We start from the raw sequence: 48,322 nt of genomic DNA, 5'->3' as shown, positions 1-48,322 counted from the left end.
GGATTAATTTCCCCGAGGTTCGGTACTCTGGAATTTAACCCGGCAAATGATTCAGAGGCTGTAGCTGATGGATTTAATAATTGTTGAGATTCCCCGATAATTGTATTTGTTTGAGTCCGAAGAGAGGGAAGTGCTGCCGGAACATTGACGGGATTTACTCTCTGTGAAGCTGTGGCGGCTGCTGGGAGCAAATTTGCCGGATTTGCCGGAAGCTCGCCCGAAGTCGGTCGATCGAGCAATTGAGCCGAGTTGGCAGTTTTCTCCGTTGAAGTCGCCCCCGAAGTGTTAGTGGCGACGTATTTTTTCATAGCTGCTTGCAACGGACTCAAAGGCAGAGGATTGTCGTTTTGTTGGTCTGAACTAGCACCGCTCGACGGCTGCGATAAACTGCCTGTCGCTGTATCCGCCGACTCAGGAGAGCCGATCGTTTTTATCCCCGAAATCAGCGTCCCAGTGCCAGATAAACTCAAAGCTGATGTGGAGTTTGAACTTTGCAAACTCGAATCTTGCGGGTTATTTTTTAGCACTCCCGAAGCAGGATTTGCTAAATTTTGCAAGGTCAAAATTCTGTTGTTGGCCCGCTGCTTTGGGGCTGAAGATGGCTGCGGATTTTGTAAGCCGCGAGCGCTAATTTCGTTGAATAAACCTTGGCCGTTGACCACTGGTGAATTTAGCAAATTCAAGTCAGAATTAGACTGATTGAACTGATTGATCAGCACCGGTAAGCTGTCGATTTCAGCAGCATTGGCGCTCTCTTCAGCAGACAGCCCCGGTAGCGAACCTGGATTGTTTGAGGCTGCTAATTCTTCGCCATCTATACTCAACCTTTCTGGATGTACGGAGACCTCCCAGATAAATAACCCCCCCGCACAGAGTACGGCTAGTGGAGCCCAAACCGCTGGTTGCGTCCAGTGGCGCAACCGCGCTATCAGATAGCGGACAGATGTAGGCAATCGCTTAAAACTTGACATAGTTTTCCTTGCATCCGATCGTGCGGACTTAAAACTATTTTTACTAGTATACCACATGAATGTTGATGATTTTGGCTCTCCCGGCGCAAGTGCGATCAAACTCGCGATCGAAAGTTCCTACAGACATATCTGCCACAAGAAGATGTAAACCTATATCTAGCACTCGTAGAAATATGTCTGGCTTTCCTAAAATAAAGCGGGCTAAGAATGATAAAATCCGACTTGACGCAGTGTAAGCTGTTCAGGCGCGTTAGCCGATCGACCCAGAAGCAAAATGTCAAAACAAAATTGACATTTCCCAGGGAGCAATACGAACAGGAAAATAAAAACGAAATTGATGAAAAAAGTAGTAGAAGTATTAGCAAATCGGGAACAACTCATAGAGCGCTCGCTCGCGATTGTCCTGCGGCAAATTGCAGCAGCCATAGCAGAACGCGGAATTTGTACGATCGCCTTGGCGGGCGGAAGCACACCAGAACCGCTCTACAGATCGATCGCCAGCCAAGACCTGCCTTGGGACAAAATTCACGTTTTCTGGGGCGACGAACGCTACGTTCCCCCAGAACACCAGGATAGCAATCAAAAAATGGCGCGCCTAGCATGGCTCGATCGAGTAAACACCCCCGCCAGCAACATCCACCCCATGCCCACCGGCACCGGAGACCCCGCAGCCGACGCGATCGCGCACCAAACCGAATTGCAGCAATTCTTCAAAGTATCCGACGGCGAGTTTCCTGCTTTCGACATCATCCTGTTGGGCATAGGAGACGACGCCCACACAGCCTCTCTATTTCCCGGTACACCAGCCTTGCAAGTCCGCGACGCCCTAGTAACTGTCGGCAACAAAGACGGTCAACCCCGCATCACCTTTACAGTCCCCTTAATCAACCGCGCCCGGTGCGTCATCTTCATAGTCGCAGGAGCCAGCAAACAACCCGCCCTAGCTCAAATTTTTGCCCCCGCCGCCGACCCCATGACCTATCCAGCCAGACTCGTTCAACCAGAAGGCGAACTTTGGTGGCTGCTCGATGCCGCCGCTGGCGAAGCCGTAAAATAGCCCGTGCCAACAAAGCCATCAGTATCACTAACTTTATTTTGCCCGTCACCGCCAACGTCGCAGCACGAGCTCAGTTGTTAGTATTAGCTAAGCAATTTGACACTCCCAGGCGCGATCGCCCAGGGATTCTTTGTTCTACGAACTCGCTTGCTTGCGACAGGATTTCTCCAGCAAAAGTAGAGGTCAATTCTCTTAAAGTGTTGCTTGACTCGATCGCAAAGGTTCCCGTATGCCCGCTCCGTACCCAATCCCCGACTGAGGATATTTCTAGCTGCGTTGAAATCTCTATCCATCAAACACCCGCACTTGCAAGCATGAGTTCTAGTTGATAGCGTTTTCTTAACAATTGCACCGCAGAAGCGAGCCTTCTTGGCTGGTATATTGCGCGTTAACCGCAACCGTTACTCTCTCAAACACCTGGCCAAAGTATTCGAGCCAAATTCGGAAATGATACCAAGATGCGTCGTTAATCGACTTAGCTTTCGCAGTGATTCTTTGCCAGGTTTTTAATTCTCAAATCAACGCACAGCTATCAAGTCGTTAGACTGAACTACGCATCGTGCCAATTTTACAGCAGGGTCTTTACGCTGCCTACTTATTTTGAGATGAATTTTACCTAGAATCTGCCTAGCTTTGCCTCTGTTTTTTGACTTTTTTACCTTTCTAGAAACGCGGCGCTGCGAGCGCTTGATAACCTTCTCTCCTTGAGCGGTAAATCTGGGATTCTCAGCGCTTACTCCCTGAGAGTCGGTGTAGCATTCTTTCAATCCTACATCTAATCCAACCGTGCTTCCTGATGGTTCTACATTCTCTTTACGGTTAACATCAATACAGAATTGGACGTAAATCGTAAATCCCATCCGCACGCTTTACCAATCTGACTCGTTTAATTTGACTGATTTGATAAAAATGTAAATCGCGCGTTCCCTTTAACTTGAGCTTGCCAATCCCCTTTTTGTCGGTAAAGTTTATGGTTTTACGGTTTTCTGCAAGCTTCCACCCAGTTGATTTATACTCAACAGAGCCACAATTTTTCTGGAACTGTGGATATCCTTTTTTTGCCGACAACTTTCTTTTTGCAGTTTTCGTAAAATCTGGATATAGCAGACCATGCTCGTTCTGCACTAGCTTGTCTGGTCATTGAATTGAGTTCGTCAGCAAACGGGAATGCGCGAGCCAGTACAGCGCAGTATTTGTTTAAGTCGTACTTGTTGACTTTTGGGTTGTCCATCCAATAGCGCAAACAGCTATTTCTGACAACTTGGGCGAAGCGAAGCGGAGCGTGTAGGAATTGCTTCATTTACTTCTGCAAATTGACTCTTATTTCCGTAACCTTTGAATTTAAAAACTAGCATGGCTCGACCTGCCGACGTTATGCTATACTATTTAGCACAATATTGTGGATATCGGTAACAAAGCTTTACAATTAAAGCCGTTCTCAAAGGACGGGGTTTTAAACCTAATTTTTTGATAAGAATTGTGGCGGTTAAAGTTAAAATTTGACCATATACCCAGTAGTTTTATGAGGCTGATTTGAAAATCTGGCCGATAGCAAGGAGAAATCGATGATTGTCTGTCCCAATTGCAATCACCAGAACCCCGACGGGGCCAGCCAGTGCGAGGCTTGTTACACGCCTTTACCCGTTACCGCAAGTTGCTCGAACTGCGGTGCAGCGGTTCAGACAGATGCAGCATTTTGCGGTCAGTGTGGCTTTAACTTGAGTCCGGGTTCCACAGTTCCAGAAGTTGAGATGACATTACCGTCGGCCTCGACGGTGGAGCCGACAGTGGTATCGCCACCGGTACCGGATTTAGCGCCCACTGCACCCCTGATAGCAAGGGAACCTTTAGTTACGGCAAACAAGGAGCCGAACACCGAACCCCTGACGGCAAAGGCACCTCTTGTTAACCCAAATCTGGGGCCGAACTTGGAAAAAACTCCTGCCAGCATTCCGGAAATTCCAGAACCTGGGCCTTCGCTCTCGGTTCCTGTTACAACTGAATCGGTGGCAACAGCAGTAAATACTTCTCCCCCGATTGTCACCCCACAGCCGGCGGGTGTGGCTAAAACTCAACTGCAACAGCAATCGGCGCGTCTGATACACGTTCAGACAAATACGCCGATGGAATTGCCTCACAGTCTGTCTGTGGTTCACATAGGCAAGCCTAATGATTTAGTGCCGCCGGATATTGATGTTTCGGGATTTGCTAATTCTGAGATAGTTTCTCGGGTACACGCAAATCTCCGGGTGGAGGGAGATGCTTGCTACCTAGAAGATGTAGGCAGTTCTAACGGCACTTACGTCAACAATACTCCTCTGCCTAAGGGAAACCGACACCGGTTGCGACCGGGAGACCGCATCTCTCTGGGGAAAGGAGATCTGGTTACGTTTCTATTTCAAATCTCTTAGATCGAGTTTGGATTGGGCGATCGAAAGTCTAAAATCTAAAATCGCATCTTGAGGCGCTCTACCAAAACTCAATGCTGCCAATGTGATTAAGCTGACCTTGCTACATCCACTCCAGTCTATACCCGTCCGCAGTTGGATCTTTGAAGACGAGCAGGTCGTCCGGATCGGGCGATCGACTGAAAACCACGTCGTTCTTTTTAGCGCTGTGGTTTCTCGTCGCCACATCGAATTGCGGCGCAGCGGCATAACTTGGGAACTGATCAATTTAGGTACCAACGGCACTTACCTCGATGGTAAGCCGATCGCTAAGGTTCCCATTGTGGACGGTCTGATCGTTCACTTGGCTCGATCGGGCCCGAAAATTCAAATCAATGTTGGCCCAAATCAGTCCTCAGTCCACTTAGGACAAACCAGCGTCAAGCCAAGGGATGCTAAGGCAATTCACGCTTCCTCGCGAGGGGCTCCCCTGAGCACGCTTCCTGTTGCCGAACAAAAAGAAGTTGGCACTTCCAGGGAAGAGGAAGAGTTGACGGAGGCAGAAAATACTCCACAATATTCGGAAGAATATTAAATCGGCATCTTTGGACTCGGCGGAAAAATCAGTACAAACCCCGATACTGCTTAGGGTCGATCGCCAAATTTGAGACGGCGGTTATTGCTCCCAGATTCGTCTGTCTGGTGGGTGAAAATCAAAAATCAAAAATAGACGCTTCGACCGACATTTTTCTCGGCGCTATAGGCACTCAGGAGTTTATTTATGACTAGATCGCAACAGATTGTAAGGCGCAGCGAACTGCTAAACCGCCGGACGATCGACCGCAGAACAGCCGAAGAGGTTGGCAGGGTAGATCGGCTTTGGCTTGATGCTGACTCCGGGCGGGCGATCGGCTTTACTTGCAAGTCGGGACTTTTGGGCACCAAAAAAACTTGGTTCGCTTGGGCGCAAGTTGATACTGTGGGCGAAAATGTTTTTGTCACCATTAACCCGGAACTGCCCCCATTGCACCAGCCGGAACAAGCTGTTTGCCCGATCGGGCTTGAGGTACTCACCGACTCGGGAAATAAAGCAGGTACGGTGGTTGACTACCTATTTGATGTCCAGACTGGTTCTGTTACCAATTACCTGTTTAAATCGAGCGGCTGGCGCGGCGTTTTAGACGGGATTTATTTGTTGCCGGTGGGGGCGATTTCGACGATGGGCAGCAAACGGGCGATCGTCTCAGAGGCTGCTGTATCAGAGCCAGTGCAGTACGCGGAGGGACTACACAAAAAAGTGGGTCTGGTAGCAGAGTTTTTACACGAAGATTTCGACAAAACTCTCCAAAATGTGGCAGATGTGAAGCGGGGCGCTCAAAATCTGGCGGACAAACTCCAAGATAAAGCTCTAGAAGTCAGGGATGTCGCTCAAGAAAAAGTAGCAGAGTTGAAGCGACAAAGGCAAGAATCTGCATCGCCCCCGCCAACCCCCGATCCGCCAGAGTCGGATTTGCTCTGAAGTGCGGGTTTCCCGATCGCCGGGCCCGACTAATTACGGGTCGCATTTTTAGGGCGGCCCGCCCCCGCACCGGCCGATCGGTATTTTCGCAGCAGGAGATTGAGGCTTTGGGTGCCAGGAATTCCAGTGCTGCTCAAAGCATTGTATTCTATAGGTATTGAATTAATCAGGAAAATGTTAGCAACTCGAAAAAACTTATGTCGTTTGATACAACTGACATCTTGCACGATTCTCAGCAAGAGTCAAGATGCCTGCTCCCCAACAAAATTGATCTTTTGTGGAACAGGCATCTTGCCTGTTCATAAAAGGCTAATTGAGAATGGTGCAATATCTCAGATACAACCGACTATTATTTTATCTAGAAACTGTGGTAGAAATAAGTGGTTAACTTCTGTAGAGCGAATCAGTCGCCACCCACTTACCGCCCCCTTTAAAATCAATTTTTTTGCGGTTTTATGCCAAAAAATCGATATTGAAGCATACCCGTTTCTTTCTGGCGGCGGAGTGTCAAAACATCAGTGATTACCTTAACTCTGCTACATCCTATCCAGTCAGTCCCCGTTCAGAGGTGGTGTTTTGAATCCGCATCCGTGGTTCGGATCGGTCGATCGAACGACAATGATGTAATTATTTACAGCGCTGTGGTTTCCCGCCACCACGTAGAGTTGTGGAATCACGCCAATGGCTGGGAAATTATTAATTTTGGTGCTAACGGTACTTATGTAGATGATAGACCGATCGCTCAGGTGTCAGTCGCCGACGGGATGACGATTCGCTTGGGCAATTCCGGACCCAAAATCCGGATTCGAGTAGGCGCGACTTTGAAACCGGATACAATTAGCAGGCCGCCACAGCCCCAATATATCGCTCAAGAGGACGAATCCAAAGAGAAATCGACTGCTTGGCCTTTCGGTGTAGGAATCATTGAAGACGATGAAGAGGGAGCCCAGACTTATATCGATCTTGACTGATCTGTCGCCCTGCTAGCGGGCAAAATCAAACAAAGCTGAGGGTGCACTATTTAATCGTCAAACTAAATATCTCGGCAATTAAGCTGCTTTTTGTCCAAATATGCCGCTAAATTAATTAACAGCTTCTGTTACATAAGATTGACACAAAGTGGAAAATACCCACATCTAGGGCATTTTTGACACTTACCTAAAGCAGCAGGGCGAGAGTGCTGCAAGATCGATCGCAGCCTGAGTATCTTGCCATCAATGAACGTTCTTGCAGATTGAGTTTTAGTTCTAGTTTGATGGCCTACACGAGCGCAAAGATTAGGGCTAAAAGTATCAGTGAATTTGAGATTTATACCTAGGAAGAGGGTGAATTGCCGTCTTTGAAGATGCAGGCTTTGGTGCGCGACGAGAGCGTCGGTAATGTCGGCAAAATCGTTAAATGTCAATTAAACCGCTATCCACCAGCATCTCTAGTACAAAATCACCCTTCTAAAGATAAGATTTGGGGGATATCGCTCGATATTACCTCTATTTCGCTGCTTGCCCACTGGCGGTAATCTAAGAGCAACTGGTGCATCAAGCGCTGTTTGACGCTCTGCAGCACGCTTTTGAGCAAGCCGTTGCCCGTTGCTTCTAAAATCGGTTTGGGCGTCAGCCAAAACGGCGGTGGTAATTCTACTTGCACTTCCAAATCGGCTTTTCCCTTTAAGTATGTTATCCCGCCACTTTGGTCTGCTGCAAGCTGTCCTTTAAGATTGAGAGCAAAGCGATCGTTTATATAACCCACGCCCCGAATTTCGCAAGCGACGGACTCCAAATTGATTGTGCCGTCTGACTGCGCCCACACCCTCATGTCTACTGTGGGTTGAATGCTCAGCATCATAAATTGTAACGGCCGCATTTTGAGGCGGAAACAGTCCTCGGTTAACTGCTGCGTGCGAGTGCGATCGACTAAAGCGTTCACCAGTCGCTTCGGCTGGCGCAGATAATGTTGAATGGGAACCCGTTCATCTGGCACGGCGATCTCAACCGATTGCGAAGAATTAAAGCGAATATACATGAGAAGATATCAATATATAGGATTCGTAAGTATATCTTAATAAACTATAGCCTTTCTCAGGTGACATAAGTCTCGCATTAACTCGCGTAATCCCCCAATGTCATCCGAGAAATCACGGATCGAAGCTTTCGGGGATCGGGCTAGTTTTGCGCTCGTACCTGCTGCCCGATCGAAGTAAAGCAACACAGTTGTCACGTAAAATTGCCGATAATTATGAAAATTTCGTTAGCCAAGCCCTCGAAGACGATCGCACATCTGGGCCCTATAGGTACTAATGCAGAAACAGCAGCTCTAGCTTATGTCAATTGCTTGAGTCTGGAAACTAACTTTGAATACACCCTGTGTCCTTATTCCACTATTTCTCAGGCACTAGAGGCATCTGCCTCTGGGCTGGTTGATGTGTCAATTGTGCCGGTGGAAAATTCCATAGAAGGCAGCGTGACTGTCACCCTAGATACGCTGTGGCGACTCGATGGGCTCGGCATTCAACACGCATTGGTTTTGCCGATTTCCCACGCGCTGCTGTCAAATGCTCAAAGTTTTAACGAGATTCAAAAAGTTTACTCTCATCCGCAAGCGCTAGCTCAGTGTCAGTTGTGGTTGAGCCAGTTTATCCCTGGGGCTGAGTTGATTCCGGCGAATTCAACCACCGAAGCCTTGCAGTACCTGGAAGATAGAAGTATAGCGGCAATCTCTGCCCCAAGAGCTGCCGAACTCTACAAATTACCCGTGCTAGCGAGCCCGATTAATGATTATCCCGACAATTACACTCGATTTTGGGTGCTGAGCAAAAGTGCCCGAAAACTGGGAAACGTCGCCAAATCCGGCGATTCATCAATTACATCCGCTACCAAATCAGCGGCTAACTCGGCTCCGGATGCAGCGCCTGCCAATTGCACTCACACCTCACTAGCTTTTAGCGTACCTGCCAACAGGCCGGGATCGCTTGTAAAGCCTTTGCAAGTATTTGCCAGTCGCGGTATTAATTTAAGTCGCATTGAATCTCGGCCGACAAAAAGATCGCTCGGAGAATACATTTTCTTTATGGACGTTGAAGCGGATGCTTGTTCTACATTAGTGCGATCGGCACTAGAAGAATTGAAAAACCACACGGAAACTTTAAAAATCTTCGGCAGCTACACTGTACTGTCAGTAGTATAATTTGAAGTATAATTTTAAGTACAACTTAAGAGGCTAGTGAGATGGATGCTGATGAACTGTTGAAGCGATATGCAGCCGGAGAAAGAGATTTTCATGAAACCAACCTGAAAGAAGCTGATTTGCGAGAAGCTTTCCTGATTCATATTAATCTAGCCTGTGCCAATTTGAAAGAAATCAATTTAGCTTTGGCAGACCTAAGTTGGGCTAACTTAATTGGTGCCAACCTTGAGAATGCTTGTCTGCTAATGGCAAATCTAAATGGGGCAGATTTTAGTAAAGCAAATCTCAGTCAAGCCAAATTAACAGGGGCAGATTTGATAGACGCAAACCTGAAAAATGCCAACTTGGGCTACACCAAAATGATTGGTGTCAAATTGATTGGGGCAAACTTATCTGAGGCAAACCTGATGGAAGCTAACTTGATCGAAGCTTGCTTGGACGAAGCCAACCTGGAAAACACGAATCTCAGCGAGGTAAAACTGCGGGGCGCGAGTCTGAGAAAAGCCAACCTGAGAGGTGCATTTTTGTGCGAAAGTAACCTTCAGGGTGCGGATTTGAGAGAAGCTGACTTGCGCGGTGCTAATTTTAGCGGTGCCTTTTTATGCGGTGCTAACATAGAAAGTGCTAAGTTTGATGATGCAACAATTTTTAGCGGGGCGATTCATTTTTGCATCAGACAAGCCTGAAGTCTGGCAATATTGACGCCCAGAATCCAACAACTAAGGACTAAAAAATATAGTATTCATTTGGCTGAAAGTAGAGTTAATTTGCTCCTGTACCTTAGCAAAATGAAGCTGCATCTTGAGAATCTCTTTTTTAGAATTAGCTTCAGTAATCTTACTTTCCAAGGCCAGCAAGTTACGGTTGAGAGTTTCTACTCGTACAGTTTGATCGTCTAAGTGAATTTTTAGTTCTGCCACCTTATCCAACTCGATCTGCTTGCGAACCCAGGCATGGCGAACCAAGTTTTCATCTCCTTTCTGAAGTGCGATCAAAGCTCGCTGTTGCCACTGATTGGCTTGAGATTCAGCTTGATTGTACTGCCACTGAATCCGCAGTTGGGCGGAAATCGCGCTGCCAACGGCCTGACGCAGTTCTTTGAGGGGTTCTTGAATTTCTGAGAGTAACAAATCCCAAAGATTCATCAGTTCTCGAGTAAATTGTTCTCGTTCTACAGATACTACTAATGCTTCTAACAGCAACAAGTTTGGTTGCATCTGCAGGATAATTGTCTCAAATGTTAACTGTGCTTCTGACAACTCCCGATCGCTAGTTTTTTCTGAGACTGCAGTCGGTGAGTTATTTAATATTTTTTGAGTTTTGTCTGCGTCTGTTTTTGAGTCTAAACTTACAGGTACAAAGGCTTGTAATTTTTCGATCGCGATCGCACTTAGCTGTTGTCGCAGCAACTCGCAGGCCGCCCGCTGCACCGGGCCTGTTTCGGTTTGACAAATCTTGATGATTATTTTTAAGCCTGGATCTCCGTAATTTAAGGTTTCCTTCAGCGCGCTAATGCGATGTTGTTCGCTAACAGAACTAGACAGTCGGTGTTTGACTCCTGCTAGTCCGCCGAGCACCACACCGCCGACAGGAGGCGGCAGTTGACCGCCTCTAACTGCATCGTATGGTTTCGGTTGGTCGAGATTTTCTAACACAAGCATTTAATTCTGTAAAGAACCTAAGCTGTTGCGGCCTGTAAATTATATGTCAAAAAACAATTCCCCGAATGAGTGGGGTGGAAGCTGCCGCCCGCCCTGAACATACAATGTTTATTTGTCCGACAGCTTATCCGAACTTGTTTGAAGTTGTCGGTTAAACTGATATCTGTTTTCAAAAGAATCGAACTCGGTAGCCCGCGACCTCAACTTTTAGTCGATCGTTCATTCCCTCTTCGTTTAATCAAAAAATAAAAATCTTAAATAGTTCTGTGTTGTTTTAGCTTCTATGCAGGCAAAACCGAGCGTATTTTTTGCCTGCCAAAATGCGCTACTTGAGCGTATCTTTCAGTACAGTCCTTGCTGCTAAGTGATTGCGAGTAGAAGTTAAAATTTCGGTTTCGCGTTCCAATCTAGCAGCAGTATCTTGCAATTCTAAAAGGATTTGCTGTTCTGTGGCTGCGCCGTAAAGGTAGCTGGCTACCCAGTAGGACAACTCTGTGGGTAAGCTGGGAATGTCTTCTGGTAGGTCGATCGGCTGATCCATCAATTTGCTAGAGAGGCGAACTACATCGCGAAGCAGTTGTTCGACATCTTGACCCAAAGATCGGAGGTCTTTTTGGGGCGGTTCGTCTTCGATCCATTCTACCAGACCGACTAAATAGGGTTTTTCCCGAACTGCGTCGAGGACTCGGAAGCGCTGCTGTCCGAGAGTCATAATTTTCATGCGATCGTCTGGGAGTCGCTGACAGTGAATGACTTCGGCGCAACAGCCAACGGCTGAGACTTTGTTTTGGTTGGGGTCCCACATGAGTACACCGAAACGGCGATCGCCCTCCAGAATCGTATTCATCATAATTCGATAGCGAAACTCGAAAATTTGCAGCGGCAGGGGTCTACCGGGAAATAGAACCACTTCCGGCAACGGAAATAGGGGGAGTTCGCGAACTGCTACAGAGGATGAGGATGCCATTGTCGCTCAAAGGTGACGGTACTTGGGATTATTTTTATTACTTTAACTGATTTGAGGAATTCCGGGGTGGGGAACAGGGGCGATCGCCGGAAAATGCGCGGAGGGCGATCGAGGCTTGAGACCGATCGCGTAGGGTCAGAAACCGGGTTTTTGCCCAAAATCTTGGCTTGTTGCCCATAAATTCCCTAAAACCCGGTTTCTTTGGGCTGATGCGTCAGTCTCGATCGCTCATTTAGTGGCTGGCGGTAGCTGGATTTCGATACCCAGTTTGTTGCCGACATCGATCGCCGTATTCGCAAATTCCGTTACGCCTGCGATGCCAACTCCGATCGCCACCGCCGCCCCTACAATAGCTGTTAAACTTTTCTTTAATCTGCGTTTATCCCATTCGTTTTTCGGTTTCTGGATTTCCGCTTCCACATCTTCGATATCAATAATTAGATCATCGCGGACAACTTCGGGAAACTGCTCGCATTTGTCACGCAAAGATGCGATTAATTTCAGAATTTCTGCCGTATCCGCGTTATTGATTTGAGTGAATTATTGTTTTTAACTTCGTTGTCGCTGTCGGCAACACCAGATATCGGGCCGTTGAAAATGTTGGTTTTAGAAGTGTCAGTCATTTTTTTACCGTCGAAGTTGATGTTAACTTGAAGACTAGACTTATCTCCAGATTCAGGTCGATCGATTCCAGAAAGTCGCTCTTTCTCTTCCCATTGTTGCAAATTGTCCGGGAAATCTGCCATCAAGCCGCGCACATTGACCTTTTGATAAGATTTTTCGCATTCGACTTCGTAGCGGCCCTTGTCCAAACGGCGGCGCAGCCCCTCAAAATCGTAGAGGTGAGGTTCTTGGCTGCCTTTGCATTCAGAACAGTTGCATGGGATAAATTCTTTATATTTTAGGCGATCGTCGTAAGTAACATGGATTTTCCAGAGTTCGTGGCGGATACGGTCTAAAAGAGATTCTTTCCGCTTCCCGGAAACTCGAATGCGGATTTCTCGTTTGTGGTAATTCTCAATAACTTCAGCTTTGGCGTAATTGTCGGCGAGGATGACTCCATCGCGCCAGACAATATCACCTTTACCCTTTGGTAAATCGGATTGAGGGCGGTAGATTAACAAGTGCATTTCTACGATGAAGCGGGTAATAATGCCTTTGGGCATGAAGTCGTATTCGTAGCGCAAAATCAGGTTATCGGTGTCGTCCCAGTCGTAGTTGGGAATTTCGAGGGGGAGAAGTTGCGGGGCGATATATTGTCCTTGTTGGCAGGGGATTTCGTAACACAATTTGAAGTGTTTCATTAAGTGTAGCAGTTCATCGTGCAAGTCTCGGTATTGTGTGTCGCCCCAAATTTGCTTCAGGTTTTCTTGGGTGAAATACCCGTAATTGTCGATGATTTCTGCGTTGTCCGTGACTTCTCCATTGTCGGTAATTTTTTGGTTGCCTACGACTTTGTAAACAGCCTTAGTTGCCAATTCGGGACGCAGGATAACTACATTTTTGAGGATCGGATCTTTTTGGAAATGCAGGATAATACCCAAGTCGTGGAGGTATTTGCTGAGACCCAACATGGCGGGTTTATCCGACTTTTTGAAACCTTGGCTAACGCAGATGTTGAAAAATTCACCGACTTCGATGTGGGTTTGGCGTTGGGAATAGTTTTCCAAAGCGTGGCGGACATTTGCCCAGCGTTTCGGGATGGGCGTACTCATGTGTTCGAGGGTGGCGATGCGGTTTTGTAAGGCGCGTTGCAGGGCTTCCAGTCCGCGATTGGTGGCGAGATTGGTAGCGAAATCTTTTTCTAGGTTGGGAAAGTCCCGCCGCTGTTGGGAGAGGTTGATTTCGCAGCGGATGTCTTCTTTTTCGTTTTGGACGAGAAAGACGGGACTGCCGTTGCTGAGGAGTTCGATGATTCTCAGCCAGTAGCAGAGGTTGGGGTTTTGGCGGCGGTTATCGACGAGGAGGACATACAGAGAACGTTCGGTGAGGAAAAATTGGTGGGTGGCGTGGTAGATTTCCTGTCCGCCAAAGTCCCAGACGTGAACGCGGAAAGGTTTGCCATTGGGTTGTGGGAATTCCCAGGATAGGACATCAATGCCTTCGGTGGTGGGTTCTCGTTCTTTGAGTTCGTAGTTGGGGTTGAGGAGTTTGTTGGCTAGGGTGGTTTTTCCCGCTTCGCCTTCGCCGACAATCAAAAGTTTGGCTTCGTTGAGTTCTTCGGTAGCGTCGGGGTCGCGGGTTTGGAAGTAGAAATCAAGAATAGTAAGCAAATCGCCCGGTTGATATGATTGATTGCTGCCCAGGATTTCCGGCGGAATTGGTATCGGATTGCCCCGCAAATCCAGTTGTTCCAGTTGCTCCATTTTCCCCAGCACTTCGGGAATTTCTGTAATCTGATTGAAACTGAGGTGAATCTGTGTCAAATTCGACAGTTTTCCCAGCACTTCGGGAATTTCTGTAATCTGATTGTTAGTGAGGTAAAGCTCTGTCAAATTCGACAGTTTTCCCAGCACTTCGGGAATTTCTGTAATCTGATTGGTACTGAGGTAAAGCTCTGTCAAATTCGACAGCTTGCCCAGCACTTCGGGAATTTCTGTAATCTGATTGTCACTGAGGTCAAGCAGTGTCAAATTCGACAGTTTTCCCAGCACTTCGGCAATTTCTGTAATCTGATTGTTCCAGAGGTGAATCTGTGTCAAATTCGACAGTTTTCCCAGCACTTCGGGAATTTCTGTAATCTGATTGGCACTGAGGTGAATCTGTGTCAAATTCGACAGTTTTCCCAGCACTTCGGGAATTTCTGTAATCTGATTGGCACTGAGGTAAAGCTGTGTCAAATTCGACAGTTTTCCCAGCACTTCGGGAATTTCTGTAATCTGATTGGTACTGAGGTAAAGCTCTGTCAAATTCGACAGTTTCCCCAGCACTTCGGGAATTTCTGTAATCTGATTGTTACTGAGGTAAAGCTGTGTCAAATTCGACAGTTTTCCCAGCACTTCGGGAATTTCTGTAATCTGATTGGTACTGAGGTCAAGCTGTGTCAAATTCGACAGTTTGCCCAGCACTTCGGGAATTTCTGTAATCTGATTGTTAGTGAGGTAAAGCTCTGTCAAATTCGACAGTTTCCCCAGCACTTCGGGAATTTCTGTAATCTGATTGTTCCAGAGGTAAAGCTGTGTCAAATTCGACAGTTTTCCCAGCAGTTCGGGAATTTCTGTAATCTGATTGAAACTGAGGTTAAGCTGTCTCAAATTCGACATTTTGCCAATCTCCGGCGGCAATTCCTTCAACCCCAACCTTGCCAAATCCAGTTGAGTCAATTGTTCCGCCGCCGCTATGTCAATTCGCCGCAGTGCTTCTTCTCGCGTCATACCTTTTCTCTCTCCGTAGTCTTCGTATTATTACGCATCACAACCAAAGAAACCCGCGCATCACAATCCAAGAAACCGGGTTTTTTTGAGTTTCTACATTTGTAACGAAATATTCTCGTAAAAACCCGGTTTCTGGTCACCCGCGTATCAGTTTATGTTAATGGAAGATGGACGATCCGATCTTGGTATTCATCATCGAATGAACCATCAGCAATCAAAATTAATTCCTCAATATTTTGCCCAATACTTAAATCTGAGTTGAGAAGGAAAATCCCTGGAATATGTCTGCCTTCAGCCATATTATCTGCCAGATGGACGGGCATTGACTTGCGGTTGTTCGTCACTAAAATAAAACCGTTATCCTCACACCAAATCAAAATCTCCGGATCGAGCGTACTTTTCGGAGGCGTACCAATATCGCCCACTGCCCAAACTACTAAATCTGGGCGTTTCCGGCGAAGCTGTGTGGCATAAATTGGCGTAACATTCTCATCCATAAAATATTTAAGCCCCATTCATCAAGCACCCTGGATCGCATTTTGCTTTTCCCGTTCAGCTTTCAATTTTCGCAATCTTTCCGCAGCGGGATGAGGATTTGCTGCTTGCATTTTTCGCTGTTGATGCGACCATTCCAACCAATCTTGTATATATTGACTTACTGATTCCTTGTTTAGTAAATAATACAAAATAGTCGTGTAAACTTCTGCTAAAGTTAGAGATGGATAAAGTTGCTGAATTTCTTCAGGGGTGCGTTCCCGATACAAATACTCATACAGCACCGTTTCAATCCCGATGCGATGTCCTTTAATCCTAATATCGTCCGGTGCCAAGAAATCAAAATACTGATTCAGTTCCATATTTAAACTTCCTTTTTTAGTAATTTACTATTATATAGCCTTTCTCAGTTAGGTGAGGTACAGGGTAATGGGTAATGGGTAATGGGTAATGGGTAATGGGGCATGAGGATCGTGGGTATAGGGCATTACTAAGAGACTGTTGGCGAATCAATAAAGGGCTTCACCCCTTACCCCTAAAAATAGTGGTTCTAGACTAAATGTCTAATTGACCATATAGCTCTTAACTACCAATAGTGAACGGAAATACAGCCTCAAGCGAGGTGAGGGGTAACACCCTGGGCGAATTCGCCAACAGTCTCTTACTAATTACCTATTACCTATTACCAATTCTCGACCGTACCTCATCTTTCTGAGAAAGGCTATACATCACACCAAAGAAACCGGGTTTTTTCCTATTTCTACGGCTGTTATCAAGTATTATGGCAAAAACCAGGTTTCTGACTACCCGTACATTTGATAAAAAAAGGAACAATGTATTTTTCCATTGTTCCTTCTTTTGTTATTTCCGAAACTGTCAATCTACAGCTTGACTTCGATATCTACGCCGGCTGGCAAATCCAGTTTCATCAAAGCGTCAATTGTTTTAGCAGAAGGCTGATGAATGTCGATGATGCGGCGGTGCGTGCGGGTTTCAAAGTGTTCGCGAGAATCTTTGTCAACGTGGGGCGATCGCAGCAAGCAATAAATCCGCCGTTTTGTCGGTAGGGGAATCGGGCCGATCGCAGTGGCGGCTGTCCGATTTGCTGTATCTACAATCTTTTCGCATGATGCGTCTAGAATGCGTCTGTCAAAAGCTTTGAGGCGAATGCGAATTTTTTGCTGTTGAATTGTTGCCATTTTGGTTTCTTGAATTTTCTAGGTTCTGTTTGTTATTTGTTATTTGTTATTTGTTATTTGTTATTTGTTACTTGTTATTTGTTACTTGTTATCGAACATTTAATCAATAACTACTAACTACTAACCAATAACTACCAACCAATAACTACCAACCAATAACTACTAACTACTCACTAAATAGCAGAAAAGCCTATTTACATTTGGCGGCTTTTCTGCTAATTAGGCTGTTAGCGTAGTCCTACTTGAGGATTTTGGAAACAACACCAGCGCCGACGGTGCGGCCGCCTTCGCGGATGGCGAAGCGCATTCCTTGTTCGATCGCGATCGGGTGAATCAGCTCAACAGTCATTTTAATCCGGTCACCTGGCATCACCATTTCAACCTCTGCACCGTCATCAGCCGTGAACGCTGCGATCGTGCCAGTTACATCAGTTGTACGAACGTAGAACTGAGGGCGGTAGCCGGAGAAGAAGGGCGTGTGACGACCACCTTCTTCCTTCTTCAGAATGTAAACTTCAGATTCAAACTGAGTGTGAGGACTGATAGATTTTGGCTTAGCAATTACCATGCCTCTTTCAATATCAGCCTTCAAAATCCCCCGCAGAAGTAGACCCACATTATCGCCGGCCAAACCTTCATCCAACGACTTGGTGAACATTTCCACACCAGTCACCGTAGTGCTGCGAGTGTCCTTAAGACCGATCACTTCCACTGTTTCGCCGACTTTGACTTTCCCGCGCTCAATCCTGCCGGTAGCCACAGTACCCCGACCTGTAATCGAGAATACGTCTTCAACTGCCATCAAGAAAGGCTTGTCTATTTCGCGTTCTGGAGTAGGGATGTAAGAATCGACTTCTTCCATCAGCTTGTAAATCTTGTCAACCCACTCATTTTCGCCCTTGATTGTCTTGGGATTAGCCAGCATCGCTTCGAGAGCTTTCAATCCCGAACCAGTCACGATGGGGATATTATCACCATCAAAATCGTAAGAGCTCAATAGTTCGCGAACTTCCAGTTCTACCAATTCCAACAGTTCAGCGTCATCCACCATGTCTTCCTTGTTCAGGAAGACAACCAGGCTGGGAACCCCAACTTGCTTAGCTAGCAGGATGTGTTCGCGAGTCTGAGGCATGGGGCCGTCTGCTGCTGAAACTACGAGGATGCCGCCGTCCATTTGAGCTGCACCGGTGATCATGTTTTTCACATAGTCAGCGTGTCCGGGACAATCAACGTGAGCGTAGTGACGCTCTGTGGTTTCGTATTCTACGTGAGCGGTATTGATCGTAATACCCCGTGCTTTTTCTTCGGGTGCAGCGTCGATGTCGGCGTAGTTCTTCCCCTTTGCTTGACCCAGTGCAGATAGAGTCATCGTAATCGCGGCGGTCAAGGTTGTTTTGCCGTGGTCAACGTGACCGATCGTGCCGATGTTTACGTGGGGTTTGTTCCGTTCAAATTTTGCGCGTGCCATTCTCGATCTGTTCCTTGTTTTTTTTAGCGATTTTAGACTTGAGATTTTAGATTCTAGACTTTGGATTCAATCCAAAATCCAAAATCTAAAATCCAAAAATCATTAGTTTCCTTTGTTCTTAGCGATAATGGCTTCAGCCACATTTCGCGGCACTTCTTCGTAATGGCTGAATTCCATTGTGAAGATGCCTCGACCTTGGGTTTTCGAGCGAATGTCGGTAGCGTAACCAAACATTTCTGCTAGTGGAACCTTTACAGAAACTTTGGCAGTTCCCCGATCCGTCTCTTGACCCTCGATCTGACCCCGACGCGAGTTGAGGTCTCCGATGACGTTCCCGATGTAATCTTCGGGAACTTCTACCTCTACTTTCATCATAGGCTCTAGCAGCACTGGCGACGCCTTCATCACGGCTTCTTTGATCGCCATTGAACCGGCGATCTTAAATGCCATTTCTGAGGAGTCTACGTCGTGAAAAGACCCGTCTACCATAGTAGCTTTGAGGTCGATCACGGGATATCCTGCTACAATACCCGATTCGCAGGCTTCTTTCATCCCTTGTTCGGCAGGGCCGATGTACTCTTTGGGTACAGTGCCGCCGACAATTTTGGAGACAAATTCAAAGCCGGTTCCTACTTCTGTTGGTTCGAGTTCGATCACGACGTGACCGTACTGACCTTTACCGCCGCTTTGGCGGATAAATTTACCTTCGGCGCGGACGGCTTTGCGAATGGTTTCGCGGTAGGCTACTTGCGGCTGACCCACGTTGGCTTCTACTTTGAATTCCCGCAGCATTCTGTCTACCAGGATTTCCAGGTGCAGTTCGCCCATGCCGGCGATGACTGTCTGGTTGGTTTCTGGGTCAACGTTGACTCGGAAGGTAGGGTCTTCTTCGGAGAGGGACTGGAGGGCTTTGGAGAGCTTCTCCATGTCTTGTTTGGTTTTGGGTTCGACAGCCACGGAGATGACTGGTTCTGGAATAAACAGGGATTCCAGAATCACTGGGGAACCTTCTTCGCAGAGGGTGTCGCCTGTGAACGTGTCTTTCAAACCCAAGACTGCTCCCAAGTCTCCGGCGCGCAGTTCCTCAACTTCGATGCGATCGTCAGCTTTGAGGACAATTAAGCGAGAAACCCGCTCTTTTTTGTCTTTGGTGGAGTTGAGGACGTAGGTGCCTTTTTTGAGGATACCGGAGTAGACGCGAACGAAGGTCAGGCGGCCGTAGGGGTCTGCCATGATTTTGAACGCTAGGGCTGACAGTGGCGCGCTGTCGTCTGCTGGTCGTTCTGCGGTTTCGCCGTTGGGCAGGAGTCCTTGAATTGGGGGCACTTCCAAGGGCGAGGGCAGGTAGTCGATGACTGCATCTAACAACAACTGAACGCCTTTGTTTTTGAATGCCGAACCGCACAGCATGGGGACGATCGTACCTTCGACTGTTCCGCGGCGCAGGGCCGAGCGGATTTCGTCTTGCGTTAGTTCTTCGCCTTCGAGGTATTTCTCGGTGAGGGCGTCGCTGGTTTCTGCTACGGATTCGATCAGCTTGGTGCGGTATTCGGCGGCTAGTTCTTTTACCTCATCGGGGATTTCTATTTCCTCGATATCGGTGCCGGTGTTGTTGTTGTAGATGTAGGCTTTCATTTCGACTAAATCTACAATTCCCCGGAAGTTTTCTTCGCTGCCGATCGGGATTTGGACTGGTATCGCGTTCGCTCTCATCCGATCGCGAATTTGACCATACACCTTGTAGAAGTTTGCACCCATCCTGTCCATTTTGTTGACAAACACGATCCGGGGTACTTTGTACCGATCGGCTTGTCGCCAAACTGTTTCCGATTGCGGCTGCACTCCGCCTACCGAGCAGAACACTGCGATCGCTCCGTCGAGCACTCGCATCGAGCGTTCGACTTCGATCGTGAAGTCTACGTGTCCGGGAGTGTCGATGATGTTGATTTTGTAATCTTTCCAACTGGTGGTGATAGCAGCAGCAGTAATCGTGATGCCCCGTTCCCGCTCTTGCTCCATCCAGTCAGTGACTGCTGTTCCCTCGTGCACTTCACCCATTTTGTGAACCATGCCTGAATAGAACAGAATTCTTTCAGTTGTTGTTGTTTTGCCCGCGTCAATGTGGGCTGCGATGCCGATGTTGCGAGTTTTTTCTAGCGGGACGGTACGTGCCACAGCTACCTCCTTGATTTTGTGTTGCTGTTATAATACTATAATACTACACAGCACCCGATCTTGCACTCCCGAGCGACTTACCACATAAGTATATGGAGCTTTTTGTTACATTTTAATATTTTTTGCAACATTATGTTTACAAAAATATTAAGGATGCGACATGGAGGATTCAGAGAGTGCCTAAATTTGGATTTTCCCAGTTTTGAGTTTGCACGCGCGCGATCGCCGCTGCGTCCTGGCAGGCAACCTCAACACCCAAAACTTACACTTCCCAATTCCTCATCCGATGCTTTCATACCGCACGATCTGCCTCTTCTCCATGCCCGATTTGGCTTAGTACCGATAGTGAGCAAAAGCCTTGTTAGCTTCTGCCATGCGGTGTGTTTCTTCGCGTTTGCGAATAGCACTGCCTGTTTCGTTTGCTGCATCCATCAGTTCGTTAGCGAGCTTGGCGGCCATCGAGCGGCCGGTGCGGGCGCGGGCAAATCTGATCAGCCAGCGCAGGGCGAGGGTGGTTCCGCGATCGGAACGCACTTCCATCGGCACTTGGTAAGTCGCACCACCTACCCGGCGGGCTTTAACTTCTACCAGGGGTGTAGCGTTTTTGACTGCTTTTTCAAACAAGTCTAACGGTTCGGCTCCCGTGCGTTCTTGGATGGTTTTCATCGCGTCGTAGACGATGCTGGAGGCTACGGATTTTTTGCCGTGCTGCATGATCCGTCTTACCATCATGCTTACCAACCTGCTGTTGTAGGTTGGATCTGGCGGAACTGGACGTTTTTGAATGACTGTGCGGCGAGACATACTTTTATTCGAGTTTTTTGATTTTGATTGACTGAATTTGGGGTTTTGGACTCAACAAATTTAGATCGATGACGATCGAACTTATTTTTGCTTTCTCACCCGGGCGACCGATCAAGTCCGCGTTATTTTTTCTCTTTAGGACGCTTGGCTCCGTACTTGGAACGACCTTGCTTGCGGTCTTTAACTCCGGCGGTGTCTAATGTACCGCGAATGATGTGGTATCTAACTCCGGGCAAATCTTTTACCCGACCGCCCCGGATCATTACTACCGAGTGTTCTTGCAAGTTGTGACCGATACCCGGAATGTAGGCTGTCACTTCAAAACCAGATGTCAGTCGCACCCGAGCCACCTTCCGCAGCGCCGAGTTGGGTTTTTTCGGGGTGGTCGTGTACACTCTGGTGCAAACTCCGCGGCGCTGGGGGCAACTTTTGAGAGCTGGCGATTTGGTTTTTTTCTGCGTTTCTTCTCGTGCTGAACGGATGAGTTGCTGAATAGTGGGCATGAGTTACGGCATTTCTAGCTTTTTGCTGAATATAGTGATTTGGCGGCATCCGCACTGAAAGTCCCTTCCCCTCTGGGGGGACGGGATAAATGAAAATAATTATGGGTAAGTGAGGATACCAGACTCTATATGTTACACCATGAGACTTTTTTTGGCAAGGAATTTGCGAGGTCTTCGTCCGAACTTCCTTGGTTGCTGGAAGTTCGGACGAAGACCTCGCCGGAACCAGCCAATGGATATGTGGCCTATTATTAATTGAATCTCAACTGCGATCGGGGTCGCAGCCGCCAGCAAAATTTATGAAAATCGCCTCAGCATCTTCCAGAGACGCCCGTCAACTGAGAGGGTGCGATCGCATCACAGTCTGGGCCCGATCCATATCACATAAACTTATCTAAAATTGCCGGATAATCAGAAATATACATTCAGTTGACCGCAGATGAGAACCAAAACTTATATTCCCGAGCACACAATTTCCGAACTTTACTTAAACATATGGAAATCCGGTAAGATCGATCGGACTGTGTTCCACCAAATACAAAACGCAATTAATTCTGAAAGTTTAAAAAGTTCAGACGATCTAAAAATTGTCAGCAGGCTGCTCTACGCAGTGAGGCGGGGATGGGTGTCAGTAGTGGATCCAATTGCTTAGGAAAGTTGAGATAACTGCCTTCATGTAAGTACCAACCACCCACAAAGCCTGAATTAAATATAAGTTTTGAGTGAAGATTTTGCTCTAAATTCAAATAAACTAAAACTCGATCCACCGCTATTCAAAGGCAATATAAAGGTAAAATAACAGGGTATGTTTAATTCCACAGAACTGCTAATCGAGGCTTTCATTCAACAACTTGAGAACGGGTACAGCCGCACTTACGGAGGCTACAAATCCGACTATGCAGACATAATAGCCTGGGTGGGAGCAATGGCATTAGAAAACATAGCCAACAGCGACGCTCTTTATCACAATGTAGAACACGCCATTTGCATTACCTTAGTAGGTCAAGAAATCTTGCGGGGAAAACACATTCGCAAGGGCGGAGTATCCTGCGAAAACTGGCTCCACTACATCATTTCTTTGCTGTGCCAAGACATCGGATATGTCAAAGGAGTTTGTAGGCAAGACCAAGAATCAGAAGGACTGTATGCTACCGGAAAAGACGGCATGAGAGTTGCACTTGCTCCCGGTGCCACAGCGGCTAGCCTAGCTGCTTACCGAGTTGACAGAGCAAAACTTTTCATTGACGAGCGATTCGGCAACCACAAGCTAATTAATGCTGAGATAATTAAGCACAACATAGAACAAACTCGTTTCTCAGTGCTCGACGGCAATACCAACGAAGATGCAGTTAACTATTCTAGTTTAGTTCGCGGCGCTGACTTGATAGGTCAGCTCAGCAACCCACAATATTTGCAGAAAATTGGTGCGTTATTTTACGAGTTGGAAGAAAGCGGTGCTACTAAACTTTTAGGCTACCGACATCCGGGTGACTTGCTACAAAGCTACTCAAAGTTTTACTGGAGCAGCATTTATCCTCACATCAGCGAATCTCTCGGTTACTTGCAATTGACGCAGGAAGGCAAACAAATTGTTGCTAGTTTGTACGCTAATGTATTTCGGATGGAACACCAACGTAGCGATTCGGAAGTTGCTTGAGAACTCTCCCGAACTTTGGGTAATAAGTTAATCTAATGTCTGTTAATAGGTAATCGGTAATGCGTAATAGGTCAGGAGTCGATCGGCAATTACCTTTTTCCCAATTACCTTTTTCCCAATACTCCGGACAGTTTTTGGAACGATACTACAAGCTTACGCGGGGCAAGGATTCATAAAAAAGTCGAATTAAATGCCGCGTCAGGGAGGTAGCTGACATTGATTTAATTATCCACAGGGGCTGCGAAGTCAAGCGACAATAAGCCATTGGGCCATATAAAAACTGTCGGGACTATTGATACCTCACAAAGCTTGAGAACCGCGATATAAGCAACAATTATAATATATTGTCAAGTCTATTTAATAATATTTCTTACTTGTTTTAGTTGAAATATGTAACATAAAAATTTAACATATTGTCAAATCCAGTTGAGATCGCCATGAAGTAGATGACACTCATCTAAAAAAAATACTATTATTTGCCCAGATTCTATGCCAGCCTTGTTTTTGGTTAAAATATTGTTAATTTCTTCCCTCTTTTTTTTGACCAGTTCTGTATCTGATTTGGGATTAATTTTCTGAGTTTTTTTCCCAGGTAATCTTCGCCAGAGATAAAAGTTCATAGTAGCTCTGTTTTGATTTATAGCTGACACCAAATTCTCGCTCTAAATAAGTAACAAGCTCATCGAAATCCCAAGATTCTTAGGTCTTTAGGCATTCGATTACTTCAGTTTTTTGTAGAGATGTTAGATATCCTTTTGAGCCTTTATTTGCTAATTTAATCCCTGCGACACCTTTGGTTTTAAATTGTTTTTTCCAATAACCAATAAAAATTTTACTTACACCTAAAAATTTGCTGTTTTCATGGTAAGACTTACCTTCGATAGCCATCCTTACAGCTATTGCTCGTTTTATTTCTCTTACAGTTCGATCGCTTTTAATGAAAAATTCTAAAGCCACTCTTTCTTTTTCTATATCTTTCTGTGGCAGTTGTAAGTTATTCATTTTTATCGTCATAATTAATTATTGGATATAATTAGATCATAATAAGTGTAGAAAATGATTTAGGATTGCTATATATATCGGAATTTAGAAATTAGATGGGTTTACGCTGTAGTTTTAGTAAGGGTATTGTTGTTTAAGTAACTATTTAATCTTCTCGGAAAAGACAAGGTGGCAAAAGAAATCCGATACCTTCTTCTCGGCAAGCTTTGATCATAAAAGTAAGACTAAAAGATGGTGCAGGATTGTTTTTTCTGAATCAAGAGAGTTAATGGCTATTTGTTGACATATTCATCTCAAACTCCCAACCACAAAGCCTGAAAGCAAACGCTCTCAGGCTTTTCTAGTGAGATTTTTAACTGCTTGCGGCATCTGGCGCGCCGGTTCAAGCTGAGGATTTGGTTTCCTCGGCTACTTGCTCGTTGCTGGGCAACTCCAGACAGTAACCCGCCCCGTATACGGTTTTGATGTACCGAGGGTGGCGGGGATCGGGTTCCATCTTGGTTCTCAGGTGTCTGATGTGTACGCGAATGGTTTCGATGTCGTCGTCGGGGTCGTAGCCCCAAACTTCTTTGAGAATGTCGCTGGGAGAGACTGTTTGACCGTGCCTTTGGAGCAAGCAGTGCAGCAACTCGAATTCTAGGTGAGTCAGTTTGACGGTATTAACGTACCAAACAGCTTCAAACCTTTCGGGGACAAGGGTCAGTGGGCCGTAATTCAGGATTTCGGAGTGTTTGGCTGCTTGGGGGATGCGGTCTGTGCGCCTCAGCAATGCTCGCACTCGCGCCAGCATTTCTTCTAGTTCAAACGGTTTGGTCAGGTAGTCGTCGGCGCCGGAGTTGAAGCCTTCTACTTTGTCTTGAGTTTGACTTAAGGCTGTCAACATCAAGACGGGTATGTCTGCGGTACGATCGTCCCTACGCAAACGCTGACATACTGTGAATCCGTCTACTCTAGGCAGCATCAGGTCTAGGACGATCAGGTCGGGCAGCAGTTGTATTGCCAGTGCCTGACCTTTGATGCCGTCTTCTGCCTGGGTGACTTCGTAGCCAGCCATTTCTAGGTTGACGGCTACAAGTTCGGCGATCGCCGCGTCATCATCAATAACAAGTATCCGAGGCATCATTATTTATCTCATCGCTAACCAGATGGGGGAGGCTACAGCCTTCTGGGGGTTCCAGGTAACTTTAACGAACAATTTACTAATTTTAAGCTTCATTAAGGATTATAAGGTTTATTAAGAACTTTTTGAGCTTTGTAAATATTGTTGTACTAATTGTAAGCGCTAAGGGAGTCTATCAGAAAGGGCGATCGCCAAGAATCTTGTGGGCAGCAGGATATCTGCGTGCGGGCGAGACTTCTGAAGAGGGATTTTTCCTCAGATTTGAGGTTTTAGAGAAGATTTTGGGTGGGCAGGCAGGTACTGGGTTGAAAACTATAGCAATCCTAAATCATTTGTATAATTTATTCTGGAGTTCTTCATGGGTGGGAAAAAACCAGATCGAGGGTAGGCATTCTTGGCACTACTCTACAAATTTTGTGAATCATTTATGATTGCTATAGGGAGCAATATTTGTCTTTTGAGCAGGCTGAGTGTTGTTGCCCGCAACGGTAGGTTTCGCGCCTAGTTTTTGGAAATAAAGATTGCCGATTGTTGCTATAAATGTGATGTAAACTGCTGCTTGGATCAGATAAAGTCGATCTCTGTATCCAAATAGTGCTTTCAAAAAAACTCCCGGAAATTGCCGATCGGGCAAAATAGCTGCTGCATTCCACACCATCGGCCCTAAAATACAAGAGTGAATTTGTGCAGTGCGATCAAAATAAACACAAATCGCTGCATACTTATTATCCATCTGCGACAAAATGGCAGCCGCTTGGTCAAAATGTTTTAGGGCCGATACTGCTAAACCCGCAACAATTAACAGCAACAAAATTCCCATAAACTTGAAAAACTGGCGGATATCAATTTTGATACCCCACTTAAACAGCAGCGCCCCAAATATTGCAGCCCCAATCAAACCACCTAAAGCACCTAAAGCAGGACTTAAGCCTTGTTGAAATTGAGCGCTGACAAATATAACTGTTTCAAAACCTTCGCGAAGTACGGCGATAAAAATTAAGCCGAATACGCCCCAACCAGCTTTAGTATTTTCTGTCAAAGCGGCTGTAACTGCTCCTTCCACTTCTGCTTTGAGAAAGCGGGCTTGCTGAGTCATCCAAATTAACATCCAGCTTAGCATGGCGATCGCCACAATTCCCAACACCCCTTCTAATAGCTGTTTGATTGCAGGTGCGTAAGGCTGATTAGATGTTGATAGTGCGGCCAGCAATCCATTAAACAATAGACCGACAAAACCGCTAGCAGCAATGCCGGCTCCGACACCTGCATAAACCCAGGAATTGAGATTAGTTTGCTCGGCTTTTTTCAAGCAAGCTAGGACTATTCCGACGACCAAAGCAGCTTCAACGCCTTCGCGGAGGGTAATTACAAAAGTTGGGATAGCTTCAGTAAAGTTCATTTATGGGAATTGGGCAAACAGGGCAAACAGGGCATTTGGAAACAAGGAAAAAGGTAGAATTTGCGATTCTTCCTTGTTCCTTCTTCATTGTTCATTCTTCCTTCAATAAAATCAACTGTAATCCCGCAGCATTTTTTTGAGCTCTACTTGGTGCAATTCTTCTTGTCCGATCATTGTGCGGGCATATTCTTCGAGATAAACGCTAGAGTCTGTGACAACTTCAAGTAAGGATTTATACTGTTCTAGCGCTTTTTTTTCGTGATTTAAACTTTCTTCCAACAAGTCTTTGATGGAGTGTTTGTAGGTTTCTTCGATGGGGGCAATTCTCTGGCTGGGATGTCCGTCTAAACCTGTGAGAATTTCTCCAGCTTGTTGGGCGTGGACTAGGGATTCGTTTGCTTGTGCTTGAAAAAACTGCACGATGGGAATTCGGTTTGGCCCTGTAACCATTAGTGCATAGTGCGTGTAGCGCACTATTCCTGCTAGTTCCCATTCCATGATGGTGCATAGCAGTTCTTGGGTTTTTTTATCGTCGAGTTCTTTCATTGTTTGTCTGAGAGGTAGAATGCTTTACAGGGTGCTATTTATGATATCACATTTTAGTTGACAAGCAAAAGTAAGGTACATGATGTACACCTTACGGGAGAGATGTTGTATGTGAGTTAGCGGTTAACTTCTAAGGTTCCAGTGGGTGCAAATACTACTGTCAATTTAGTTAGGGGTGTTGTACTGCTGCTGGTAGTTTGGGCAGATTTGAGCAGATTTGGTAAAGGAGTTTCTTGGGTGTAATCCTGGGCTGGTTGATTGAGAGGCTCGAAATTGGCGATCGCCCATTCTTGACTTGCACAGACGCGATCGACTAGATTTTGTGTGAAGGTAGGGCTAGTCTGCCAACGTCGCTCAATGCGATCCTACACTTTGAGAGCTAATTCATCTAGTTGAGTGCGATCGATAATTGCTGCTGTCTGATTAGTCCCATCCACCGCCACAACTTCCTGATTAGCTGCTGATACAGGTGCAGCTTGGACAGTCTTATCTGTAGGGCTGCTCGCAAGAGGCGTTTGAGCGGAGTTATTAGTGAAAGGTACAGTTTTAGGAAGTTTTTCAGCCATTTTTTGCTGAGTGTCCGCAGCTAAATTATTTGTAGCAATCGGTGCGCTGCTGTTAGCCGCTGTTACTTGGGCCGGTTTATTAGCAACAGCACTAGCGGAGTTTTGCCCTTCAATTCTCAAAGACTTGGCGTGAAAACGGCGAAAGTTTTCTTTTTGACTAAGGCGCTACATTGTGATGGGAAAAGTCACAAAGAAAAGAGTCAAAACTCCGACGTCAACCCAGACTATTTTGTGCATCTCCCTGGCTGGGAGCGGCTTATTTTTTGTTGGGATCATCAAACCTCACATTAATTAAGTTAGGGCTTGTTGAAAAAGTCTTTTCGTTAAGGCATTGAGTCAGGAGTCATTCGATTTTAGATTTTAGGCTCGCGAATTAAATAACTTAGACAAGTTTGTGGGATGGGCGTCCCGCCCATCCCACCATAACCATCAAATGGTAAGTTATTTAATTCTCATTCCTTAGATTTTAGATTTTAGAGGCGACCCCACGGATAAATTCGGGGGCTTGAAGATTTTAGATTATCGAAGAACATCATTCTGGCTTAGGAATGAAAATTTAATAACTTAAGCGATTGGCTCGTTACCAGGAAGAGCCTGGTAATGCTTCTGGGGCGAGACTCTGCCTCTTTTTACCCCGGGCTTCTGGAGAGAGAGCAGTGTGGCAGATGTTTAATTTATTAAATTTTTTATCCTTAACAGGCTGTCCGGCTTGTGCCACAAAAATTTAATTTTCTTGTGGGTCGTTGCTCCTAGCCCGCCGATAAAAAGATGATGGAAAATGGTGCAAAATCTTAGATAGATTAACTGTTAACTACAAGGCGTGAATTTTAGCAACGCCAATTCCGCTTACCATGCCGCCCATTGCCAAAAACATGATTGCCATCAACGCGACGCAGGTAGCGGTTAAAATTGGGCGATTTTGTTGCTCTAAAATTGCATCGCCGTAGTTCCACAAAATCGACGCACAAGCTGCTGTCAAAGGTAATGTAAATAGCACGCTAAATTCGTGATATTCCGTCAAAACTTACTGCCATAAAGGTGAGTTTTATTTGGGCAAAGCTCTTGCTCAGCCGAAATTTATGACTGCTCGATAACGCATATAAGCCCAGTTGCCGATAGCAATGGCTAAAAAACTCAAAAAAGTTGACCAAAAGGCTAGGTACGCATTTGCGGCAAGATTTTACCGGCACCACGCAGCAAGGGAAATGCCAAATGTCTGGTATAAACCATTACTACTAATACGAATGTAACTGAATTGGTAGTTGAGTCTTCGAGTGAGTGTTGCAGGGCTGGCGGGTATCCTTGGTTGTGGATTGTTAGAGAAGGTATTTGAGAATAACTGCATTAGTATTTTGAGTTTCTTGAGAATGCAGCTCGTGCAGAAGAGATCGATCGCACGATCGCACGACGAAACACCGCAAAATACTGCTAAAACGAGATTTATTAGCAAAAAAATCCGACTTCTTAGTTTTTAGAGCACGCAAAACTTTTACTTTTACGAGATTATGGGCATTCTACCGCTTTTTTAGAAAGCTAGTAATGCAATTGCTTCTCAACAAAGTAGAATTAATCGAATTATTGACTTTCAGTTATTTTTTTTTTTTTAATATTTGTCTCAAAGCTTGATTTTTTAAGGATTTTGGCAATGAGTTGGTCGCAGATTATTGATAAATATTATCAATAAGCCGAAGATATGCAGATTCTGAAAAGAAAATCCCCTATGGGGGGATTGTAAAGTTTTGTAAAAAATAGTTGACTAAAGGGTTGGCAGTTCTATTATTTGGGATACATCAATGCACATACCTGATGGTTTTCTTTCACCGCCCGTAGCGATTGCCACCGGCATAGCAAGCGCAGCAGTAATTGCGGTTGCCCTAAATAAAACCCGCGCCAGTCTTGGATTGCGGCAAGCCCCAATCATGGGCTTAACCACAGCTTTCGTGTTTGCAGCCCAGATGATCAACTTTCCCGTAGCCGGCGGCACAAGCGGGCACTTGTTGGGAGGGGCGCTGGCATCTGTAGTTTTGGGGAGCCCTTGGGCAGCAACTCTGGCAATGAGCACGGTTTTTATCATTCAAAGCGTGTTGTTTGCAGACGGGGGCATCACCGCCCTGGGAGCCAATATTTTTAACATGGGGCTAGTCGGCATTTGGGTGGGCTGGTGGCTGTTGCAGCCGTTGCAGCAACTGTTGGGAGGTTCCAGAAACCGTTTGCCGCTAGCTGCGGGGATTGCAGGCGCGCTCAGCGTTGTTGCTGCTTCTATTTGTGTGGCGATCGAACTGGCAATTTCTGGTACTGTAGCGCTGAATATGGCATTGCCCGCAATGGTAGGCGTACATATTTTAATTGGCATTGGCGAAGGGGTAATTACAGGCGCAGTTTTAACTTATCTCGTCAAAGTGCGGCCGGATTTGTTACCAGGAGAACAGCCGCAATTGCAAAAATGGGTAGTGCCAGTAATCGGGATTTTATTAATTTCTGGAGTGCTTTCGCTGTTCGCTTCAAGTTGGCCCGACGGGTTAGAAGCGGTAGCAGAAAATTATGGCTTTAAAGATAAAGAAGCGGTGGCGATCGAAAATCCGACTCCTTTGGCAGATTACACAATTAAAGGATTAGAAGCACAGCCGATTGGTACCAGCATTGCTGGAGTTGTGGGTTCGGCAATCTGCTTCGGCGCGGCATTTGGTATTGCTCAATTGGTGAAACCCAAAGATGCTTAAACTCTCGATACCTTTTCGATTGCGACTGTCTCTGATAATTGTGATTGGGCTTGGTTTTATGAAGACAGGCGCTTGGCTGTGGCTGGGGATTTATGGTGCGATCGCACTTTTGTGGTCATTGTGGCTGAGAGCACCGCTGCGAACCCTGGTACAAATGTTAGGAGCAGAATTAATTTTTCTGTCATTGTTAGTGTTGCCACAAGGTTGGGAACGAGCGAGTTTTTTGTTGTTGCGTTCCCTAATCTGCCTGCTAATCATGAACAGTTTTCTGCTAACTTTGCCGCCCCACAGTTTCGGAATCGCCCTCAAAGGATTGCCCCTACCAGCAGGTTTGCAAGAGATTGTTCTTTTAGCAGGACAATACTTAGAAATCCTGCTGGCTGAAGTCAACCGCATGAAAAGATCCGCCCAACTGCGAGGCTTATCTGGTAAGGGAGGATGGCTGCGCTACGTCAGTGCTTCGACGATAGGAGCGCTTTATTTGCGAAGTCTCGATCGCGCAGAAAGAGTACACGCAGCCATGCTAATTCGCGGCTATCAAGGAACATTGCCCGCCGACACGCGATCGACACCAAAACAGCGAATGTGGCTGACAGTAGCAATTTTAACCGCAACCGGATTAACAATAGCTTCTTATGTTAAGTAGTCAGTAGTCAGTAGTCAGTAGTTGACGATTTAAATGTTTTTTACTTATAGCTTCCCCTTCTTTTCTCCCCTCTCTGCGCCCTCTGCGCCCTCTGCGGTAAAAAAATCCTCATCCTAAAATCAAGGCAAATAAAAATTGACTAATCTCAAAATGAAGCCAACAATCGAAGTACAAGACTTGGTATTCGGATACCCGCAGCAAAAACCAGTATTGCAAGGAATTTCATTCACCTTACAACCTGGAGAAAGAGTTGCTTTACTGGGTTTAACTGGCGCTGGTAAAAGCACTTTGCTAGAAAACTTAATCGGATTAAAAATGCCTCATTCCGGCGAAATCAAAGTGCAGGGAACCAAGCTGGAAGAGGCGAATTTATCGCAAGTAAGGAGGCAGATTGGATTTTGCTTTCAAGATGCGAACGATCAGCTATTTATGCCGACTATTTTAGAGGATGTGATGTTCGGGCCGCGGAATTATGGGGTGCCGCTGGGAGTGGCGCGCGATCGAGCTTTGTCTCTTTTAGCAGAATTTGGCTTAGTCGAATTTGCCAACCGTTCAGCCCACGAGCTTTCTGGGGGTCAAAGAAGGTTAGCAGCATTAGCAGCAATTTTAGCATTAGATCCGGCAATTTTAATTTTGGATGAGCCCACTAACGGACTCGATCCGTCGTGGCGGAGGCATTTGGCTAAGGTTTTGTCACAATTGCCGATCGAGGTAATTTTGATCGCCTCCCATGATTTGAATTGGATCGGGAAAACGACTCAAAGGGCGTTAATTTTGGCGGATGGTGAGATTCGGGTAGATGAGCAAACGCAAGATTTGATGAAAGATAAATCAACCTTAGAATATTACAATTTGCCACCAGATTGGTAATGAATCAGTTGTCAGTTAACTGTCCACTGTTTAAATCCCCACCCTAAAAACCTCGCTGTCACAGGTCAACTGTAAGGTGCGTCGCTGTGAGATGGTCAATTGAGGTTTGTGATGGTTTGTGGCGACGCACCCTACAACTACAACTATTACCAATTACCATCGCACATCATGTTACTGAATGTACCTGAGAAAGTCTATAATTAAACTATTTATTTGACGTTTTAGAGGTAGATTATGGTGTTGCAGCAGTCTGCTCGTTCCATACCCGTTCCAGCTTTGGAAAGTGGCGATCGCCTGACTCGTGCTGAGTTTGAACGTCGCTATGCAGCGACACCGGAGAAATTTAAAGCAGAACTAATTGAAGGAGTAGTTTACGTGGCATCCCCTGTACGAGCTTTTCATGGTGTTCCTCATGCCGATTTAGTTACCTGGCTAGGGGTGTATCGGACTGCCACACCGGGTGTTAGCGCCGCCGACAACACGACTACGCGACTGGATTTGGACAATGAACCCCAACCAGATGCACTGCTGCGAATTCAAATTGGCGGCACCTCTATTATCAGTGATGATGGCTACATTGAAGGAGCACCAGAACTTGTAGCGGAAATTGCTACTAGCAGTGCCACAATTGATTTAGGAGCAAAGAAAAACGCCTACCGCCGCAATGGAGTGCAGGAGTATTTGGTTTGGCAAACCTTTGAGAATCGTTTGAGTTGGTTCAGATTGCAAGCCGAAGAATTTGTGTTAATTGAACCTGATGCCGATGGCATTATCCGCAGCAGCAGTTTTCCAGGGTTGTGGCTAGCAGTGCCTGCGTTGTTGGAGGGCAGTATGATGGAAGTGCTGAATGTGCTGCAACTAGGGATTGCTGACGGCGCGCATCAGGCGTTTATTCAAGAATTGGCCGGGCGATCGTAACTGTATTTATGCTTGCCTACATTCCCGTTAACCCACCAAAAGTAGCCTGAATTTTCTCTTTTTATACCCAATCCGGGTTAGTTACCCTCGCTATAAGTGTGACGTGCGTCGCTCATTTAATCTCAGTTTATAGCAATAATTATTCATGGCGACGCACCCTACGTCTGCCTTCTTCTATATTATTTCTCATCCATTGCTTCGATCCCTGTCCATCCTTCGGGAAGCCCATATTTGATATATTTTGCACAGCGATCGTAATATAACTTTGCTGCTTTATCAACAGGATTTAGTGCCAAAACTGCCTCAAACATTTGCTGGGATTGCACAAAATCTTGTTGGTGATAAACTACAACGGCTTGTTCAAAGTTTGTCTGAGTTTGTTTCTTTAATTGCTTCAGGGGTTGAGTATCTCCGTCGTAGACTTCAAAAACGGCTACGGGCTGATTTTTGCCTTTCACCTTGACTCGATCGACAAACCGATAGCTATACTTAGTTAAATCATCAAGATTCCGCAAAGTGCGATCGCTAATCAAAATTCCCGCAGCATACAACTTGGTTAAACCCTCCAGCCGAGAAGCTAAATTAACAGCATCAGCAATCACTGTACTTTCCATCCGCTGCTCTTCGCCGATCGTACCCAACATTAAATTACCAGTATGCAAACCAATCCCGATCGTAATCGGCAGATAGCCGTTTGTTTGCCTGTGCTGATTGAAAACAATCACTTCTTGCTGCATCTCAATAGCGGCTTGCAAAGCATCATCAGCAGATTCAGGAAATAGTGCCATTACAGCATCCCCAATATATTTATCAATAAAACCGTGATGTTTTCTAATTACCGGGCTAACTCTCCCCAAATAGCTATTGATAAAAGCAAAATTTTCCTCCGGTGTCATTTGTTCAGAAATACTGGTAAAAGAGCGAATATCAGAGAACATTACCGACATCTCTCTTTGCAAGTTATCCCCTAATTTGACATCAATAATACTTTCTTGTCCCAGCAACCTTAAAAACTCATGCGGTACGAATTTGCCGTAGGCAGCATTGAGTTTTGCCAGATGAATGTGAGTTTTTATCCGCGCCAATAACTCTTTTTTGACAAAAGGTTTAGTCAGATAATCATTGGCTCCTAAATTAAAGCCTTCTACCAAATCTTCTGTTTGGTTTTTAGCTGTCAGCATCACAATCGGCATTTCCAGTGCTGCAAATCTTTCTCGCACTTTTTGGCAAACTTCATAGCCAGTCATACGCGGCATCATTACATCCAGCAAAATCAAATCTGGCTTCAATCCTTGCTCGATCATTTCTATAGCTTCTATGCCATTAGATGCTTTAATTATGGTATATTTTTCTAGGGCAAGATTGTTGATTATCACCTGTATGTTGATTGGCTCATCATCGACAACCATGATTTTAAGCTGATGATTATCTCCAAGTTCCTTAACAGTTAATTTTGAGGGATTAGCACTAATTAACTGTGCCAGCGGACGAGTTACTAACTGTTGAGTTTCTTCTGGTGAAAATGACTCACGCTCTGTAAAGTCTAACTGACTCTGAGATATTGGTAAGGTGAAAGTGAACTTAGAACCGCCACCTACAGTTGAAGAAACCCAGATTTTGCTGCCGTGCAATTCTACTAATTGTTTTGTTACCGCCAAACCTAAACCTGTTCCGCCATAATTTCTCGCAGTCGAACCGTCTCCTTGTTCAAAGGATTCAAAAATCTTATCTAACTTATCTTCAGGTATACCGATGCCTGTGTCTGACACAGTAATTGCTAACAGTTCATTACTCGCTGTTAATATTTCAGTATCTACTAATACCGAGCTCTGAATTACTTTAGCTGAAATTTCTACAGTACCGCTTTCTGTAAACTTAATCGCGTTGCCGATTAAGTTATAAAGGATTTGTTGTAGGCGATTTTCATCGGCGGCAGCCAGAGGCAATTGGGGACTAATATTATTAATCAAATGTAAATCTTTTGTGCCGATGAGTGGCTGGGATAGATTCATAACTAAAGCAGCTATTTCTCGCAAACCTATGGGCTTGATTTGCAGTTCAAGAGTTTGGTGCTTTAGTTTGGAGAAATCCAGAATATCATTGATCAAGGTAGATAGTCTTCTACCGGATGAGATAATTAAGATTAAATTAGAATTTGTTTTTTCTGGTAATTGCCCGGTAGCGCCGTCAATTAGGGATTCTGCAATGCCGATAATCCCATTTAAAGGCGTGCGAAGTTCGTGGGAAGTATTGGCAAGAAATTCGTCTTTGAGCTGATTTAGTTGCTGCAATTCGACATTTTTTGCTTCGAGGGCGTTGAATGACGATCGCAATTGATTTGCCATACTATTAAAAGCTTTTGCGAGTACGCCTAGTTCGTCATCCCGCTCTAAGTTGACAATTTGGTTAAATTCTCCTCTAGCAAAAGCAGTAGCAGCAAAGTTGAGGCTTGAAATCGGCTGGACGATATATTTCGATGTAGCCAATCCTATAACTATTGCTAATCCCAATGCAGTTAGACAGAGCAAAATGGTAGTGTGGTTGTTGGCGTTGATTTGCTCCATGAAATCTGACTCTGGGATGACTACTACAATTAGCCAGTCTAAACCTTTATCGTCTTGCAAAGGAGTGACTTGCAGGAATTGTCGTTGACCTTTAATATCGAAGTTAAGCTGTTTAGTTTGCTGAATTTTATAAAAATCGATAAAGTTATTTTGCAGATATTTAGTAGTGAGACTAATTAGACTATTTTTGCTATCAATAGCTTTAATTCTTTCTGTTTGGTCACCTTTAACTGAAAATACCGGATCAAAGGTGGATGTTGTAACTAAATCGCCCGATCGCTCGATTATAAAAGTCTGTCCTGATTTGCCAATTTTGAGACTTTGCAGAAATTGATTGACTTGAGTAAAAAGTAAGTCTGTGCCAAAAACTACCTGCAATTTGCCAGATTCATCGTATAACGGCTGTGTGGCGGTAATGCCAAGTTCTTTGCTAGTAAAGTCGGCATAAATTGGACTCCAGGTTGTGGTTCTGGCTTGGACTGCTGCTGTGTACCAGGGGCGGAGTCGCGGGTCGTATTTGGGTTTTACTGTAACTAATGAAGTGGGTTCGCCACGGTTATTAGCAGCGTAATAATTCATGTCGCCGTTTGTAAGTTCGGTTCTTTCTTGCAATAAAAAAGTGCCGTCGTTAGTGCGTCTGGCGGCAATAAAGTCTCCGGCGGGAGTAGCAATATATGTAACGCTTACTGTGTCAAAAGTGTGCATTTGTTTCCACAAATGACGCTGGATTCTGGGAATTTCCTGCAAGTTAAGATCGCCTAATTCAAAAGCATTAGCTTTGACTTGATTGAGTTTGTGGGGAGTGGCCATGTATCCTTGGAGGCGATCGCTAATGCGATCGCTAATTTCTTGCCGCAACTGCGAAGCAACATCATTGACGGCTTGTTGTCCGTTTCTAAATGACAGATAGCCGACTACTCCCACTGCACCGACAATCTGAAGTACAAATGGTACAACCAGAACAGTGCGTAGAGGAACTTTACCCGAAATTTTGGAAATTGAATCTGTCAAAGATTTCAAGAACATAGTGGTGCTTTTCCCGCAACAACAATCGGCACCCTTTCCAGCCTCAAACGCCTATTTCTGCGATCGTACCTATTATCGTATACTTTTTGAGGGCGAATGCGCGATCGCAGGTAATCGGTGACAGTTGCTTGCGGGTTTTTCTCTTCTGAGGGTTCCCAGTTAACAGTGAATACTTGAGTTAGCTGTTCTGATCCTTACTTAGAAAATTTATTTAAATTGAAGCTACACAGAAAGTTTATATTTTTTTTGTATGGCAGTCTTGTGAAAAGTCATGTGTAGCTGCATCTTAAAGAATTAAGGTGATTTTGAGCATAGAATACCGAGATTTCCGGCTTGTTAAAGCCTGCGGGGATCAAAGGGGCGATCGTGTCTGACGTTTAATTAGAGCAACGCGGTTAGTGGAAGGCTGCAATTAAAGCTCGAATTTGCGAACGGCTTCGTTGTACAGATGAATAGCTAAATCGCGTAGGATTTCTTCATTTTCAATATGACTTCCTAACTTCTGTTTTGCCGTTTGGATGCAGATTTGCATCAATTCGGCGCAACTTTCGACGTAAAGGGCGAGATCCCTTTGCTGCTGTTCAAAACCGACTTCGATGTCCGCCAGCATTTTTACCGATTGAGAATTCGCAGATCGCTCTAAATTGGCTGCAATTTTTTCTTGCTTTTTCCTTTGCACTTCCTCGGAAAAACCCGAAGCAATTATCCCCGCCGGCACCGCAAAAATTCCGATTCCCAAAAATGCTAAAATTGCTCCTAAAAATTTGCCTAAAGGAGTGATCGGATAAATATCGCCGTAACCGACAGTAGTTAATGTAACAACTCCCCACCACATTGCATCGGGGATGCTCGCAAAAGCTTCGGGATGTGCCTCGGATTCAACAAAATACATGATGCTAGAGGCAAAGATTAACAAAATGAAAACTGCAAATGCAGTGGCGAGCAGCTCCTCTTTTTTAGCGTACAATACTGCTCCCAGAGTTCGCACTGAGTCTGAATACCGGCTCATTTTCAGCAAGCGCAACAAGCGCAGCAAGCTAATTAAATTAATAAAGCTTAAAGTGGGAAATAATAGCAAGGCGTAAAATGGTAAGATTGAAACTAAATCGATTAGAGCTAGCGGTGTCAGAGCGTATCTCAATCTTCCCAGAAGCGGGTGGCTGTATCTGCGATCGATCGTACACACCCACAGCCTCAAAGCATATTCTATTGTAAATACTAACGATGAAAAAATTTCGATGTTTTCCAGAATTGATTGGTATTCTCGGGAAAAGCTGGGGGAAGTAGAAGCAATAAAAGCTGCGACGTTGATCAGGATTAAAAAAGTGATCACAAAGTCATCTACTAAACTGTATAAATTAGTGCTTTCTGAGGTTTCTAAGATTTGATAAATTATTCGTTTTAGTTGTGGTCGCATCGGAGTTTCTCGTGATAATTTAGCAATTAACGATCGCGCTTTACTCTAGTCTAATAAGTTTTATTTAAAAAAGCAGGACTTGCCAAAAACCTAAAAATCTGGTTGATTCAGAGATGCTCTCTTGCCAAGCCCCAGATTTCTCAGGGAAACTATTTTTTTTTCAATGGAGTTCTGGTAAGCAAAGAGAGTTAATGTGGAAAGAATTTCCCACTATTACAAGATTTGCCCGCAAAAATCATGAAGGTAGCCGTATTCAGCACCAAATCCTACGATCGCACTTTTCTGGAAGCAGCCAATGTCGGCGGCCAACACGAATTGGTGTTTTTTGAACCGCGTCTGAACCTGGAAACCAGCGTGTTATCTGCGGGATTTCCGGCCGTCTGCGCCTTCGTTAACGACTGTTTGGACGCTCCAACGCTCCGGGCGATCGCCCAAAATGGAGTGCGCTTGCTGGCGCTGCGATCGGCCGGATTCAATCACGTTGATTTAGAAACAGCCCGCGATTTAGACTTAACTCTCCTGCGAGTTCCCGCTTATTCTCCCTACGCCGTCGCCGAACACGCAGTCGCCATGATTTTGTCCCTCAACCGCAAAATCCACCGCGCCTACAACCGCGTCCGCGAAGGCAATTTCTCCCTAGACGGCTTGTTGGGTTTTGACCTCCACGGTAAAACGGTGGGAATTGTGGGAACTGGCAGAATTGGCGCAATTACTGCCCAAATTTTGCACGGATTCGGCTGTCGCCTCTTGGGATACGATGTTTCCCCAAACCCGGATTGCCAAGCCCTAGGTATGGAATATGTGGCGCTTCAGGAACTGTTCGCCGCCTCTGATATTGTCAGCCTCCACTGTCCGCTGATACCGGAAACTTACCATTTGATCGATGCAGGGGCGATCGAGCAAATGAAACCGGGGATCATGCTGATCAACACCAGCCGCGGTCAGTTGATTGACACTAAAGCTGTTACTAAAGGACTGAAGTCTGGTAAAATTGGCCACCTCGGCTTGGATGTGTACGAACAAGAGACGGATCTGTTTTTTGAGGATTTGTCCGATCGGGTGATTCAAGACGACGTATTTCAGCGCTTGCTGACATTCCCCAACGTCCTGATTACCGGACATCAAGCTTTTTTTACTCGGGAAGCCTTGAAAAATATCGCCGAAACCACGATCGGCAATATCACCGATTTTGAACGAGGACACACTTGTCCCAATCAAATCGACCTCAGTGAATTGAAAAAATGAGTCAAAAGAGCGATTTAGCAGCGAGGGCAATTGTTTAAAATCAACTCATATGCTTATTTTTGCTTGCAATTTGTGAAGGTCTGGCTTAATCTCATCAATTAGTCCCGGCTGCCAGAATCCTGCGCTAATTGCCGGAGAATTACACTGCTAGCAATTCCAAGCCTGCAATTTTACTTGACACCGGAGGAAGTATCAAATGACACAAGCTAACTTTTCTGACGAGACACAAACGATTGATGAAGTCGTCACAGTAGACCTGGTGGTTGACGAACCGGGGGTCATGACTACAGTGACCCCAGAAACACCGACAAGCCAGTTCCAAGATATTAAAGACCAAGTTCTCACAATTTTGTCAGAACTTCCAGTCTATCTCTCCAGTTTTTTTACTGAATACCAAAAGCCTCTGATCACAGTTGGTTTAATCCTGGCAGGCGGTATTAGTATTAAGGTAATGCTGGGAGTTTTAGCTGCTCTTAACGATGTCCCTTTGGTAACTCCAGTTTTTGAGTTGATTGGCATGGGATATACGGGTTGGTTTGTTTACCGCTATCTCCTCAAGGCTTCTACCCGCCAAGAGTTATTAACCGAAGTTGATTCTTTTAAAGAACAAGTTGTAGGTAAAGATTCTTAGAGGAAGTCATTAGTTAGTGGTCATTAGTTAGTGGTCATTAGTTAGTGGTCATCAGTCGTACCAAATTCGGGTTTGGGATACCGTTTATCAACCAGTGGGCTCCGGCCGACATCGTTTGTGTAGATGATGCGGTTTCAACCGCCGAATCATCAAGGGGTATGTTACCCGGATTTGGTATCAGTGGTTATTGGTCATCAGTTATTGGTAATTAGGAATGAGAATTAAATAACTTACCATTTTTATTGTTCTTGTGGGATGGGCGGGACGCCCGTCCCACAATTATGTGTAAATTATTTAATTCGCGATCCTTAGTTATTGGTCATCAGTCATCAGTTATTGGTGATTAGTTGTGAGTCATTGGTTAGCGGTTAATGGTTATTGGTGAGGCTGTACCAATAACCAATAACCAATAACCAATAACCAATGCCCAATGCCCAATCTTAAGTTGGATGGCAAACTTGTTGCAAAGTAGCGGTAAAATCGGGGTAGGAAATGGCGGCTGCTTCGGCGCGGTGAATGTTAGTAACACCTGTGGCATTCAGGGCTGCGATCGCCAAACTCATCGCAATTCTGTGGTCGGTGTAACTGTCAACATCCGCGCCAGTTAAAGGAGTTCCGCCGGTAATTTCTAAACCGTCAGGTAACTCGGTAATTTTGGCTCCCATGCGGTTGAGTTCCGCAGCAGTCACGGCCAGTCGATCGCTCTCTTTGACTCGCAACTCGGCCGCATTTCTAATGATGGTAGTACCGTTGGCAAAAGCCGCCGCTACTGCCAAAATCGGGATTTCGTCAATCAGTCGGGGAATTAAGTCGCCAGCAATGGTGCATCCCCGCAATTGGCCGCCGCCGCGAACCAAAATATCCGCTACCGGTTCCCCAGCCGCCTCTCGCTGATTTTGCAGTTCAATGTCGGCCCCCATCATCTCCAAAGCTTCCAAAATGCCCGTGCGAGTTGGGTTCACGCCGACATTTTCGACGACGAGTTCGGAACCCGGGACGATCGCCCCAGCCACCAGCCAAAATGCCGCCGAACTAATATCCCCCGGTACAATCACATTCTGTCCTTGCAGTTGTGTCGGCCCAGTGACTGTCACGCTGCAAGTTTCAGGATCGACACTCAATTTTGCTCCGAACGCCCGCAGCATCCGCTCGCTGTGATCCCGCGACAGAGCGGGTTCTGTGACTGTAGTTTCTCCCTCAGCCATCAAACCGGCCAGCAAAATGCAGGATTTAACTTGAGCAGAGGCGATCGGCGAAGGGTAGTGAATCGGTTTTAACTGCTGTCCGACTATCGCTAAGGGAGCTAAAGAATTGCTCTTTCTACCCCAAATTTGCGCTCCCATTTGTTGCAGCGGTTTAATGACGCGCGACATGGGGCGCGATCGCAAAGAACTGTCACCCGTTACCGCAAAAAAACGCCCCGGATGAGACGCTAAAATTCCCAACATCAACCGCATCGTCGTGCCGGAATTGCCCGCGTCCAAGACTTCCACAGGCTCCTGCAACTCGCCAATTCCCACGCCCCGGACTGTCACCCGTTCCGCGTTGAGTTCGGAAACCGAGGCTCCCAGGAGCGAGAAACATTTAGCCGTGCTGCGGGGGTCCTCTCCTAGCAGCAGTCCTTCAATCGTAGTTTCACCGCTGGCGATCGCACCCAACATCAAAGCTCGGTGAGAAATCGACTTATCGCCCGGAACTCGAATCCTCCCTTTCAGCGACAAGCCTGACGCAGGTTTTTGAATGCTTAAAGTTTGACTTTCGCCCAGAAGCGAAGTAGTTATAATATCAGCTTGCATTGAGATAAACTAGGATGGGACGGTGTTAGCTATCCTACCCTTTTCCCAGTCCTGAGTCATACCATTTGAGATTTGAGATTGAAAATTTGATAATGGGAGATGACTGACCCCATAAGGGTTGGGAACAGGGGCCGACAGTTCCATTATTTTGTCAAACTCGTATCAGCGACGGAGGAGAGCAGATGCAACTTTAGAGAGTTTAGCTTAATTTCACAAACACTACTCCGTAAATCTGCGTAAATTTCAGGTTCTGCTCTCAATTATCGAGCAGATGATTGAATTTTGACCCAACAATTTTAGATTTTCGATTGCTACTTGTACATTTTTTATTTTTTTTAACTAAAATATCCGGAATTTGCAACTGAGCCAATCTAAAGTCTAAAGTCTCAGCTCTAAAATCTCAAACGCCCGATCCACCATAACTCCTACACTTTTATTTATGCTGACGCATCACCGCAAGCCTGTAAGTTTATCGCTGGTATCCACAGATTTACCTTTGTGGTCATTTGTTGAAACCGCTGGTACGCTTTATCAAAAAGACCGCGATCGATTTCACTTGTTGTTGCACGAACCAGCAATACTCGATCGCCAATTTTCCGACGACAACGAATCGGCAGAGGAAGTTGCTATCTTGCCAACAACCGCAAAACCCCGGTTGCTGTGGCTAGAAGTTTCGCCCTATCGAGTGATTATGACCATGCAAGGAAACGGCAAATACAGCTACCGCCACTGCTGGGAACGCGGAATGTACGGGCTGAGCCGTTACTGGCTTCAAGGCGAATCGCTGGCGACTCCCGAACAGTTGCGCCTCCGCAACTTCACCCGCAACTTGACTCTGACAGGAAAGCCGGAACCGGAACACCTGCGGTTAGAATACGAGTTGTGGTCGGAAAAAGTGCAACTCGGCCGCTATATTTTGAATCTAGAAATTCATCACTAAATTTGGTAATTGGGAATGGGTAATTGGGAATGGGTGATTGGGAATGGGTGATTGGGAATGGGTGATTGGGAATAGGTGATTGGGAATTAGTAGATGCTAGATGAAGGCGATGCCTTGCTCAAACTCAAAACTCACGCACTCAAAACTCACGCACTCTTAGCCTTTACCGATCGCTCTTACAATATTTAATCAGTTTGCCGGTCAAAGCGTCTAGATTTTCTGCTGCTTGATTCGCCTGCTGTCCGGCTCGGATAATATCTGCTCTAGCTTTTTGAATTTGCTCTCGACCTTTTATACTGGTAGTAGCCTGATTTCCTGCCTCAAGAGCTTTGGCTATGTCGCCGAGCGATTCACCTATGGAGCGGAAGGATTTAACAGATGAGCCTTGAATCTCTTTGAGAGTGGCATCTGTGATTTCCAAAGCCTCAAGTTGTTTCGCTATCTGGTTCAAATCTTTAGCTAAGTTCTTGGTGCTTGCAACATCGTTGCTGTCTTTCTTAAGCTCGATGAGAGTGTTGCCTTTGGTGACAATTTCTGTAAATTTAGTACACTGGACAGTTCGGCTTTCGCCGCAACTAACCGCCAGCATACAGCAAGCAACAACTACGAACAGGATGGCAATCTGTTTGCGAAAAAAGTACATGAATCCTCGGTTGCAAAAAAAAGTAGATTCTGGGATGAGGTAGTAGAGTGCGCCAGCGATCGACAGACAGTCAAAACACTTTCGCGGCATCCTGACACGCTCTGCTAAGCTAAACTACGTACCTGTTTGGGAACTATGGTCAAAAACAGCAATAACCTACAGAAGGGCAGCATTTGGGGATATCTTACCCTGCTTTTGCCTATTTGCTTGACGGCGGTTGCCAGTTTCGAGTCGGGAACGATGTTTTGGGCGATCGCCACCACAGCCGGAATTGCTTGGGCTTACAAGCTCTACCAGCAGCAGCAAAAACACAAACTCGCTCATTTAGACTCGGTTTTCTACAGGTTAATCAAAGAAAATCAAGGGCGAGTTACGGCTTTGGATTTGGCGATGAATGCAAAACTCCCCGGAGAAAAGGTTCAAGAATATCTCGACGAAAGGGCCTCTGAGTTTGCCGCGGATTTTGAAGTGACGGAACAAGGCGGAATTTTGTATTATTTTCAAATAGCTCCAACTGTCAATCAAAGCGAAACACCTAACGTGGCAATAGCTGTTCGAGAGCATCCCGCAAATCGGGAAAAAGCACAAGATAAAAAGCCAAATTTATTTCCGATCGCTCAAAGCAAGACTCCTGAAAAACCCAAAATCTCTTTTACCCAGACAGAACTATCCCGCCGGTTCAAAGTTCACGCAACTACGATCGGCAAATGGAAAATTAAGCCCGAGTTTGCTGAGTGGAGCCGCGAAAAAGACCCGGAGAATCTCGCCTGGGAATATTCTACAGAAAAAAAGCGATTTTATCCCAAAGATTGAGAAGAAGTCATTAGTCATTAGTCATTAGTCATTAGTCATCAGTCATTAGTGCTGCCCCCCCCGATCGAACGTCCAACGTCATCAGGAAAAGGGAAGAAGGAAGAATATACCAAGAAAGCCGGTTTAGACGAGGTTCTGCGGTTGGTAACGAAGAATTTTGGATATCAACCGGGTTTCTGAGACTTGAGCGCGTCTTGGCAAGATTATGCTGGCTGTTGACCGATCGACCTGTTTAGGTTATTTTAATTGAAATCCTCTATTGTTAAGTTTGCCAAATAAAAATCGGTAAATTCGATCGCCATAACAGCTTGTTTTTTTACGCTATGTCCAAACCAACCTTGCGAGTAGTCGCCCGCCTCGCCGCCTTTCCCGACAAAGTAGCAGAACTTAAATCCCTGCTGCTGAGCATTGTAGAGCCAACTCGCCAAGAAAAAGGCTGCATCAAATACGAACTGTTGCAAAATCAAGCCGATCCCACAGATTTTACCTTTGTTGAAGAGTGGGAAAGTGCAGATTTGCTTGAACTGCATCTCGGTTCAACTCACCTTCAAGACGCGGTGCAAAAATTAGACGGTTTGGCCGTTGGGTCTCCCGATATCCGCCGCTATGAATTGCTAGCTTAATCGGCTATTTATAGCAATTTTATTAATGTTTTTGAATTAGCTTGTACCCCCCTAGCCCCCCTTAGTAAGGGGGGGACAAGAGTTCAGTTAAAATGGAAGCGTAGCTAAAAAAATATGACATTAGCAACCATAAAACAGTTATTCATTTATCCAATTAAAGGGCTGACACCGCAAGAAATGTCGGAGTTTGCCTTAACAGCAGGACATGGAATTAAGGGCGATCGCGCTTTTGCCTTAATGTTTGCAGATAATCTTGAAGCTGCAAAAATGCCCGCCGAAAATGTACCTTGGATGAGCAAAAAACATTTAGCCGTCCAAAACGATTGGCCGCATTTAGCAGCTTTAGAATGCGATTATCAACCGGAAACGACCGTTTTAACAGTCCAGCGTCAAGGAGTTGCAGTGTTATCAGCAGCAACGAACACAGCAGCGGGGCGCGATCGCATCAGCAGCTTTTTTAGCGAATATCTGGCCGCAATTGAATCCACAAAAGAAGCGAGACACCCGCAGCTTGCACCTTTGCGCTTAATCGGCGACAGCAGCGGCGAAACTCGCTATCCCGATCGAGCACCCGTACACATTTCTTTACTCAGTCAAGCCACATTAGACCAATTAACCGAAATCGCCCACCAAAACACAGACGTGCGCCGATTTCGCCCGAACATTGTGCTAGAAGGCATGGAAGCGTGGTCGGAATTTGAGTTAATCGGAAAACAGTTTCAATTAGGCACGGCGCGCATAGAAGTTACAGCACGAATCGGTCGCTGTGTCAACATAGAAGTAAATCCAGAAACGGGCGATCGGGATATTCCCCTACTCAGTTTGCTGCAACAAAAATTCGGTCACGCACAAACCGGAGTTTTAGCCAAAATTATCAACAGCGGCACAGTTAAAATCGGCGATGTTTTGACTTCTTAAAAATAGGATTTTAGTAGGGTGCGTCAGTCAGAGTTTTTGAGGAATAATTGATAATTTAAGAACTGACGCACCCTACAACTACAAATAAGGTGCGTCAGTATTGATGACTTTTTCGATGGCAGTTAACTTCATACTGACGCACCCTACGGCTGCAACTTCTTAAAAATAGGATTTTAGTAGGGTGCGTCAGTCAGAGTTTTTGAGGAATAATTGATAATTTAAGAACTGACGCACCCTACAACTACAAATAAGGTGCGTCAGTATTGATGACTTTTTCGATGGCAGTTAACTTCATACTGACGCACCCTACGGCTGCAACTTCTTAAAAATAGGATTTTAGTAGGGTGCGTCAGTCAGAGTTTTTGAGGAATAATTGATAATTTAAGAACTGACGCACCCTACAACTACAAATAAGGTGCGTCAGTATTGATGACTTTTTCGATGGCAGTTAACTTCATACTGACGCACCCTACGGCTGCAACTTCTTAAAAATAGGATTTTAGTAGGGTGCGTCAGTCAGAGTTTTTGAGGAATAATTGATAATTTAAGAACTGACGCACCCTACAACTACAAATAAGGTGCGTCAGTATTGATGACTTTTTCGATGGCAGTTAACTTCATACTGACGCACCCTACGGCTGCAACTTCTTAATATCAAATCCTCTATTCATCGGAATAGTAAATTCGAGTCAACCGTCAACAGTAAACCGTCAACAGTCAACAATCACCTGACGGTACAACCGGAATTAATATAACTTCCTCTACAGATAAACCCAGCGCTTCTGCTACTTGCTCTGCATTCAATCCCATTGCCAACAACCGAGGAATCGCATCCCGCCGCGCTCGGGCTTCTGCACTCAAAGCCTGCTCTGCTAAGGAAGCTCGTTGCTGTTCGACAGTAGCTCGTTCTGTACCAGTCAGCAGCAAATTGCCCTCGCTGTCCCACCACCGCAGCCACAGCATAGTCTGGTTTTGATAACTACCTTCCCACAGTCCTAATTCTACGCCCATTGGCGCGATCGGATAATGACCGCGATCGTTCGGAAGCAACTGCTGGTAAAACCCATTGTTCAGGCTGTAAACCTCCAGCCTGCCACTATTGATTTCATAAATCCCATAATACGGAATCCGCACAATCCGCTCATATACCCAAAACTTCCCTGGTCTTTGCGCCTCGCCGACTTCAGAGTACGATAGCGGTGTTGTGTCCCGCTCTTGGGAACCGTCTCCCGATGCGAACTCCAAAGCAATCATCGGAGCCATGAATTCCCGCCACAGCACGTAAGAGCGACGAATTTGACTTCCTAGTCTTGGTGGTACGTTCGGCACGTAGAACCAGTCAGGAGCTTCCGCTCCCTTTTCAAGCGGTTCAGTTTCTCGCCAGTAGATGCCGCAGTCTTGGCCTATAGCATATTGCCCGTCGGGATTAAGCCCCTGCAACACCAACCCGATCGAATCAGTTAAAATAATACTCTGGGGATGCTCCTGAAAATTATTCACAAAACTGCCGTCTTCCTCTGGCAATTGAGTGTGGTTGGGGAAGGGAGAGGGAAGGACAATCTTTTCGGTTGCCTGGTTCATGCGACCTCTCAAATATTGCAACTTACCTGAATATCTTAACTCATCCTTCCTCCGAAATCCTCACCTTATTACCGATCAACTTCAGAAAACTCGCTCCAAAATGTTGAATTTCCAAAAAATTAGCATAGGAAGGAGTTGACTTGTAAACCCTAAAAGTCCGCATAATCCCCAAAGTCGCCGCACTTTCCAGCGGGCCGATAAAGCTAGTATCCCTGTCCAAAAAATGAGACTGCTCGACCCAGTGAGCCATCTGTTTCGCATTCAAAAAATAACAACCGGAATGAGGATTCAAAGCCCGCTCAAAAGAAATTGGCTGTTCCATAATTTTTCCCGCCAACTCCCGCTGCTCCTCCACATTTTGAAACTTAGCAGTAGCTCCACCCGCTAAATCCCCATCAATATATGCTTTAAAAACAGCTCCTTGAGGCGATATTTCGTAACGGTTCGGTTGCAGCAAATTTCCATTTCCCCCGTGATGTGTAAACCAATTTAATTTACTAAAAAACCACGGGTCGTGCAGAATTAAATCATCTTCCAAATAACAAAAGTAATCGTATTTGTCAAGACACGCTCGCAAAACTGCTTGACACTCAAACCCCAACAGCAGCGGCTCACATTTTGTAGCGTGGTGCATAAAAGACCTCGGCTGTACCGGCAATTGAGGCAAGAGGTGATAGCCTTGAGTAGTGCAAACAACAATGTCAATTTCGTGTTTTTGAGCTTGATTTGCTGGGATAGTTGCACATTCGCTAATGTGAATCGTGCACTGAGATTTGCCGTACAAAGCTTGTAGCGATGTGATACAAGCAGTTAAAGCATTTAGTCGGGGTTGCGGGTCATTTCGCTGGGAAGCGTGTTTCCCGTCGCCGCTGGGATTGTAAAAGTGAGCAATAGTGAATAGAATTCGCATTTGTATGGAGA

46 protein-coding genes and 1 pseudogene are annotated in these 48,322 nt (G+C 45.6%); 19 read left to right on the top strand and 28 right to left on the bottom strand.

Translation table 11 applies throughout. From position 1 onward, the window contains the following. Nucleotides 1-971: hypothetical protein (locus IQ270_RS06160; protein WP_193972363.1), on the bottom strand; the 971-nt coding region annotated here is incomplete at its 3' end. Nucleotides 972-1,308: 337 nt separating this feature from the next. On the opposite strand from IQ270_RS06160, the gene pgl reads away from it, so the two are divergent. Further along, nucleotides 1,309-2,028 carry a 6-phosphogluconolactonase gene (pgl, locus tag IQ270_RS06155; RefSeq protein ID WP_193972362.1) on the top strand — a complete coding sequence of 240 codons (720 nt, stop codon included), beginning with the start codon at nt 1,309-1,311 and terminating at the stop codon, nt 2,026-2,028. A 70-nt stretch (nt 2,029-2,098) separates the two neighbouring features. Here pgl and IQ270_RS06150 read toward each other — a convergent pair. After that, nucleotides 2,099-3,383, bottom strand: a pseudogene (locus IQ270_RS06150) (RNA-guided endonuclease InsQ/TnpB family protein). 210 nt (nt 3,384-3,593) lie between these two features. Between IQ270_RS06150 and IQ270_RS06145 the strand changes: the two are divergent. The 5 genes from IQ270_RS06145 to IQ270_RS06125 all read left to right on the top strand — a co-directional run bounded on the left by IQ270_RS06145 (nt 3,594) and on the right by IQ270_RS06125 (nt 6,905). Beyond that, nucleotides 3,594-4,439 (top strand): FHA domain-containing protein, encoded by an 846-nt coding sequence (locus IQ270_RS06145; protein ID WP_193972361.1) that lies wholly within the window; start codon nt 3,594-3,596, stop codon nt 4,437-4,439. A gap of 82 nt (nt 4,440-4,521) precedes the next feature. Beyond that, entirely contained in the window at nt 4,522-5,010 is a 489-nt protein-coding gene (locus tag IQ270_RS06140; protein WP_193972360.1) for an FHA domain-containing protein, read from the top strand. A 186-nt stretch (nt 5,011-5,196) separates the two neighbouring features. Then, on the top strand, nt 5,197-5,934 hold the full coding sequence (locus IQ270_RS06135; RefSeq protein WP_193972359.1) for a PRC-barrel domain-containing protein: 738 nt from the start codon (nt 5,197-5,199) through the stop codon (nt 5,932-5,934). Nucleotides 5,935-6,060: 126 nt separating this feature from the next. Continuing rightward, nucleotides 6,061-6,456 carry a hypothetical protein gene (locus IQ270_RS06130; protein WP_193972358.1) on the top strand — a complete coding sequence of 132 codons (396 nt, stop codon included), beginning with the start codon at nt 6,061-6,063 and terminating at the stop codon, nt 6,454-6,456. Next, nucleotides 6,453-6,905, top strand: a complete 453-nt coding sequence (locus tag IQ270_RS06125; protein WP_193972357.1) for an FHA domain-containing protein — start codon at nt 6,453-6,455, stop codon at nt 6,903-6,905. The genes IQ270_RS06130 and IQ270_RS06125 overlap by 4 nt, the downstream gene beginning before the upstream one ends. 469 nt (nt 6,906-7,374) lie before the next feature. On the opposite strand, the gene IQ270_RS06120 is transcribed toward IQ270_RS06125, so the two are convergent. Then, nucleotides 7,375-7,953 carry a DUF1997 domain-containing protein gene (locus IQ270_RS06120; protein ID WP_193972356.1) on the bottom strand — a complete coding sequence of 193 codons (579 nt, stop codon included), beginning with the start codon at nt 7,951-7,953 and terminating at the stop codon, nt 7,375-7,377. Nucleotides 7,954-8,166: 213 nt separating this feature from the next. Here IQ270_RS06120 and pheA point away from each other — a divergent pair, with 213 nt between their 5' ends. Together pheA and IQ270_RS06110 are read left to right on the top strand one after the other, a co-directional pair. Next, nucleotides 8,167-9,114 (top strand): prephenate dehydratase, encoded by a 948-nt coding sequence (gene pheA / locus IQ270_RS06115; RefSeq protein WP_193972355.1) that lies wholly within the window; start codon nt 8,167-8,169, stop codon nt 9,112-9,114. Between the two features lie 41 nt (nt 9,115-9,155). Further along, nucleotides 9,156-9,800, top strand: a complete 645-nt coding sequence (locus IQ270_RS06110) for a pentapeptide repeat-containing protein (protein WP_193972354.1) — start codon at nt 9,156-9,158, stop codon at nt 9,798-9,800. Between the two features lie 33 nt (nt 9,801-9,833). On the opposite strand, the gene IQ270_RS06105 is transcribed toward IQ270_RS06110, so the two are convergent. The 11 genes from IQ270_RS06105 to rpsL form a co-directional block, all read right to left on the bottom strand. Then, a complete protein-coding gene (locus IQ270_RS06105; RefSeq protein ID WP_193972353.1) occupies nt 9,834-10,775 on the bottom strand; it encodes a PspA/IM30 family protein in 942 nt (313 codons plus the stop codon). 325 nt (nt 10,776-11,100) lie between these two features. Next, nucleotides 11,101-11,742 carry an LON peptidase substrate-binding domain-containing protein gene (locus IQ270_RS06100; RefSeq protein ID WP_193972352.1) on the bottom strand — a complete coding sequence of 214 codons (642 nt, stop codon included), beginning with the start codon at nt 11,740-11,742 and terminating at the stop codon, nt 11,101-11,103. 228 nt (nt 11,743-11,970) lie between these two features. Continuing rightward, nucleotides 11,971-12,228: a hypothetical protein gene (locus IQ270_RS06095; RefSeq protein ID WP_193972351.1), complete on the bottom strand. Its 258-nt coding sequence runs from the start codon at nt 12,226-12,228 to the stop codon at nt 11,971-11,973. A gap of 14 nt (nt 12,229-12,242) precedes the next feature. Next, nucleotides 12,243-15,116: a leucine-rich repeat domain-containing protein gene (locus IQ270_RS06090; protein ID WP_193972350.1), complete on the bottom strand. Its 2,874-nt coding sequence runs from the start codon at nt 15,114-15,116 to the stop codon at nt 12,243-12,245. 152 nt (nt 15,117-15,268) lie between these two features. After that, complete coding sequence (locus tag IQ270_RS06085) at nt 15,269-15,631, bottom strand: DUF5615 family PIN-like protein (protein WP_193972349.1); 363 nt, start codon at nt 15,629-15,631, stop codon at nt 15,269-15,271. A 3-nt stretch (nt 15,632-15,634) separates the two neighbouring features. After that, nucleotides 15,635-15,973, bottom strand: coding sequence for a DUF433 domain-containing protein (locus tag IQ270_RS06080; protein WP_193972348.1), 339 nt, complete (start codon nt 15,971-15,973; stop codon nt 15,635-15,637). 519 nt (nt 15,974-16,492) lie between these two features. Beyond that, nucleotides 16,493-16,801, bottom strand: coding sequence for a 30S ribosomal protein S10 (gene rpsJ / locus IQ270_RS06075; protein ID WP_202798556.1), 309 nt, complete (start codon nt 16,799-16,801; stop codon nt 16,493-16,495). 247 nt (nt 16,802-17,048) lie between these two features. Further along, entirely contained in the window at nt 17,049-18,278 is a 1,230-nt protein-coding gene (gene tuf / locus IQ270_RS06070; protein ID WP_193972347.1) for an elongation factor Tu, read from the bottom strand. 102 nt (nt 18,279-18,380) lie between these two features. Next, a complete protein-coding gene (gene fusA, locus IQ270_RS06065; RefSeq protein WP_193972346.1) occupies nt 18,381-20,453 on the bottom strand; it encodes an elongation factor G in 2,073 nt (690 codons plus the stop codon). A gap of 333 nt (nt 20,454-20,786) precedes the next feature. Beyond that, entirely contained in the window at nt 20,787-21,257 is a 471-nt protein-coding gene (rpsG, locus tag IQ270_RS06060) for a 30S ribosomal protein S7 (protein WP_106150481.1), read from the bottom strand. Nucleotides 21,258-21,379: 122 nt separating this feature from the next. Then, on the bottom strand, nt 21,380-21,760 hold the full coding sequence (rpsL, locus tag IQ270_RS06055) for a 30S ribosomal protein S12 (RefSeq protein WP_193972345.1): 381 nt from the start codon (nt 21,758-21,760) through the stop codon (nt 21,380-21,382). 805 nt (nt 21,761-22,565) lie between these two features. Here rpsL and IQ270_RS06050 point away from each other — a divergent pair. Then, nucleotides 22,566-23,417 (top strand): Npun_R2479 family HD domain-containing metalloprotein, encoded by an 852-nt coding sequence (locus tag IQ270_RS06050; RefSeq protein WP_193972344.1) that lies wholly within the window; start codon nt 22,566-22,568, stop codon nt 23,415-23,417. Between the two features lie 416 nt (nt 23,418-23,833). On the opposite strand, the gene IQ270_RS30740 is transcribed toward IQ270_RS06050, so the two are convergent. The 8 genes from IQ270_RS30740 to IQ270_RS06010 all read right to left on the bottom strand — a co-directional run bounded on the left by IQ270_RS30740 (nt 23,834) and on the right by IQ270_RS06010 (nt 29,534). Continuing rightward, nucleotides 23,834-24,037, bottom strand: coding sequence for a hypothetical protein (locus tag IQ270_RS30740; RefSeq protein ID WP_228056115.1), 204 nt, complete (start codon nt 24,035-24,037; stop codon nt 23,834-23,836). 79 nt (nt 24,038-24,116) lie between these two features. Beyond that, the gene (locus tag IQ270_RS06040) at nt 24,117-24,419 is read right to left on the bottom strand and encodes a helix-turn-helix domain-containing protein (RefSeq protein ID WP_193972343.1); all 303 of its coding nucleotides are present in this window, start codon (nt 24,417-24,419) and stop codon (nt 24,117-24,119) included. A 382-nt stretch (nt 24,420-24,801) separates the two neighbouring features. Further along, a complete protein-coding gene (locus IQ270_RS06035; protein ID WP_193972366.1) occupies nt 24,802-25,539 on the bottom strand; it encodes a response regulator transcription factor in 738 nt (245 codons plus the stop codon). A 421-nt stretch (nt 25,540-25,960) separates the two neighbouring features. Further along, on the bottom strand, nt 25,961-26,938 hold the full coding sequence (locus tag IQ270_RS06030; protein WP_193972342.1) for an FTR1 family protein: 978 nt from the start codon (nt 26,936-26,938) through the stop codon (nt 25,961-25,963). Nucleotides 26,939-27,049: 111 nt separating this feature from the next. Beyond that, nucleotides 27,050-27,484, bottom strand: a complete 435-nt coding sequence (locus IQ270_RS06025; RefSeq protein WP_193972341.1) for a bacterioferritin — start codon at nt 27,482-27,484, stop codon at nt 27,050-27,052. A 365-nt stretch (nt 27,485-27,849) separates the two neighbouring features. Next, nucleotides 27,850-28,170, bottom strand: coding sequence for a hypothetical protein (locus IQ270_RS06020; RefSeq protein WP_193972340.1), 321 nt, complete (start codon nt 28,168-28,170; stop codon nt 27,850-27,852). A gap of 691 nt (nt 28,171-28,861) precedes the next feature. After that, the gene (locus IQ270_RS30735) at nt 28,862-29,071 is read right to left on the bottom strand and encodes a hypothetical protein (protein WP_228056114.1); all 210 of its coding nucleotides are present in this window, start codon (nt 29,069-29,071) and stop codon (nt 28,862-28,864) included. A gap of 295 nt (nt 29,072-29,366) precedes the next feature. Then, the gene (locus IQ270_RS06010) at nt 29,367-29,534 is read right to left on the bottom strand and encodes a hypothetical protein (protein ID WP_193972339.1); all 168 of its coding nucleotides are present in this window, start codon (nt 29,532-29,534) and stop codon (nt 29,367-29,369) included. Nucleotides 29,535-29,843: 309 nt separating this feature from the next. Here IQ270_RS06010 and IQ270_RS06005 point away from each other — a divergent pair, with 309 nt between their 5' ends. The 4 genes from IQ270_RS06005 to IQ270_RS05990 all read left to right on the top strand — a co-directional run bounded on the left by IQ270_RS06005 (nt 29,844) and on the right by IQ270_RS05990 (nt 33,204). Next, a complete protein-coding gene (locus IQ270_RS06005; RefSeq protein ID WP_193972338.1) occupies nt 29,844-30,770 on the top strand; it encodes an energy-coupling factor ABC transporter permease in 927 nt (308 codons plus the stop codon). Further along, the gene (locus tag IQ270_RS06000) at nt 30,763-31,416 is read left to right on the top strand and encodes an energy-coupling factor transporter transmembrane protein EcfT (protein WP_193972337.1); all 654 of its coding nucleotides are present in this window, start codon (nt 30,763-30,765) and stop codon (nt 31,414-31,416) included. Before IQ270_RS06005 ends, IQ270_RS06000 begins: the two co-directional genes overlap by 8 nt. Before the next feature lie 135 nt (nt 31,417-31,551). Continuing rightward, the gene (locus IQ270_RS05995; protein WP_228056113.1) at nt 31,552-32,286 is read left to right on the top strand and encodes an energy-coupling factor ABC transporter ATP-binding protein; all 735 of its coding nucleotides are present in this window, start codon (nt 31,552-31,554) and stop codon (nt 32,284-32,286) included. A 234-nt stretch (nt 32,287-32,520) separates the two neighbouring features. Next, the gene (locus IQ270_RS05990) at nt 32,521-33,204 is read left to right on the top strand and encodes a Uma2 family endonuclease (protein WP_193972336.1); all 684 of its coding nucleotides are present in this window, start codon (nt 32,521-32,523) and stop codon (nt 33,202-33,204) included. 179 nt (nt 33,205-33,383) lie between these two features. Here IQ270_RS05990 and IQ270_RS05985 read toward each other — a convergent pair whose 3' ends face one another. Continuing rightward, nucleotides 33,384-36,794: an ATP-binding protein gene (locus IQ270_RS05985; protein ID WP_193972335.1), complete on the bottom strand. Its 3,411-nt coding sequence runs from the start codon at nt 36,792-36,794 to the stop codon at nt 33,384-33,386. 412 nt (nt 36,795-37,206) lie between these two features. Continuing rightward, nucleotides 37,207-38,211 (bottom strand): ion transporter, encoded by a 1,005-nt coding sequence (locus IQ270_RS05980; protein ID WP_193972334.1) that lies wholly within the window; start codon nt 38,209-38,211, stop codon nt 37,207-37,209. A 237-nt stretch (nt 38,212-38,448) separates the two neighbouring features. Between IQ270_RS05980 and IQ270_RS05975 the strand changes: the two genes are divergently transcribed. Then, nucleotides 38,449-39,456 (top strand): 2-hydroxyacid dehydrogenase, encoded by a 1,008-nt coding sequence (locus IQ270_RS05975; protein WP_193972333.1) that lies wholly within the window; start codon nt 38,449-38,451, stop codon nt 39,454-39,456. A gap of 196 nt (nt 39,457-39,652) precedes the next feature. After that, the gene (locus IQ270_RS05970; protein ID WP_193972332.1) at nt 39,653-40,087 is read left to right on the top strand and encodes a CAAD domain-containing protein; all 435 of its coding nucleotides are present in this window, start codon (nt 39,653-39,655) and stop codon (nt 40,085-40,087) included. Nucleotides 40,088-40,527: 440 nt separating this feature from the next. Here IQ270_RS05970 and aroA read toward each other — a convergent pair whose 3' ends face one another. Continuing rightward, the gene (aroA, locus tag IQ270_RS05965; protein ID WP_193972331.1) at nt 40,528-41,883 is read right to left on the bottom strand and encodes a 3-phosphoshikimate 1-carboxyvinyltransferase; all 1,356 of its coding nucleotides are present in this window, start codon (nt 41,881-41,883) and stop codon (nt 40,528-40,530) included. Between the two features lie 439 nt (nt 41,884-42,322). On the opposite strand from aroA, the gene IQ270_RS05960 reads away from it, so the two are divergent. Beyond that, nucleotides 42,323-42,823, top strand: a complete 501-nt coding sequence (locus IQ270_RS05960) for a hypothetical protein (RefSeq protein WP_193972330.1) — start codon at nt 42,323-42,325, stop codon at nt 42,821-42,823. Between the two features lie 163 nt (nt 42,824-42,986). On the opposite strand, the gene IQ270_RS05955 is transcribed toward IQ270_RS05960, so the two are convergent. Continuing rightward, complete coding sequence (locus tag IQ270_RS05955; protein WP_228056112.1) at nt 42,987-43,556, bottom strand: hypothetical protein; 570 nt, start codon at nt 43,554-43,556, stop codon at nt 42,987-42,989. Between the two features lie 45 nt (nt 43,557-43,601). Between IQ270_RS05955 and IQ270_RS05950 the strand changes: the two genes are divergently transcribed. From IQ270_RS05950 to IQ270_RS05940, 3 genes are all read left to right on the top strand, one after another. Next, nucleotides 43,602-44,279 carry a hypothetical protein gene (locus IQ270_RS05950; RefSeq protein ID WP_193972329.1) on the top strand — a complete coding sequence of 226 codons (678 nt, stop codon included), beginning with the start codon at nt 43,602-43,604 and terminating at the stop codon, nt 44,277-44,279. Between the two features lie 323 nt (nt 44,280-44,602). After that, nucleotides 44,603-44,902, top strand: coding sequence for a putative quinol monooxygenase (locus IQ270_RS05945; RefSeq protein WP_193972328.1), 300 nt, complete (start codon nt 44,603-44,605; stop codon nt 44,900-44,902). Between the two features lie 114 nt (nt 44,903-45,016). Continuing rightward, on the top strand, nt 45,017-45,820 hold the full coding sequence (locus tag IQ270_RS05940) for an MOSC domain-containing protein (RefSeq protein ID WP_193972327.1): 804 nt from the start codon (nt 45,017-45,019) through the stop codon (nt 45,818-45,820). Nucleotides 45,821-46,537: 717 nt separating this feature from the next. On the opposite strand, the gene IQ270_RS05935 is transcribed toward IQ270_RS05940, so the two are convergent. Both IQ270_RS05935 and IQ270_RS05930 read right to left on the bottom strand, forming a co-directional pair. Beyond that, nucleotides 46,538-47,401 (bottom strand): Uma2 family endonuclease, encoded by an 864-nt coding sequence (locus tag IQ270_RS05935; RefSeq protein WP_193972326.1) that lies wholly within the window; start codon nt 47,399-47,401, stop codon nt 46,538-46,540. A gap of 40 nt (nt 47,402-47,441) precedes the next feature. Continuing rightward, nucleotides 47,442-48,311 carry a calcium-binding protein gene (locus IQ270_RS05930; RefSeq protein WP_193972325.1) on the bottom strand — a complete coding sequence of 290 codons (870 nt, stop codon included), beginning with the start codon at nt 48,309-48,311 and terminating at the stop codon, nt 47,442-47,444. Between the last annotated feature and the right edge of the window lie 11 nt (nt 48,312-48,322).

The sequence above is a fragment of the Microcoleus sp. LEGE 07076 genome, assembly GCF_015207455.1.
Classification (GTDB): Bacteria; Cyanobacteriota; Cyanobacteriia; order Cyanobacteriales; family Microcoleaceae; genus Microcoleus.
The sequence above is the reverse complement of the archived record's forward strand: the minus strand, read 5'-3'. Positions and strand labels throughout refer to the sequence as shown.

Bases quoted from the DNA above. Each gene is read 5' to 3' on its own strand.
- rpsL (WP_193972345.1), bottom strand. From the start codon at position 21,760: ATGCCCACTATTCAGCAACTCATCCGTTCAGCACGAGAAGAAACGCAG.
- IQ270_RS05940 (WP_193972327.1), top strand. From the start codon at position 45,017: ATGACATTAGCAACCATAAAACAGTTATTCATTTATCCAATTAAAGGG.
- rpsG (WP_106150481.1), bottom strand. From the start codon at position 21,257: ATGTCTCGCCGCACAGTCATTCAAAAACGTCCAGTTCCGCCAGATCCA.
- IQ270_RS30740 (WP_228056115.1), bottom strand. From the start codon at position 24,037: ATGAACTTTTATCTCTGGCGAAGATTACCTGGGAAAAAAACTCAGAAA.
- IQ270_RS05960 (WP_193972330.1), top strand. From the start codon at position 42,323: ATGCTGACGCATCACCGCAAGCCTGTAAGTTTATCGCTGGTATCCACA.
- IQ270_RS06040 (WP_193972343.1), bottom strand. From the start codon at position 24,419: ATGAATAACTTACAACTGCCACAGAAAGATATAGAAAAAGAAAGAGTG.
- IQ270_RS05955 (WP_228056112.1), bottom strand. From the start codon at position 43,556: ATGCCGCGAAAGTGTTTTGACTGTCTGTCGATCGCTGGCGCACTCTAC.
- IQ270_RS06000 (WP_193972337.1), top strand. From the start codon at position 30,763: ATGCTTAAACTCTCGATACCTTTTCGATTGCGACTGTCTCTGATAATT.
- IQ270_RS06105 (WP_193972353.1), bottom strand. From the start codon at position 10,775: ATGCTTGTGTTAGAAAATCTCGACCAACCGAAACCATACGATGCAGTT.
- IQ270_RS06035 (WP_193972366.1), bottom strand. From the start codon at position 25,539: ATGCCTCGGATACTTGTTATTGATGATGACGCGGCGATCGCCGAACTT.
- IQ270_RS05980 (WP_193972334.1), bottom strand. From the start codon at position 38,211: ATGCGACCACAACTAAAACGAATAATTTATCAAATCTTAGAAACCTCA.
- pheA (WP_193972355.1), top strand. From the start codon at position 8,167: ATGAAAATTTCGTTAGCCAAGCCCTCGAAGACGATCGCACATCTGGGC.
- IQ270_RS05990 (WP_193972336.1), top strand. From the start codon at position 32,521: ATGGTGTTGCAGCAGTCTGCTCGTTCCATACCCGTTCCAGCTTTGGAA.
- IQ270_RS05945 (WP_193972328.1), top strand. From the start codon at position 44,603: ATGTCCAAACCAACCTTGCGAGTAGTCGCCCGCCTCGCCGCCTTTCCC.
- tuf (WP_193972347.1), bottom strand. From the start codon at position 18,278: ATGGCACGCGCAAAATTTGAACGGAACAAACCCCACGTAAACATCGGC.
- IQ270_RS05970 (WP_193972332.1), top strand. From the start codon at position 39,653: ATGACACAAGCTAACTTTTCTGACGAGACACAAACGATTGATGAAGTC.
- IQ270_RS05935 (WP_193972326.1), bottom strand. From the start codon at position 47,401: ATGAACCAGGCAACCGAAAAGATTGTCCTTCCCTCTCCCTTCCCCAAC.
- IQ270_RS05985 (WP_193972335.1), bottom strand. From the start codon at position 36,794: ATGTTCTTGAAATCTTTGACAGATTCAATTTCCAAAATTTCGGGTAAA.
- IQ270_RS06120 (WP_193972356.1), bottom strand. From the start codon at position 7,953: ATGTATATTCGCTTTAATTCTTCGCAATCGGTTGAGATCGCCGTGCCA.
- IQ270_RS05950 (WP_193972329.1), top strand. From the start codon at position 43,602: ATGGTCAAAAACAGCAATAACCTACAGAAGGGCAGCATTTGGGGATAT.
- IQ270_RS06085 (WP_193972349.1), bottom strand. From the start codon at position 15,631: ATGGGGCTTAAATATTTTATGGATGAGAATGTTACGCCAATTTATGCC.
- IQ270_RS06110 (WP_193972354.1), top strand. From the start codon at position 9,156: ATGGATGCTGATGAACTGTTGAAGCGATATGCAGCCGGAGAAAGAGAT.
- IQ270_RS06080 (WP_193972348.1), bottom strand. From the start codon at position 15,973: ATGGAACTGAATCAGTATTTTGATTTCTTGGCACCGGACGATATTAGG.
- IQ270_RS05930 (WP_193972325.1), bottom strand. From the start codon at position 48,311: ATGCGAATTCTATTCACTATTGCTCACTTTTACAATCCCAGCGGCGAC.
- IQ270_RS06025 (WP_193972341.1), bottom strand. From the start codon at position 27,484: ATGAAAGAACTCGACGATAAAAAAACCCAAGAACTGCTATGCACCATC.
- IQ270_RS06100 (WP_193972352.1), bottom strand. From the start codon at position 11,742: ATGGCATCCTCATCCTCTGTAGCAGTTCGCGAACTCCCCCTATTTCCG.
- IQ270_RS06145 (WP_193972361.1), top strand. From the start codon at position 3,594: ATGATTGTCTGTCCCAATTGCAATCACCAGAACCCCGACGGGGCCAGC.
- pgl (WP_193972362.1), top strand. From the start codon at position 1,309: ATGAAAAAAGTAGTAGAAGTATTAGCAAATCGGGAACAACTCATAGAG.
- IQ270_RS05975 (WP_193972333.1), top strand. From the start codon at position 38,449: ATGAAGGTAGCCGTATTCAGCACCAAATCCTACGATCGCACTTTTCTG.
- IQ270_RS06135 (WP_193972359.1), top strand. From the start codon at position 5,197: ATGACTAGATCGCAACAGATTGTAAGGCGCAGCGAACTGCTAAACCGC.
- IQ270_RS06090 (WP_193972350.1), bottom strand. From the start codon at position 15,116: ATGACGCGAGAAGAAGCACTGCGGCGAATTGACATAGCGGCGGCGGAA.
- aroA (WP_193972331.1), bottom strand. From the start codon at position 41,883: ATGCAAGCTGATATTATAACTACTTCGCTTCTGGGCGAAAGTCAAACT.
- IQ270_RS06050 (WP_193972344.1), top strand. From the start codon at position 22,566: ATGTTTAATTCCACAGAACTGCTAATCGAGGCTTTCATTCAACAACTT.
- IQ270_RS06005 (WP_193972338.1), top strand. From the start codon at position 29,844: ATGCACATACCTGATGGTTTTCTTTCACCGCCCGTAGCGATTGCCACC.
- IQ270_RS06030 (WP_193972342.1), bottom strand. From the start codon at position 26,938: ATGAACTTTACTGAAGCTATCCCAACTTTTGTAATTACCCTCCGCGAA.